This is a genomic window from Microbacterium sp. 2MCAF23, assembly GCF_052115565.1.
Lineage (GTDB): Bacteria > Actinomycetota > Actinomycetes > Actinomycetales > Microbacteriaceae > Microbacterium.
Window position 1 is genome coordinate 228,728 of record NZ_JBFRGY010000015.1, and the last position, 56,739, is coordinate 285,466.

Below are 56,739 nucleotides of genomic sequence, written 5' to 3' on the forward strand. Positions count from 1 at the left end.
CGTGCCAGGTGAACAGCCACGAGGGGATGAAGTCGAAGCTCGACAGGTGTCCCTGGATCACGTCGACGCTCGCGTCCATCCCGAACTCGGCGGCGACGTCGACCACGGCCCGCACATCCTCGATGGCCTTCTCCCGGATCAGGGTGCGGTTGGGCTGCAGCACCGGCCAGAGCGGGAAGATCCGCACGTGGTCGAGGCCGAGCGCGGCGAGTCCGGCGAAGTCGCGGCGCACGGCGTCGAGGTCGAGGTCGAGCCAGGCGTGCATCCACTCCTTCGACGGGGTGTAGTTCGCGCCGAACCGCAGCGGAGCGACCCCGTCCGGGACGGTGGGGAGTGCGGCGTCGGTGCCGAGGGTCATCGAGTACGTCCTTCCGGGACGGGCTGGCGCGGGTGGGGCGAGTCGCCGAGGTCCTGCTGGAGATCCCACAGCTTCAGGGTCAGCTCACGCCGGATGTCGGCGTACGCGGGATCGAGATGCACGCTGGTGAGCTCGCACGGATCCTTCTCGAGGTCGAAGAGCTCCCACTCCGGAGGATAGGTGGTATCGCGCGTGTTCGGCAGGCCCATTCCGTCCGCGTAGAAGTAGATGAGCTTGTACCGCTCGGTGCGCACGCCGTAATGCGCCCACACGTGGTGCGATCGGTCGTCGTGCTCGTAGAAGCGGTAGTAGTGCGCGTCGCGCACCGGTACGGGGTCCTCCGCGGTCACCAGGTCGACCAGGCTGTGCCCCTGCATGCCCTCGGGGGCCGCGACACCTGCGAAGTCGAGCAGGGTCTGGGCGATGTCGACGTTCGAGACCATGGCCTCGGTGCTCCCGCCGGGGGCGACGCGGGCGGGGTAGCTGAGCACGAGCGGCATGCGCAGCGACTCCTCGTACATGAAGCGCTTGTCGAACCAGCCGTGCTCGCCGAGGTAGAAGCCCTGGTCCGAGGCGTAGATCGTGACTGTGTCATCGAACTGACCCTTCGTCCGCAGGAAGTCGGTGAGCGCCTGCACGCCCTCGTCGACCGCGGCCACGCAGCGCAGGTAGTCCTGCATGTAGCGCTGGTACTTCCACACCGCACGCTCCGCATAGCCGAGCTCGGACGGCGGATCCTGCTTGAGGTCGATGTCGTTCAGGTCGTCGGCGATCCGCATGGTCGCGTGGTGCGCGGGGGTTCCTCGACCCTCGTAATCGTCGTGGAAGGTGGCGGGCAGCGGGATCGGATCCGAGAACAGGTCCGCATGCCGCGGATGCGGCTCCCACGGGCGGTGCGGCGCCTTGTGCCAGACCAGCACGCAGTACGGCTCATCGCCCTGCGCGTCCATCCACGCCAGCGCGTGCTCGGTGATGATGTCGGTGACGTAGCCCTCGTAGCGCACCGGGCCGTCGGGCGTGTAGAACTCCGGGTCGAAGTACTCGCCCTGATCGGGCAGCACCTCCCAGTGATCGAACCCGACCGGGTCGTGGTCGGGGCCGTGCCCCAGGTGCCATTTGCCGAAGAGGGCGGTGCGGTAGCCCGCCGCCTTCAGCGCGGTGATGAACGTCCCGCGGTCGTTCGCGAGGTGCGTCGTGAGCGTCGTGACCTCGCTGGTGTGGCTGTAGGTGCCGGTGAGGAACGAGGCGCGGCTCGGCGTGCACAGCGCGTTCTCCACCAGGGCGCGGTCGAAGCGCATCCCGGCGGCGGCGATCGTATCGATGCCGGGGGTCGTGTTCACCGCTGAGCCGTAGCAGCCGATCGCATTCGAGGCGTGGTCGTCGGTCAGCACGAACACGATGTTCGGGCGACGGGGACTGCTCATCGCGTTCCTCCTTGAGGCGCTGAAGGGATTTTGTTCCCGGATCGGTGTGCCACCAGCCGTGCTGGACGGAGTCCATCATTCTGTGGCATAGTGAGCACACTATATCGCTTTAGTGATGGGATGTCAGCGCCTACGGGCGATGCACCCCTGGACCACTTCGAAGGAGAACGTCCATGAAATTCCGAGCAACTCTGGTCGTCGGGATCGCCGCGGCCACCGCCCTCGCCCTGACCGCATGCACGGGAGGCGGGGGAGGAAGCGCTTCCGGCGGCGGCGCGATCGACACCTCCGGCGAGCTGAGCGGCACGATCAAGTTCCAGACCTGGTCGCTCAAGAACGAGAAGTTCTCGCCGTACTTCGAGAGCCTGATCAAGGACTTCGAGAAGGAGCACCCGAAGGTCAAGGTCGAATGGCTCGATCAGCCGGGCGACGGCTACCAGGACAAGATCCTCAGCCAGGCCAACTCGAACACCCTGCCTGACGTGCTGAACCTGCCTCCGGACATCGGCTACCCGCTGGTCGCCGCGCACAAGCTCCTGGATCTCGCGGAGGCGGATCCGAAGCTCGAGGCGAAGTACAACAAGGGCGGCTGGGAGGCGTACAGCAGCTACACCGGGATCAAGGGCACCTACGGCCTGCCCTGGTACACGGGCAGCGACCTCTCCTGGTGGAACCTCGACCAGTTGAAGGCCTACGGCGTCGCCAAGGACAACCTCCCGACCACCACGGATGCCTGGCTCGACCTCGCGAAGAAGGTCGCCACCGATTCGCAGGGCAAGGTCATGCTGGTCTCTTCAATGCCGGGCCTGGACACCTTCGTCTCGGCCGGGATCCCGGTGATGGATGACAAGGGCGACTTCGTGTTCAACACGCCCGAGGCCGAGAAGATCGTGCAGAAGTACGCCGACGCGTACAAGGCGGGCGCGATGCCGCCGGAGGCGCTGAGCGGCACCTACTCCGGCAACGCGGAGATGTACCTGCAGGGCAAGGTCGCCTACTCGACCGGCGGATCCGGATTCGCGGGCGACCTGCGCACCAAGGCTCCGACGCTCGTCGACGTGACCGCCGCCTCCGCGCGTCCGGGGATTCCGCCGCTGTTCGTGCAGGGGCTGAACGTCTCGGCCGACTCCAAGAACAAGGCGGCGGCGCTCGCGTTCGCCGAGTTCGCGACGAACGAGAAGAACCAGGTCGCGTTCGTGAAGCTCGCGATCGGCTTCGCTCCGGGCACCGCGAGCGGTGCCGACGAGGTCGTCAAGGCCGTCGAGAGCGACTCGAACGTGCCGCCCGCGCAGGCCGAGGCCATGAAGATCATGTTCGCCGCGCTCCCCGAGGCCAAGGCCACTCCCTACCAGTGGACCGGTGCCGACACCACGTTCCTCAACCAGCAGATGGCGCTCGCCGTGCGCGGCGACATCGCGCCCAAGGAGGCGCTGGACAAGATCGTGAAGAACGCGAATGACAACCGCATCGACAAGTGAACGCTCTCTGACCCGCACGGGGGTCGGCGCCTCGGGCGCCGGCCTCCGCCGGCGCAGCGGGCCGGTCCAGTCGCACCGCTGGTACACGCCGTGGCTGCTGATCGGTCCGGCGGTGATCTGGGTGGCGGTGTTCGCGCTCTGGCCGTTCCTGAACACGGTGGTGCTGAGCTTCACGAACGCGAGGCCCCTGCGCGCCCCGGAGTTCGTGGGCTTCGACCAGTACGTGAAGCTGTTCGGCGACGACCAGTTCCGGTATGCGCTGCTCACCTGCGCCATCTATGTCATCGTGTGCGTGCCGCTGCTGACGATCCTGCCGCTGCTGCTGGCTCTGCTGGTGGAGAAGACGATTCCCGGTATCGCGTTCTTCCGCACGACGTTCTACTTCCCGGTGATCGCCTCGGTCGTGGTCGTCGCTCTGATCTGGGGCTGGCTGTTCGACAGCAAGGGCATCATCAACCAGACGCTGCAGTTCATGGGCATCGCCGACAAGCCCGTCGCGTTCCTCGTGGACCGCTGGTGGTTGCTGGCCTGCGCGATCCTGCTGACCGTCTGGAAGGGCGTCGGGTACTACATGGTCGTGTACCTCGCCGCGCTGGGCAATGTCGGCAAGGACCTGCACGAAGCGGCCATGCTCGACGGAGCAGGCGCGTTCCGCCGCTTCCTGAGCGTGACGATCCCGAGCGTGCGCGGGGCGATGCTGCTGATCGCCGTCCTCATCGCCGTCTCGGCGATGAGGATCTTCACCGAACTCGACGTGCTCTCGCATCACACCGGGGGGCCCGGCGGGTACGACATGTCGATCGTGATGATGATCCGTCAGGCGGGATCCGGCCTGAACGGCAATCTCGGATATGCGGCGGCGATCTCCGTCGTGCTCTTCCTGCTCACCCTGATCCCGCTCGTCGCGATCGCCCTGCTCAACCGCGAGAAGAGGGCGAAATCATGAGCGCCACCGCAGCCATCGTCCAGGAGAGGTCGAAGAAGCCGGCCAAGGAGAAGCTGTTCCGCACCGGCGGAGCCGGGGACATCAGCAAGCCGACTGTGGGCGGGCTGGTCTTCCGCTACGTGCTGCTCGTGATCGTGCTGATCCTCGTGATCGGCCCGTTCCTGTGGCAGCTGTCCACGTCGTTCAAAGGGGCCGGCGAGAATCTCTACACGTTCCCGCCGAACCTCATCCCGACGCAGCCGACACTGGAGAACTACACCAAGGTCACCGACTTCATCCCGGTGTACCAGTACGCGTGGCACTCCCTGTTCGTCGCCGTGGTGCAGGTGATCTCCAACGTCGTGTTCGCGGTCTTCGGCGGCTACGCGCTGGCGTGCATGAAGTTCCGCGGAAAAGGGATCGCCCTCGGCATCCTGTTCTCCACGATGCTGCTGCCCGGCGAGGTCACCGTCACATCCAACCTGCTCACCATCAACGGGCTGGGGCTCGCCAACACGCTCTGGGGAGTGATCCTGCCCGGTGCGATCGGGGCGATGAACGTGCTGCTGGTCGCAACCGCATGTCGGATGATCCCCGCAGAGGTGCTGGACGCCGCGACCGTCGACGGTGCGACCACCTGGCAGCGGATCCGGCACATCGTGTGGCCGAACGTGCGGGGCATGGTCAGCGTGGTCGCGATCTTCACGTTCATCGGCGCCTGGGACGACTATCTCTGGCCACTCATGGTGATCACGGATCCGAACAACTACACGCTGACGGTGGGCATGGCCTATCTGAACAGCAACTTCTCTCCGGATCCGAGGCTCATCGCCGCCGGAACGATCATCGCGCTGGTGCCGATCATCGTCCTGTTCTCGGTGACGCAGCGGTTCTTCTTCTCCGGCGTGCAGGAGGGCGCGGTCAAGGGATGACGGATCCTGTGCTGCGGGCGTCGGACGGCCCGGCGGATCCGCCGTCCTCCCGGCCTCGAGCGGGCGTGCTCGGGGGCGAGGTCTTCGCCTACCGGTTCGAGGTGCGGAAGGGGGAGCAGCGGATCTCGCTGACCCACCTCGGCGATCTCACCATCGAGCACGACACGGTGGTGCACTGGGCGTTCTACGCGGACGGCCCGGACGCGGTCGGCGCGCCCTTCGCCGCGCTCGCCGTCACGATCGACGCGGTCTTCGACGACGGATCCCGGCTGACCGAAGAGCCGCGCGTGCGGGACCGGTACGGTTTCGCGCTCGGCGCCGCGGCGCAGTTCGCGGCGGCGTGGTCGATGCCCGAGCAATGGAACGCCGACTCCGCCTCGCTCGCGCCGTGGGCGGGGCGGACCGCCGCCCTCGAGGTCGTGCTCGGGGCGCCGTCGCTGCGCGGGGCGCAGGGCGTGGCCTCTGGCTTCGTGGAGGTCGTCGTGGCCGGCGCCTCCGCAGGCGCGTCGATCACGGGCGGGATCGAGCCGGATGGCGGTTCGCGCGCTGCGGCGCGGGGCGTCGATCCGGGCCCCGTCGCGCCGACCGTGCTGCCCACACCGGCGGATCGTGTCGACACGCGGCGCGGAAGCCACTCCGGATCCCGTTTCTCGCGCGGCAACACGATCCCCATCGTGGCCGTCCCGCACGGGTTCTGCTTCCTCACCCCGGCCACGGACGCCTCGGACTCCCGCTGGCCGTACCGCTGGTCGGTGCACGACGACGAGAGCGGCCGGGCTCTGGAGGCCCTGCAGTTCTCGCATCAGCCGAGTCCGTGGATCGGGGATCGCGGGGTGCTGCAGGTGATGCCGTTCCGTGGCGCCCCGGCATCGGACCGCGCGACGCGGCGGATGCGCATCGTCCCGGGCGGTGAGAGCGCACGTCCGTTCGCGTACACCGCACGGCTGCAGGGTGGTCTGAGCGTGGAGATGACGGCGACCTCGCACGGTGGCGCGTTCCGGGTGACCGCCGACGACGAGGCCGCCGCGGTCGGTTTCGTGATCGACCAGCTCGCCGACGACGGCCTGCTGCGGATCGGATCCGACGGCGGGTTCGACGGCTGGATCCCGGAGGGGCCCGCCCAGGGCGGCGACCAGCGGTGGGGGAACGGGCCGCGCACGTTCTTCGCTGGACGGGTGCAGGGCCCGGTGTCGGCGACCGGTGCGCTCGCGGATGCCGGGCGGGTGCGGGTCGCCGGGCACGTCACGGGCCGGGGACGGCTCGAGGTGCGCATCGCGCAGTCCTTCCTCTCCATCGCGCAGGCCCGGCAGAACCTGGACCGCGAACTCCCGACCGATCTCGCCTTCGACGAGATCCGCGACGCGCTGCGCGACGAGTGGAACGGGCTGCTGGGCGCCGTACGGATCCCGCCGATCCCCGACGAGGATCGCCCGTTCCGGGGGCTTGCCGACGACGAGACGCGGGCGCGGCTCGCGAGTGCCCTGTACCGCCTGCACCTGTACCCGAACACGATGGCTGAGGATGTGGGGACGGCCGGCGGGGCGGATCCGATGACCGAGCGTCGGTTCGCGGATCCGATGACTCCTGCGGCCCCGCATACGCAGGATCGCACCGGTGCCCCCGTCGCCGACGGCGAGCTGTTCGTGAACAACGGCTACTGGGACACCTACCGCACCTCGTGGTCCGCGTTCGCGCTGTTCGAGCCCGCGCTCGCCGAGCGCATGCTCGACGGCCTGCTCCTGCAGGCGCGCCAGGGCGGGTGGATGGCGCGCTGGAGCGCACCCGGATACGTCGACTCCATGGTCGGCACCTCGAGCGATCAGATCTTCGCCGACGCCGAGCGCTGGGGGCTCCGCTTCGGCGACGCCGAGGCGTTCGAGACCGCGTGGCGGAACGCGTGCGAGCCGAGCGCGGATCCGCGCGCGGGGCGGAAGGGCATCGCGCGGGGACGGTTCGCGGGCTTCGTCTCGCGCGAGACGCACGAGGGGATGAGCTGGAGCCTGGAGAACGCGATCTCCGACGGGGGGATCGCACGGCTGGCGGAGAGGCTCGGCGCGCGTGCGGCCCTCCGGGGCGATGTTGCGGCGGAGGCCCGGTTCCGGGCGTTCGCCCGATACTTCCGAAACCGGTCGCTGTCCTACCGTGTGCTCTTCGACGCCGAGTCCGGCTTCTTCCGCGGGCGGGGCTGCGACGGATCCTTCGGGACCGGCGCGTTCGATCCCCGCGTCTGGGGCGGCGACTATGTCGAGACCAACGCCTGGGGGATGTCCGTCAGCCCCGTGCACGACGGCGCGGGTCTCGCGGCGCTGTACGGCGGGCCCGCCGGCCTCGGTGCGCACCTGGACCGCTTGCTCCTCGAGCCGGAGACCGCCGACGACGCCTTCGGCGGCGCCTACGGAACGGTGATCCACGAGCAGCGGGAGGCCCGCGCGCTGCGCAGCGGCATGTGCGCGATCTCCAACCAGCCGGCCCACCACATCCCGTGGATGCACGTGCACGGCGATCGCCCGTGGCAGGCCGGCGCGATCGAGCACGGCCTCGCGGAGCGCCTGTTCGCCGGAGCCATGATCGGGCAGGGCTTCCCCGGCGACGAGGACAACGGCGAGATGAGCATGTGGTGGCTGTGGGCGGCGCTCGGCCTCTATCCGCTCGAACTGGCCTCGGGCGAGCTGCGGATCGGATCGCCCCTGTACGACGACGTGACCGTGCATCGGGCGGGCGGATCCGTGTTGCGGATCCGGTCGACGCGTACCGAGCCCGGTGCCCGGTTCCTCGTGCGTGCCCGCCTGAACGGCGCCGAGCTCGAGCGGCCGGTGCTGTCCGTAGACGCGCTGGAGCACGACGTCGAGCTGGAGCTGGAGTTCACTGCAGACGTCGCAGCGGCTTCACGAGGCCGGATCTGGGCCGGAGGGCGACCGGATCCCGGATCGTGGCGGCCTGAGCTGACCGGCGCGGGCGGCGATGCCCGCGACGGCGATGCCCGATACGGCGATGTGCTGCACGGCAGCCGTGCCGGGACGGCCCGCCTCTTCGACGACGGGGCGTCCGGCGACCCTGTCGCGCTCGCCGCGGGGGAATGGGCCGGATGGCGGTTCCCCACGCCGCGCGCCGTCACCGACGTGACCGTCACGGCCGCGGAGCACACACCCGTCGGCGCGTGGATCTGGGAGGCGAGCGACGACGGATCCGTGTGGCATCCGGTGCCGACGACGCACCGCGAGGCGCTGTTGCCGAACCGCACGACGCCCTTCGCGTTCTCGTCACCGGCGATCGCGCGGATGCTGCGGGTGCGGGCTCTCGCTCCGCTCGTGCTCGGGCAGCTGGAGCTGTTCGACCTCGCCGGATCCGATGACTTCACAGGCCTCGGCGGCGCTCCGTCGCCGAGCGGGGATGCCGGCAGGCGTCCCCGGGGATCGCACGACACGGAGGAAAGATGACGAAGCACACGCACCATCTGAAACGCCGCACCGGCGCGGCGCTCGCCGCGCTCGGGCTGGCGCTGGCCGGATCGCTCGCTGCCGGCGGCGCGGCGCACGCCGCGACCGATCAGCCGGATCCGAAACGGGTCGTCTACGTCGAGGTGAACGGCAACGACCTGTCGAACGTCGCCGACTACACCCTCGCCGGCACCGACCGTCCCGCGTTCGACGCCGCGATGATCTTCGCCGCGAACATCGACTACGACACGGAGAAGAAGCAGGCCTATCTGTCTCTGAACGATCGGGTCACCTGGACGCTCGAGAACGCGGCGACGCAGATCCGCCCGCTGCAGCAGCGCGGCACCAAGGTGCTGCTCTCCGTGCTCGGCAACCACCAGGGCGCGGGGCTGGCGAACTTCGCATCACGCAAGGACGCGGGGGCGTTCGCGCAGCAGCTCGCCGACACCGTGCAGAAGTACGGGCTCGACGGCATCGACCTCGACGACGAGTGGTCGGAGTACGGCAAGAACGGCACGGGCCAGCCCAATGCCAGCTCGTTCCCGTACCTCGTCAAGGAGCTGCGCACCAAGCTCGGCCCGCACAAGCTCATCACGTTCTACAACATCGGCCCCGCGGCGGAGTCGACCGAGTACCGGGGGATCAGCGTGGGCGCGCTCGTCGACTACGCGCTCAACCCCTGGTACGGCTCGTGGGATGTGCCGCAGCTGGCCCGCGCCGACGCGTCGAAGCTCGCCCCCGGTGCGGTTGATCTGAACCGCACGCCGATCGGCACCGCGGCGCAGTTCGCCGCGCAGACCAAGGCCGAGGGGTACGGCGGGATCGTGACGTACGACCTCCGCGCCGGTGACCACTCGGAGTACGTCTCCGCGATCACCGAGCCGCTCACCGGCCTCGCGACCGAGTACGCACCGACGCCGTGACGGAGCGCGAGAGGGCGGGCCGGATCCGCTGGCTCGCCCTCCCGCAGCCCACGGCGTTCGAGTCGGCGGGCGGGATGTGGGAGCCGGATCGGGTGCGGGTGATCGCGGCGAGCCGGGGGCTGCGCCGCGAGGCAGAGCGGCTCGAGCCGGAGCTGCGTGCGTGCGGGATCGCGGCGGCCGGCGGCGCCCCGGATCCGGTGATCCGGCTGCGGTTGAGCGCGCTCGCGGACCGGGTCGACGGCGACGAGTCATTCACGATCGAGGTCGCCGACGACGTCGTGGTGACCGCGGCGTCCGCTGCGGGGGCGTTCCGCGCCACCCGGCAGCTGCTGCACAACCTGCGTGCGCAGGGGGCTGTGCCGCGGGGGCGGGTGCGCTCCGTGCCGGCCGTGGCTGAGCGCGGGCTGCACCTGGATGCGGGGCGCAAGCACTATCCGGCCGCGTGGATCATCGAACAACTGCGCGCGGCGGCTGACATCGGCGTCAACGTCTTCCAATGGCACTTCTCCGAGAACGAGGGTTTCCGGCTGGAGTCGAAGGCCTTCCCGGAGATCGTCTCGGCCGTGCGCATCTCCCGTGCCGAGGCCGCGGAGATCGTCGAGGCCGCCCGCGATCTGCACATCGGCCTGATCCCGTCGCTCGACATGCCGGGTCATCTGCGGCACGCGCTCTCCGCGCACCCCGAGCTGCGGCTTCCGAAGGCGGCAGGGCTCGACACCGGTCACGCCCTCGACATCACGCGTGAGGATCCGGTCCGCTTCGCGCTCGCACTGATCGACGACATGACCCCGGTGTTCCCGCACAGCACGCGCTGGAACCTCGGCGGCGACGAGTTCGTCGACTTCGATCGCATCGCGGAGTACCCCGCGCTCGCCGCGGCGGCCGTCGAACGCTACGGCGCGGACGGCACCGGATTCGACCTGCTCACGGCGTTCGTCAACCGCGTCGCCGCGCATCTGCGGGAGCGCGGCTTCGAGGCGCGCGCGTGGAACGACGGCCTGCTGCGCAGCACCGCGGAACGGCTGGATCCCGAGGTCGTGCTGACCTGGTGGACGAACTGGAACGCGCACATGCGTCCGGTCGCCGATGCGGTCACCGCCGGGCATCGGCTGGTCAACGTCAACGATGCGCTGTTCTACTACGTGCTCGGCGAGAACGCCGGCTATCGCTACCCGACGGCCGAGCGGATCTGGGAGGCCGACTGGCATCCCGGATTGTTCTCGGCCCTGTGGGGACCCGAGGGGCAGAGCACCGTGCGGCAGGAGCTGACGCGTCCGTACCCCGCGCTACTGCTCGGCGCCATGTTCGCCGTGTGGTCGGACCTGCCCGATGCGCAGACCCCGGCCGACGTCGCCGACGGGATCCGCGGCCCGCTGCGGGCGATGGCGGAGCGGGCGTGGAACGCCGGATCCGCCCTGTCGATGGAAGAGTTCGCAGCCCTCGACGCCGCGATCGGGGAGCCCCCGGTCGTTGAGCGAGCATCGGCGCAGCCGAAGCGCGACGAAACGTGGTGATCTCGCGAGGTGGCGGCGTTTCGTCTCGGTCTCGCTCCGCTCGTCCTCGCTCAACGACCTGGAGGGGCCGGATCCGGGTCAGCCCTTGGCGGCGGCCTTCATCGCGCGCTTGTGCTCGCGGACCTTGGTCAGCGACTCGGGCGAGACGATGTCGGCGACCGAGCGGAAGGATCCGTCCTCACCATACGGCGCGGAGGTCTCGCGCCAGCCGGCGCCGGTGTAGCCGTACTGCTTGCCGAGCAGGGCGAGGAAGATCTTCGCCTTCTGCTCGCCGAACCCGGGCAGGGTCTTCAGACGGCGCAGGACCTCGGCTCCGTCGGGAGCGTTGCCCGCCGCGTCGGGCGCCGTCCAGAGGTTCGCGGCTTCCCCGCCCCAGTCATCGACGAGCACCTGGCACAGGGTCTGCACGCGCGAGGCCATGGATCCCGGGAAGCGGTGCACCGATGGCGTCTGCTTGAACGCGGCGAGGAACTCGTCCGGGTCATAGCCGGCGATCGTCGCGGCGTCGGTCGCGCCGGTGCGCTGCTCGATCTTGAGCGGGCCGGCGAACGCGGTCTCCATGGCGACCTGCTGATCCAGCAGCATGCCCACGAGCAGCGCGAGCGGGTTGTCCGACAGCAGAGCGTCGGCGGCGATGTCTCCGGTGATGTGAAGGGCCATGGATCCAGTCTCGCATCGCCCGCAGGACGGGTACAGCCTTGTGAGCGCGGCACCACACCTGTGTTCGCCGCCACGTGGCCACGCCTCGCTACCTGGTGTTGAGCTCGAGGATCTTCCGCTTCTCGTCGGAGGTGAGGTCCGATGCCGCGAGCACTTCTTGCAGGATCCGGGACTTTCCCGCAAGGTAACGGCCGATGTCGATGTCTGGTTCGCGCGCAAGGTCGAGCTTCACTTCTGCGTACCGGTCGCGAAGTGATGGATTCTGACGCAAGACGTCACGCACCGCGAGATGGTTGCGAACGTGCAGGGTGTTCTCGATGCAGAGATAGACGTGACGTGGCGGATTCTCGTCAGGTGCACTGAACGCTTCGCGGTCAGTGACACCGAAATCGCCGCGATGCGTGTATCCGGCCGCGGTCAGCGCCGCGATCGCGTCACGGGTTGCGGATCGACGGACGATGATGTCCACATCGAGGATGGGCTTCGCAGCAAGACCAGGTACGGCCGTCGAACCGACGTGCTCGATAGCGACGAAATCCACGTTGCGCAGCGCAGCTCGAAGACAGTGGTCGAGTTCCTCGAACTGGGCCGCCCATCCGGGCGAATACGGCACGACTTCGATGCTCATCAGGCAATCTTGACAGACCTGTGCGCCCTCGTCTTTGTGGCCGAACTCCGACCGGTCTGATGTCGCGTCAGCCGATGATGGTGCTCGTGCGTCTCCGCTCTTCCCTCGGATCAGGCACTGTCATATCATTATGATATGAGTGAAGAGCTGCGCGAAATGCGCGAGCGAGCTGGGCTCAGCCAATCGCAGCTCGCGTTGCGCAGCGGTGTTGCGCAACCGAACATCGCCGCGTATGAGTCTGGGCGGCGGATTCCGTCGTCGGCGATGGTCGATAGGCTGCGGTCAGCTATACGCCCTTTGCCGCACGAGGCGCTCGAACGGCATCGTGACGAGCTCAAGGATCTCGCTGCGGAGCACGGACTGAGCAACGTGCGCGTGTTCGGCTCCGTCGGGCAGGGAACGGACACCGCGCAGAGCGATCTCGACATCCTTGTCACCCGCTCGCCGAACGTCGGATTGCTGACGATCGCCGAGTTCACCCTGGCTGCCGAACAGCTACTCGGTGTTCCGGTCGACGTGGTGACAGACGGAGGGCTCCCCGCTGGTCATCCAATCTTGCGCTCAGCAGTGGCCGCGTGAGCGAGAGAGATGAACGGGCGCTGCGTGAGATCGTCCGGCTGTGTGACGACGGCATACGACTCGCCGATCGAGGCCACCAGTGGTATGTCTCGGACGATCTGAATACACCGGGACTCGCAGCTGAATCAATCATCATCAAGATCGGTGAGAACGTCGCGAGGCTGAGCGACGAAATGATCGTCGCTAACCCGCAGGTGCCCTGGTCGAGCATCAAGCGCATGCGCGATCGGCTTGCGCACCACTATGAGGCGACTGACTACGACGCGGTGTGGGCCACGATCAGCGTCGAACTGCCCCGCGTGCGTGTGGCGATCACCTCGCTCCTCGCCGAGGCGACCGGGGATTGATCACGCATCCGCCCATGGTTGGAGCACTCGCTGGTCCAGCAGCACGCCCACGAGCAGCGCAAGGGGGTTGTCGCTGAGCAGGGTGTCGGCGGTGTCTCCGGTGATGTGCAGGGCCATGGATCCCGTGTCCCGCCGTCGGCCGGATGGAAATCGCCGCTCCCAGGCCGTTCAGAGCCGCGCTTTCCATCTCCACGGCCGTCAAAGGAGGTCTTGACATATTCGTCTGAACGAATGCATTATGGACTCATGACCGAGATCATCGAACGACACGTTCCCGCTTCGCCCGAGCGGATCTGGGAGCTGTGGACCACGCCGGAGGGCATCTCGCAGTGGTGGGCTCCCGAGGGGTTCCGCACCGACGTGACCGCGCTCGACCTGCACCCTGACGGGGTGCTCGAATACACCATGACCGCCGTCGCCCCGGAGCAGGTGGCATTCATGCAGCAGAACGGCATGCCGCTGGCGACGGACTCGCACAAGCGCTTCACCGCGATCGAGGAGCCGGCCCGGCTCTCGTACGTCTCGGTCATCGACTTCGTGCCTGGCCATGACGCCTACGAGCAGCTGACGGAGATCGAGCTGCATCCGGTCGAAGGCGGCGGGACCCGCGTCGTGATGCGGGTCGAGCCGCTGCATGACGAGGTGTGGACGCAGCGGCTGCTTGCGGGGCGGGCGAACGAGCTGGACAATCTTGCTGCGCTCGTCGCCGCGGAATGAGCTCGGAAGACCGGCTGTCGTCCGACGCCATCGACGCCATCGACGCCATCGACGCCATCGACGCGCAGCGGGCCTTCGCCGCGATGGGCGAGCCGGCCCGGTTCCGGATCCTCGAAGTGCTCGCCGAGAGCGCATCGACGGTCGGCGGCGTCGCCGAGGCCACGCATGCGCTGCAGCCGCAGACCACGAAGCACCTCCAGGCGCTGGAGGCGGCGGGGCTGATCACGATGCACCGGCTGGGTCGTCGCCGCGTGGCGCGACTGGACCGGGCAGCTTTCGCCGCGCTGTCCGCGCGCCTCGCGGACTGGGGGCAGGCGGATCCGGACGATGACGTGCTGGAGTCCTACGAGCGCGCGATCGCCCGCGAGGAGGCCGCCCCCGGACGTGCCCGCACCCTGTCGCTGCGCACCGAGATCGCTGCCTCCGTCGACGTGGTGTGGCGTGCCTGGACGGATCCGGAGATCGCCGCCCGGTGGTGGGCGCCGCCGCACTTCACCGTCACGGAGTTCGCGATCTCGCCCGTGGTGGGCGCCGACGTCGGCCTCGCCCTCGGAGAGCCAGGCGGGGCGGAGTACCGCTCGGCGGGTCGTGTCCTCGAGGTCGATCCAGGGCGGCGTCTCGTGTTCGCGCTCGCTCCCGTCGACGCGGCGGGAGCGGCGCTGTTCGACGCCGTGTACACGGTGGAGCTGCGCGTCGAAGGCGGCGCGACCGTCGTCGATCTGCGCATCGAGACCGGCGGTGTTCGACCGGGGTCGGCCGACGCGATCGCCGGCCTCGAGCCCGGATGGACGCAGCTGCTGGCCGGGCTCAGGGCTCTCCTCGCCGGCGGAACCGCGGACTGACGCGCGGGGCGAACGCCCTCTCGTGGTCCGCCGGCGCCGGCTCAGTTGATGATCTCGCCGCGCTCGTCGGCGAGGAGAGCGGCGAGGCGGTCGCGCCAGTCCCGCAGCGCCTCCGGGGTCAGCCGCGTCCAGTCGTCGACCTCGGCGACCACACGGAGCGGATCCGTGCTGCGGTAGGAGCGCGTCGGGTTTCCCGGGAACTTCTTGTCGGTGACGTTCGGGTCGTCCTCGAATTCTCCGGTCGGCTCGACCTGGTACACCCGGGGTGCGCCGTCGCCGGCGGCGAGCTCTGCGGCGAGGCCTGCCCCGTCGCGCAGCGCGGTGAAGTAGATGTGGTTCATCACGATCTCGGGCCGGTAGTTCGATCGGAACCCCGCCGTGAGGAGCTCGCCGGGCTGCAGATCCGCCTTGGTGCCGTGGAAGAACGGTCCTTCGTCTGTCACGTCGCTCACCGTCTCAGGCTAACCACGTCCGCCGTTCCTGCGGCTCGGAGAAGGAAAACGCCGCTCGGAGGAGGCGGGGAACAGCGGAATCCGTCTTTGACGTCGGCACGCGTTGCGTCGGAGAAGGAAAACGCCGCTCGGAGAAGGCCGGGAGCGACGGAATCCTTCTTTGACACGACCGGGGGTGCTCCCAGCGGTCGGGTTCACCCGGCCGGTCGGTTCAGGCCGTGGCGGCGTCGTCCGGCGCGTCACGTTCGGCGACCGCCTCGGCGTTCAGTCCGTACAGCGCCTCGACGGCGGCGATGAACTCGGATCCGCGACCCTGCGCGGCGAGCTCATGCGCGCGGCTGGTGGGGGTGTGCAGCAGCACTCCGGCGAGATGGCGCATGGCCTGCTCGACGTGCCCGCCGTCGTCGCCGCGGCGCCGGGCGCGCTGGATCTCCGCCTCGAGCAGCTCGAAGATGTGTCCGCGCAGGGCGACGACGGCCGGGGTGACGCTCTCGCGCGCCCCGACCTCGTGGAACGTCGCGGCGGCCGCGCGCACGATCGACCGTGCCGCGTCGGTGGCCTGCAGCTCCTCGAGCGGCGCGTGCAGGCGGATGGTCTCGAGATCGAGCAGGGCGATGCCCTCGACCTCGGCGACGTCGGCGGCAACATTGCGCGGCATGCCCAGGTCGACGATCAACTGCGTCGGTGCGGCACCGGTCGAGGGCCCGTGTCCCGGGATCGGGCAGTCGAATGCGGCGTCGTCGGGCGAAGGCAGCGCCGTCAGGGCCGGGCCGCGCCCCGTGCGCAGGATCGCGGCGTCGAGCACGGGAAGCTCGGCGCTGGTGCAGGTGATCACGATGGTGGCGTGCGCGGCGGCGCGGGCGTACTCGGCCTTGGGCAGGGCGCGGATGCCGTGCTTCGCGGCGAACGCGGCCCCGCGGCCGGAGGGCGAATGCACGCTGATGTCCTGAGCGCCGCGTTCGCGCAGCGTCGCCAGGGTCACGGCGGCGTATGCGCCGGTGCCGACGAGCAGCACTCGGGCGGCGCTCCAGTCGGCGATGCGGCTGTCGGCCAGCTCGAGGGCGAGACGCACGAGCGAGCGGCCGGCGCGCCCCAGGGCGGTGTCGTTCTTGACCTTGCGCTGCGCTTCGCTGGCGCGTTGGAACAGTCGCTCCAGCTCGGGGGAGGTGGTGCCGTGCTTGCGTGCCGAGGTCAGCGCACGGCGCACCTGGCCGGCGATCTCGCCCTCGCCCGAGACCACGGACTCGAGTCCGGAGGCGACGGAGAAGAGGTGCTCCACGACGCGGGCGCCGGAGTGCACCGACGAGGACGCGGTGAGGGTGTCGGCGGGGATCCCGCTGCGCTCTGCGACGGTGCTCAGGATCCGCGCGACGTCGGTCTCGTCCGCCGCGCCGTCGACGTCGACATAGGCCTCGAAACGGTTGCAGGTCGCGAGCACGACGGCGCCCTTGGATCCTTCGGAGAGGGATCCGGCCAGGTCATCCGGGGTGCGACTGAGTCGTTCGAGGAGGTCGAAGGGGGCCGTCTTGTGATTGGCCGTGACGCAGAGCAGCACGCTGAGAGTTTACGCTCCATGCCCTTTGCGGATCCTGGACGTCATCGCCGGGCGATCCAGACCCGGAAACGGATCCGGCCGCCGTCGCCGCTACTGCTCGGCCATCCAGGCCTGCCAGTCCGCGATGCGGAGCCCCGGCGGCATGACCGCGTCGACCTCCTTGACGAACGGCGTCGTGCCGTCTGCGGTCAGGAGGGCGCGGTAGTCGGCGTGCTGCTGGTCGAGGAAGTAGAAGTACGACCCGGCCGTGAGATAGGCCGTGTCGACCCGGGCGGAGTCGTCGAACGCCGCGGCGGAGACGGCGTCGGCCACGTCACCATCGAGCACCGTGCGCCGCACGTCGCGGGTGGTGAACAGCTCGGCGGAGGCGTCGGCGTAGTCGGCCGCGACGGCCTCGGCGTAGCCCTCGGAGAAGGCGCGGTCGTCGCCCTTCGCGCCGTCGGCGGTGAAGGGGGCCGGCGCGTACGTGTTCTGCACATAGTGCGCGAACTCGTGCGCGAAGACGTACCCGTCCTCATCGATCAGACCGCCCGGGCCGACAGTCGCGAGCCCGCCGCCGGGGTAGGGCCCGCTGGCGAGGCCGGGCACGTTCTCCGCCGTCCACCGGCTCGGCCGGTAGTCGAACTGGCAGAAGCCCGCGACCCCATCGGCCATGTCCGGACCGTACGCCGCCCGGAAGTCGTCGTCGTTCTCGGTCACGTAGCTCACGAAGCCGTCGAGACGCGCCGTGGATCCGGTCCAGTCGGGACGGGCGAGCACGTCCTCCGCCGCGGCCTCGGCCTCGGGGATGCGGTCGTCGGCGAGGGCGGCCTCGTCGGCGTCGGCGAACAGCGCGACGTGCTCCCCGCGTGCGACCGCGATCTGCTCGCCGCGATCCCAGGGCATGTCCGCCACCGCGTTCAGCACCGTGAGCTTCGAGTGCGGACCCGTGCCCGCGATCGTCGCGTCGTACACGAAGGTCGCCAGCAGCTCCCCGCCGAAGCCGGTGCCGTTGTCGGCGGCGACCGCGTGGAAGCCGCCGAGCTGCATGTTGAACGCGAGCTGCACGGATCCGGTCGCGTCCGTCGACTCGGCCACCCCGAGGGTCCAGCCCAGCTTCTTCGTCTCGTCCCAGATCGCCGCCAGATGCGTCGCGACGCGCCCGTCGCCCGCCGCGACGAACGCCGCGCGGTCGTTCTCCTGCATCGCGGTGCTCAGCCGCGTTGTCACGTCGTCCTCCCACGCGTCGGCGCTCGTCGAGGAGCCGTCCCCGGTGGCGGTCGAACCGTAGGAGGAGTCCTGCGGGATCGCTGCGAGGACGGCGACTCCGGTGACCGTCGCGCCCCCGACCGTGACCGCGATCGCCGCGACGATGGCGACGGCCCACAGCCAGCCGCGCCGTCGATCGGGCATCGGCGGGTGCGCGACGGGGCCGGCCGGCCAGTGGGGCGTCGTCGCGGCCCTTCCGCCGAGGTGCGGGCCGGGCAAGCCATGGCCGCCCGACCGCGATCCGGGAGCGCCGAAACGAGGGCCGGGGAAGCCGTGGCCGCCGGGAGTCGACGTCACGGGCGGGGTCGCTGCGTCCAATGGTCTGCTCTCTCGCATAGTGCGCGGTGCGCATCGTCGCGACCGGGGACGGCGGATCCCTGTCCAGCATTCTGCTGCCTGAGCCTGCGGTGCGCCAAGCGCCGTGATGGCACCGATGCGCCCGCCGATCGACGCCGTATCCGCCGCACGGTCGCGATCCGCACGGGCGACGTCCGGATCCCCATGAGTCGCAAAGCAGCGGCGGGGGAGAATGGATCCATGCCCCTCAACGACGCCCCCCTGCTGCGCGCCCTCGCCGGAGACCGCCCCGAGACCACCCCGGTGTGGTTCATGCGCCAGGCAGGCCGTTCGCTGCCCGAGTACCGCGATCTGCGGGTCGGCACCCGGATGCTCGACGCCTGCCTCACGCCGGACCTCGCAGCGGAGATCACGCTGCAGCCGGTGCGCCGGCACAACGTGGACGCGGGCATCTTCTTCAGCGACATCGTGGTGCCCCTGCGGCTCGCCGGCGTCGAGGTCGAGATCGAGCCGGGCCGCGGGCCGGTTTTCGCGGCGCCGGTGCGCACCGCGGCTGACGTCGACCGGATCACGGCGATCGACCCCGCGTCGCTCGACACGACGCAGATCGCCGAGGCGGTGCGGCTCGTGGTGGCCGAACTCGGCGACACCACGCCGCTGATCGGCTTCGCTGGAGCGCCCTTCACCCTCGCCGCCTACCTCGTCGAGGGCGGGCCGTCGAAGGAGCACCTGCGCGCACGGGCGATGATGCACACGGATCCGGACTCGTGGAACCGGCTCGCGGGCTGGCTCGCGCGGATCTCGCGGACCTTCCTCGACGCGCAGCACGCGGCCGGGGCGAGCGCGGTCCAGCTCTTCGACTCCTGGGCAGGCTCCCTCAGCCCCGCCGACTACCGTGCCTTCGTCGCGCCGCACTCGGCCGCCGCGGTCGACGGCATCGACGCTCCGGTCATCCACTTCGGCGTCGGCACGGGGCCGTTCCTCGCCGACATGCGCCTGGACGGCCGCGCCGACGCGGTCGGGGTCGACTGGCGCCTGCCGCTGGACGAGGCCGTGGCTGTGCTCGGCGACGACGTGACCGTGCAGGGCAACATCGACCCGGCGCTGCTCACCGCGCCCTGGCCCGTGCTCGAGGCGCACGTCCGCGACGTGCTGCGCCGCGGCACCGCCGCCCGCGCGCACATCCTGAACCTCGGCCACGGGGTGCCGCCCGAGACGGATCCCTCCGTGCTCACCCGGATCGTCGAGCTGGTGCACGAGGTGCGGGTCGAGTCGGCGGTCGCCGGGCGATGACCGCACCGGATCCGGGGTCTTCGCCCGCCGTCGAACCGCACGCTCCTGAGCTCGCCGAGAAGGCCGCGCGCCTGCGGGTCGCCGTGATCGGCGGCGGAGTGGCGGGCCTTGTCGCGGCGGAGTCGATCGCCGCGATCGGCGCGCACGCGACGGTGTTCGAAGCGCAGGATCGGGCCGGCGGCGCCGTGCGGGCCGGCGAGGCCGACGGGATCGTGTTCGACGCCGGCGCCGAGAGCTTCGCCGTGCGCGGCGGTCACGTGCGTGCACTGCTCGCCGAATTCGGACTCGACGATCGGGTGGTGTCGCCGGAGCCCGGCGGCGCCTGGGTCGCGGGCATCCCCGGCGGCGCCGCGCCGCTGCCCCGAGGCGGGCTGCTCGGGATCCCCGCGAATCCCTTCGCCGAGGACGTGCGCCGGGTGATCGGGTGGAGCGGCACCTGGCGAGCCTGGCTCGACCGTCTGCTGCCGCCGCTCACGATCGGCCACGACCACAGTCTGGGTCGTCTCGTGCGCAAGCGCATGGGCGCCAGGGTGCTCGACCGCCTCGTGGCCCCGGTCAGCACCGGCGTGTACTCCGCGCACCCCGACGACATCGACGTCGACGTGGCAGCCCCGTCTCTGAACGCGGCCCTCACCCGCGCCGGCTCGCTCTCCGGCGCGGTCGCTGAGATCACCGGCGGATCGGGCAAGGCACCCGGTGCGGCGGTGCAGGGTCTCACAGGCGGCATGTCGGGCTTCGTGGACGCGCTGATCGCGCGTATCGAACTGCTCGGATCCGAGGTGCGCACGGACGCTCAGGTCGAGGCGCTCGAGCGCGATGACCTCGGCTGGACCGTGCGCCTCGCCGAGCAGGAGCAGGAGCAGGAGCAGGAGCAGGAGCAGGAGCAGGAGCAGGAGCAGGACGGTGTCGTCGCGGACGGCCTCGGCACCGAGCCCGCCGACGGCCTTGCCCGCTTCGACGCGGTGATCGTCGCCGCCGACGAGCCCACGGCACGCCGGCTCCTCGCGCCACACGTGCCGGAGCTGGCCGCGGTCGCCGGCGGAGCATCCCCGCGCATCGAGATCGTCACGCTGGTCCTCGACGCCCCCGAACTCGCCGTCGCCCCGCGCGGATCCGGAGTGCTCACCGTTCCCGGGTCGCATGCGGCGAAGGCCCTGACGCACAGCACCGCGAAATGGGCCTGGTTGCGCGAGCGGGCCGGCAACAGGCAGGTCGTCCGGGTGTCGTTCGGCTCCGCGGGCGAAGAGCCGGCGACCGCCGCCCTCGACGACGAGGCCGCCGCGTCCCTCGCGCTCGCCGAGGCCTCGGCCCTGCTCGGCGTCGAGCTGAGCGCCGCGCAGCTGCGGGGCAGCCACCGCGCGCGTTTCGTGCAGGCGCAGCCCTCGGCCGTGCGGGGAGCGGCCGAGCGCCGCACCGAGGCGGCGGACGCGATCTCCGCGGTGCCGGGCGTCGGCGCGACCGGGGCGTGGCTCAGCGGCACCGGTCTCGCGCAGGTCGTCCCGCACGCGAAGGAGGAGGCGGAGCGGATCCGTCACGCCCTCCTCTGGGGCTGACCCCGACGGAAGCGGCCGTGGTCCGCAGGTCGGCTGCGGGAGGACGCCGCACGTGGACCGAGCGAAGTCAACCCCCTCCGCCCGATAGATGCCGAAAACGGAATACAGGGTTACGCTGGAGATCCGCAGAGACCGCAATCGTGAGGAGACCCCATGAAGGGGAAGATCGGACTTGTCGTCGGACTCGGCGTCGGATACGTGCTGGGCACTCGCGCGGGGCGCGAGCGCTACGAGCAGATCAAGAAGCAGTGGCTCAAGGTCTGGCACCTCGACCCCGTGCAGGCGCAGGTGCACAAGGTGCAGGACTTCGCGAAGACGCAGGCGGCCGCCGTGCCGCAGGCTCTGTGGACCGGCGCCGTGAAGATCGTCAAGGCCGCCACGTCCGACGGAACGCCGGGTCAGCGCGTGGACTCGACCATCGCGAGCGGCAAGACCGTCGCTGCGGAGGTCAAGCAGGCGGCGGAGGAGACCGTGGCAGCTGCGGAACAGAGCGCCGCCGCGGCGGAGAGCAAGACGAAGCCCCGCACGTCTTCGGGCGCGAAGGCTGCGCCGAAGAAGCCGACCACGGACGCCTGACATGGCCGGCAACTTCCGGGATCGCGCCGACGACAGCCTGCTGACGCTGCTCGGCGACCTTCCCGACCTCGTCAGCAATCTCGTCAAGGCCGAGATCGACGCGGCCAAGACCTGGATCTCCCGCACCGCCAAGGACGCAGGGATCGGCAGTGTCTGGTTCCTGGTCGCACTGTTCTTCCTGTTCTGGACCGTGCCGGTCATCCTCGTGTTCGCGATCGCCGGCCTCTCGTCGTGGTTCCCGGTCTGGCTCTCCGCGATCATCACGTTCGGGATCCTGCTGCTCGCCGTGGTCGTGTTCGCGCTGCTCGGAATCGTGAAGTTCCGCAAGGTCCTGCGCCGGGAGAATCCCGCACAGGCCGTCGCCACCGACGTCCGCATCGTGAAGGAGGCCGGCAATGGCCGTTGACCCGGTGAACATCCCGCGCACGGCCGTGCCCGCAGGGATCGTCGATCCCGTCGCCTCGGCCCGTGCCGAGCTGAAGGCGGCGCTGCTCGCGATCGAGGAGAAGGGCAACGTGCCCCGTCGTCTCGAGAAGGCGACCGTCGAGGGCAAGGTGAAGCTGCGCGCGTTCGCGCGGCGCAACCCGGTCGGCGCCATGGCCGCGGCTGTCGGCGTGGCTGCGGTCGTCGGCGGCATCGTCTGGGCCGTCGCCCGCAGCATCGCACGCTGACTTTCTCCGAGTCGTCCCCCTGAGCGCGGTCTATAGGTCGCCCTCAGGGGGACGACTCGGATTCTCCGCCACATAGCTGGAGGGGGCAGACTGGATCCATGGCTGAAGCTGCAGAAACGCCCGTGCTCGCCGCCGACTCCGACGCCTCGCCCCAGGGTTTCACCCTGTGGGCCGTGTGGCGCCGCGACCCCTCCGCTCCCGTGGTCGAGTCCGACGCCACCGAGCTGGAGGACATCGTCCGGCACATCGAGGACGGCGGGATCTCCGTCCGCGGCTTTTACGACGTCTCCGGCCTGAAGGCCGACGCCGACCTCATGGTGTGGCTGCACGGACCGAACCCCGAGGAACTGCAGAAGGCCCTCCGGCGCCTCCGGCGCACCGAACTGCTGCGCACCCTGCTGCCGACGTGGAACGTGATGGGCGTGCACCGCGACGCCGAGTTCAACCGTGCGCACGTCCCCGGCTTCCTCCGTGGCGTCGAGGCGAAGGGCTGGCTCTGCCTGTACCCGTTCGTGCGCACGCCCGAGTGGTACCTGATCGAGGAGGACGAGCGCCGCCGCATGCTCGCCGAGCACGGGCGCAAGGGCGCCGCCTTCCGCGGGGTCATCGCCAACACCGTCGCGGCCTTCGCGCTCGGCGACTACGAGTGGCTGCTGCCGCTCGAGGCCGACGACCCGACGGAGCTCGTCGACCTCATGCGCGACCTGCGCTACACCGATGCACGCCGCTACGTGAAGGAGGAGGTGCCCTTCTACACCGGGCGCCGCCTGCGCCTCGAGGAGATCCCCGAGGTGCTGCAGTGACCCCTTCGACGGGTTCAGGGAGCGCGGGCGTCATCCGCCTCGGCACGCGCCGCAGCGCCCTCGCGCAGGCCCAGTCGGGTCACGTCGCCAAGGCGCTCGAGGCGGTCTCCGGCCGTCGGGTCGAGCTCGTCCCGATCACGAGCGAGGGCGACACCAACCGGGCGTCCCTCAGCGAGATCGGCGGGCAGGGCGTGTTCGCCACGGCCCTGCGCGATGCGCTGCTGCGCGGCGAGTGCGACATCCTCGTGCACTCCCTGAAGGACCTGCCCACGCAGGTGCCGGATGGGCTCGTGATCGCCGCGATCCCGGCTCGCGCCGACGCCCGCGACGTGGCCGTCACCCGCGACGGCACGCCCCTTCACGAGTTGAAGGGCGGATCCACGATCGGCACCGGATCCCCGCGCCGAATCGCGCAGGTGCACGTGCGCAACCCGCGCCTGCACACGGCCGATCTGCGCGGCAACGTCGACTCCCGGCTGCAGCGCGTGGCGTCGGGCGAGCTCGACGCCGTGATCCTCGCCTCCGCGGGACTCAGCAGGCTCGACGGGGATCCCCTCGGCGAGCTGAAGGCCGAGCCGCTCGGTCTCGCCGAGTGGCCGACGGCGCCCGGCCAGGGAGCGCTCGCCGTGGAGACCACCGTCGACGCTCCGGCAGAGCTTCTGGCCGCGCTCGCCGCCCTTGACGACGAGGCCACCCGCATCGCCGTCACCGCGGAACGAGCAGTGCTGGAGGGGCTGGATTCCGGCTGCCAGGCGCCGATGGCCGCGCACGCGGAGATCGTGGACGGCGACCTGCGCGTGCGAGCCGTGGTCTACGCGCCGCACGACGGCTGGCGGATCGGGATCGACGTCACGGAGCCGCTGCATCCAGACTCCGTGAAGGCTGCGGCACCGGGCGAGGAGTATATTCGTCCCAACGGCAGTGGCAACGGTGCGGACTCTGCCGATGGTGCGGACCCGATCAGCGCATCGCGCGCGATCGGGTTGTCTGTTGCCCGTCGGCTGCTCGAACGTGGGGCGGCTGACCTCATTCCGCGCCCCTGAATCCGATGATGATGACTGAATCGAAGCAAGAGGCCAAGCCGTTGACGGGTTGGCGTGTGCTCGTGCCGCGCGGAGGCCCCTGGGGCGACGGCGTCGCCGCCACTCTGCGCGCGCAGGGAGCGGTCCCCGTCGTGGCGCCCCTGATCAACTTCGCGCCGACGAACGACCAGGCCGCTCTCGATGACGCGCTCGCGAAGCTCGCGAACGGCGAGTTCGACTGGCTCACCATCACGAGCGCGACCACGGTCGACGTGCTCTTCGCGCACCGCGCCGAGATCCCCGTCTCCACGAAGATCGCCGCCGTGGGTGAGACCACGGCCACGGCGCTCGCCGCCGTCGGCTATCACGTCGACCTCGTGCCGGAGGACGACAACTCCGCCGAGGGAATGGCGGCCCAGCTCATCGCGCTCGAGCCGGAACCGAAGCGGATCCTGACGCTGCGCAGTGAGATCGCCAAGCCCCTGCTCACCAAATCGCTGATCAAGGCGGGCCATCACGTGTCCAGCGTCGTCGCCTACCGCACCGTCGGCGTTCCGGTCACGGAGCGCATCATGCGCGACGTGCAGAACGGCCGGATCAACGCGATCCTGGTCACGAGCGGATCCGTCGCCGAGCAGGTGCGCGAGCAGTTCCCGGACATCCCGGATTCCACGTTGCTCGCCGCGATCGGGCCCCGTACCGCGAAGGACGCCAAGAGGGCGGGCCTGCCGATCACGGTGGTCGCCGACACGCAGACGGTCGACGCGCTCATCGACGCGGTCGCCCAGTTCACCCTCCCGCACGCGGCCGACGAGTTCGCCCCGTGACCGGCGGACTTCGCTCTGATGCCGCCGCCGCCGGGCTGGGCGCATCGGCCGGCTTCCCCGATGTCCGCCCACGCCGGCTGCGGCAGTCCGCCCCGGTGCGCTCCCTGGCGCGCGAGACGGATCTTCTTCCTCGGCACCTGGTGCTCCCGGCCTTCGTGCGCGAGGGACTGACGGATCCGTCCCCGATCGGATCCATGCCCGGCGTCGTGCAGCACTCGCTCGACTCCCTCCGTCGCGCCGCCGTCGAGGCGGCCGAGGCGGGCGTGACCGGGATCATGCTGTTCGGCGTGCCCGCCGTGCGCGACGCCACAGGATCCGGTGCCGATGATCCGGACGGGATCCTCAATGTCGCCACCGCCGCGCTGGCGGCGGAGGTCGGCGACTCCCTCGTCGTGCAGACCGACCTGTGCCTGGACGAGTTCACCGACCACGGTCACTGCGGCGTGCTCGCCGCCGACGGCTCCGTCGACAACGACGCGACGCTGGAGCGGTACGTGGCGATGGCGCTCGCCCAGGCCCGCGCCGGATCGCAGCTGCTCGGGCTGAGCGGCATGATGGACGGACAGACCGCCGCGGTGCGCCACGTTCTGGACGCCGAGGGCTTCCAGAACGTGCTGCTGCTCGGCTACGCGGCGAAGTACGCGAGCGCGTTCTACGGACCGTTCCGCGAGGCCGTCGACTCCCAGCTGCAGGGCGACCGCCGCACGTATCAGCTGGATCCGGGCAACCGCCGCGAGGGCGTGCGCGAGGCGCTGCTGGACGAGGCCGAGGGTGCGGACATCGTCATGGTGAAGCCCGCGATGGCGTTCCTCGACGTGCTGCGCGAGGTGCGCGACGCCGTGCGCGTGCCGGTGTGGGCGTACCAGGTTTCGGGCGAGTACGCGATGATCGAGGCCGCGGCGCAGAACGGCTGGCTCGATCGCGAGCGCACGATCCTGGAGTCGCTGCTGTCGATCCGCCGTGCCGGCGCCGACGTCGTGCTGACGTACTGGGCGACCGAGGCCGCCCGCTGGCTCGCCCGCGGCTGAGCCGGCCGCAGGTGCTTTCGAAGCGCGCAAATGGCTCCATTCAGGCCTCGGATGGAGCCATTTGCGCGCTTTGAAACGAGGAGGACCCGCCGACACCCGGGCACAGGATCCTCCGGGAGAATGGATCCATGACCGACCGCAATGACGTCCTGTTCGATGCCGCCCGTGCCGTGATCCCCGGAGGGGTGAACTCCCCGGTGCGCGCCTACGGGTCGGTCGGCGGCACGCCGCGGTTCCTCGCGAGCGCGTCCGGCGCGACGGTCACCGACGCGGCCGGCACGACCTACCTCGACCTCGTCGCGTCCTGGGGCCCGGCGCTGCTGGGGCACGCGCACCCCGAGATCGTCGCGGCCGTGCAGGAGTCGGCCACCCGCGGGCTGTCGTTCGGCGCCCCGACCGAGGGCGAGGTCGAGCTCGCCGCGCTCATCGCCGACCGCGTGCGGCACGGCGACGTGCGCCCCGTCGAGCGGGTGCGGCTGGTCTCCACGGGCACCGAGGCGACCATGACCGCGATCCGGCTGGCCCGCGGCGTGACCGGCCGCGATCTGCTCGTGAAGTTCGCCGGGCACTACCACGGGCACTCGGACGGGCTGCTGGCCGCGGCCGGATCCGGCGTCGCGACCCTGGCGCTGCCCGGATCCGCGGGTGTCCCCGCCCCGATCGCCGCGCAGACGCTCGTCATCGACTACAACTCCCCGGAGGCGCTCGCCGCCGTGTTCGCCGAGCACGGCGACCGCATCGCGGCTGTCATCGTGGAGGCCTCCGCGGCGAACATGGGCGTGGTGGCGCCGCAGGCCGGATTCAACCGACTCATCGCCGAGACCGCGCATGCGCACGGCGCCCTGATGATCCTGGACGAGGTGCTCACCGGCTTCCGCGTGCACGCGGCCGGCTTCTGGGGCCTGCAGCAGGCGGCGGGTGAGGAGTACTTGCCCGACATCATCACGTTCGGCAAGGTCGTGGGCGGGGGCATGCCGCTCGCGGCGCTCGGCGGGCGTGCCGAGGTGATGGACCGGCTGGCGCCGACCGGGCCGGTGTATCAGGCGGGCACGCTGAGCGGGAACCCGCTCTCGGTCGCCGCGGGCCTGGCCACCCTGCGCCTCGCGACCCCGGACGTGTACGCGCGGATCGACGCCGCCGCAGCCCGGCTGTCCGCCGTGCTCGACAGCGCGCTCACCGACGCGGGCGTGGAGCACGCCGTGCCGCGCGCAGGCAACCTGTTCGGCGTGGCCTTCGCGGCTGAGGCCCCGCGCGACTACACCGAAGCGCAGGCGCAGCAGGTCTTCCGGTACGCGCCGTTCTTCCACGCCATGCGCGAGCAGGGCGTGGCGCTGCCGCCGAGCGTGTTCGAGGCCTGGTTCCTCACGGCCGCGCACGGCGAGGCGGAACTCGCAGCGATCGAGGCGGCGCTTCCCGCGGCCGCTCAGGCCGCGGCCCGGGCCACGGCCTGACCCCACGGACGCGGATCCCGTCCGGCATCTCCGCTCACTGGTCGCGAATTGCGACTTTGAGCGAGCGAAAGCCGCAATTCGCGACCACTGAGCAGGACCGAGTGGACGAGAGCGCCGTCATCGCCGGACCGCGGATTGTGGATCACCGCCAGTGGGATCGTTGCCGTCCTGTGAGGTGCCTCGCGGGCGGATCCGGGTCGGCGCTGGCAGACTGGGGGAATGGTGACGCTGCTGCTGGATCGGACCCGCCTCGAGGTGGAGCTCTCTCCGCTCGAGCGCGCCGTCTCGTTCCGCCGCGACAACCTGCACATCGCCCGCGAGTCGATCGTCAAGGTGCAGCTCACGGATGACGCCTGGACATGGTTGCGCGGCGTCGGCAGCCCCGGCACGCATGTGCCGCTCGTGCTCGCCGCCGGCACCTGGAAGTCGGCGAACGGCGATGACTTCGTGCTCATCCGGCGGCACAAGCCCAGCGTCGTGATCGACCTCGAGGGCGCCGAGTTCCAGCGGCTCGTCCTCACGACCCGGCACGGTCTGGCGCTCGCGCAGGCGCTGCGGCTCGATGCGACCTCCGAGCTCGCGGAGGTCACCGACATCGCCGCGACCGGGGCGATCCCGGTCGTGGAGCCCGCGGGCAAGCCCGGGCGCAAGCGCAAGCCTGCGATCCGTCCCGCCTAATCCGCCCCACTTCCGAGTCGTCTCCCTGAGCACGACCTATAGGCCGTGCTCAGGGAGACGACTCGCAGGTAGGCGAACGACGGAGCGGCGACCGTCCTCTCAGACGATCGCCGCTCCGTTCCTGCTTCGGCCCCGGTCAGTGCCCGTGGTGGTCGCCGTCGTGGCGCTCCCCATCGTGGTTCTGCTCGTCGTGGTTCTGCTCGTCCTGGCTCTGCTCGTGCTGTGACCCGTCGCGCTGCTGGTCGTCCTGCGGCGCCGACTCGTCGTGCGCAGCGGACTGCTCAGCGGACTCCTCGTCGCCGGCCGGACCGGGCGTGTAGGAGGGAGCGTCGTCCGTGAAGAACGCGCGGGCCGCGGCGGCGAGGGACGCGCTGACGGCCGCGGCGCGCGGATCCTCGTGCTGGTCGATCTCGCCCTGCGTCACGTCCTCGAGGTCGTCGTCATCGTCGGGCGACTCGTCGAGGATGACCTGGATCTCCTGTGTGCGCCCCTCGGCGAGCGCCGCGAAGATCTCGATCCCGGCGATCTCGGTGGTCTCCGTGCTGGGCTCCGGCGTGGCGAACTCGTCGTCGGCGGAGGGTGTCGTGATCACGGTCGTCGCCGCCGTGGGGGCGTCGTCGATGCGGTCGTCGCGGTCGTCCGCGTCCGGCTCCTGGCTCTCGGAGTGGTCCTCGCCCTCGGCGGTCTCGACGTCGGAGGTCTGCGGGGCCGACGGCACGCCGGTGATCAGGTCGTCGAAGGACACCGGCGCGGCGTCCGGGATGGTCAGCGCGGCGGTCTCGAAGGATCCGAGTGCTGCGGATCCTTCCTCGCCGGCGTCGGCGGCGTGGGTGAGAGGGGCTTCGTGCTCGTCGGAGTCCTCGTCCTGCCGCGCCTCGTCCGCGCTGTCCTGGGCCGCGTCGCCCGGCGTGTAGTCGGCGTCGATCGGGGCGGTCAGCGCGACGCCCGCCGCGATGGCGGTGTCGTCGTGGGCGTCCTCGGACGACGCGGAATCCTCGTCGGTGCGCTCTGTCTGGTCCTCGACGCCGGTCTCCGCTTCCGCATCCTCGGTCGACTCCGACTCGGACTGGTCCTGCTCGCCCTCGTCCGCCTGGACATCCGTGTCGGTGTCGCCCTTGGCGGATCCGTTCTCGCCGGAGGCGTCGGTGCCGGAGGCGTCGGCCTCCTCCTCGCCCTGGTCCGATCCGGCCTGGTCCGATCCGTCCTGGTCCGATCCGTCCTGGGCGGAAACGCCTTCGTCGGAAGCGCCTTCGTCGGAACCGTCCTCCTGGGACCCGTTCTCCTCGGAGTCGGAGTCGGAGTCGGAGTCGGAAGCCTCGTCCGCGCTCTCCGCATCGTTCTCGTCGGTCGCGGGAGCCTCGTCCTCGGGCACGCCCTCGCCGCCGTCGATCGCAGTCTCGGCGCTCTCGGACTCGGCGCCCTCGGTGTCCGTGCCGGCCGTCTCGGATCCCTCGTCCTCGGATCCTTCGTCCTCGGATCCTCCAGCGTTCTCGTTCTCGTCGGCTGCCGACTGCGCCGCGGCGAATTCGGCAGCCTCGCGGCGCGTGGTCGGAACCGCGGCAGCGCCTTCCGCAGGAGCGGCCGCGCCCGCGGCGTCGAACAGGCCGGCGACACCGGCGCTCGCGGCCGCCACGACCGGCACGGCCGCGGCGGCGCCGAACAGTCCGGCGGACGGGATGCCGTCGGCGGTCGCCGGCGCTTCGGCGCTCTCGTCGGAGGCATCCGCCGTGGAAGCGGAATCGGCCGTGACGGGCGCCTCGGTCGCCGCCTCCGGTGCGCCGACGATCGGCACCGCGCCGGTCGCGGAATCGCGACGGCCGTGCACGAGGTCGAGGAAGACCTCCTCGAGGCTCGGTCCGCGCTGCAGCAGCGTGGTGAGCGCGAGGCCGGCGGACGCGGCGACCGCGCCGACGGCGGCGGCGTCGGTGTTGTGCACGGTCAGGCCCGAACGCAGCACGTCGAAACTCAGCCCGGCGTTCTGCAGGGAGGCGGCGAGCGCCGCACGGTCGTCGGCGTCGACGACGACGGATCCCGTGGTCGGGTCCGAGAGCTTGCCGATGCTGTCGGCGTAGACCAGGCGGCCCTTGGACAGCACCAGCACGTTGTCGGCGATCTGCTCGATCTCGCTCAGCACGTGCGAGGAGACGAGAACCGTCCGGCCCTCGTCGGCGAGTTGGCGCATGAGCAGGCGCATCCAGCGGATGCCCTCGGGGTCCAGGCCGTTCGCGGGCTCGTCGAGCACGAGGGCGCCGGGGTCACCGAGAAGGGCCCCGGCCACGCTGAGCCGCTGACGCATGCCGAGCGAATAGGCGCCGATGCGCGTCTCGGTCTCGTTCTGCAGGCCCACCAGCTCGAGCACTTCCTGCACGCGGGAGAGGGGGATGCCGTTCGCCTTCGCCGCGATCGTCAGCTGGCGCGGCGCGGTGCGGCGGGGGCGGTAGACCGCCTCCTCGAGCACGGATCCGATCGTGCGCAGCGGGTGGCGCAGCTCGGAGTGGGCGACGCCGCCGATGGTGGCGGTGCCCGAGGTCGGACGGATCTGCCCGATCATCATCCGCAGTGAGGTCGTCTTGCCGGCGCCGTTGGGCCCGAGGAACGCGGTCACCGCGCCGGGCTCGATACGGGCGGAGAGGTCGTCGACAGCGGTGAGAACGCCGAAGCGCTTCGTCGCATGCGAGAACTCGAGCACTTGTCCGTCGGTCATCCGCGGCCTCTCATAGATACAGCAGTACCCCTCTATCCTGCCGGATGGGGAGGGAAAACGCAGGTTGATCCGGGGCATTCCGCCCAATGCGGGGGCCGCCGCGCCCGGCGCGCTCGTGCTCCGTCCACCCGGTCGTCGGCACCTCGGACGGAGCGCCGTGCGCGGTAACGTGGCATCCGTGAGCACCGTCGAAGACGCCCAGGGATCCGCCGCCGCAGACGCCGAGGTGCTCGTGCGCACAGAGGGAGCGCTGGGCTGGATCACGCTGAACCGGCCGCGCGCGCTCAACGCCCTCAACGTCGGGATGATCCGCGCGGTGCACGCAGCGCTCGATGCGTGGCGCGACGACAGCGACATCGAGATCGTCTACATCGACGGCGCAGGGGAGCGTGGCCTGTGCGCGGGCGGCGATGTGCGCGAGCTGCACCGCCAGATCACCGCGGGACGCAGCGCGGACACGGTGGAGTTCTTCCGCGAGGAGTACGCGATGAACGCCGCGATCGCCGAATACCCGAAGCCCGTCGTCGCGATCGCCGACGGCATCACGATGGGCGGCGGCATCGGCGTCGCAGGGCATGCGGCGATCCGCGTGGTCACCGAGCGCTCGCAGCTCGCGATGCCCGAGGTGAAGATCGGGTTCACGCCCGACGTCGGCGGCACCTGGCTGCTCGGCCGCGCCCCTGGCCGGCTCGGCGAGTTCCTGGCCCTCACGGCGGGGACGATGAACGGCTCCGATGCGCTCTACGCGGGGTTCGCCGACTTCTGGGTCCCGTCCGAGCGGCTGGACGCGCTGCGCGACGCGCTCGCACACCGGGCGGATCCGACCGGGCCGAGCGAGATCGTGATGCTGTTCGACGAGACGCCGGATCCGTCACCGCTGTCCGCGCAGCAGGCGTGGATCGACGAGGCGTTCTCCGCCGACACGGTGCCGGAGATCATCGCGCGCCTCCGGGCGCTCGCGGATGCCGGGCAGGGCGACGCGGCCGTCCCGGGCGAAGGCCCCACCCCCGCCGACACCGCAGACCTGCTCGAGTCCCTCGCGCCGACCGCGCTCGTCGTGACGCTGGACGCCGTGCGCGAGGCCCGCGTGATGGACTCCGTGCGCGACGCGCTGGCGGGGGAGTACCGACGGGTGCTGTGGTTCGTGCACCACCACCCCGACCTCGTCGAGGGGATCCGCGCTCAGCTGGTCGACAAGGACCGCAATCCGCACTGGGATCCGCAGACCCTCACCGACCTCGCCCCCGATGCCGGTGCCGAGGCGCGGGGCTACGTTCCCCCGGTCCCGCTCTGGAGCTGACGCGCGCTTCTCCGGGCGCCCGGGTTTCTTAACCGGATCCGGAAATCTCCACGCGAGCAGGGATTCGTTTCGCCCTCAGCGAAGATCTGAGTCGATCCTCCTCAAGGGGGATGTGAATGTCCGTGCCGCGTGGCAGGGTGTTTCGTGGTCGTTTCTCGACTCATTCCGCTTCCCCTGGGGAAGTCCGCTCCCACAAGGAAAGTCCGCCCGTGCTCGGAAAGATCCTCTTCCGCTATCTCAAGCGCTACAAGTGGCTGCTGCTCGGTGTGCTGGTGTTCCAGTTCGCGAGTGCGTATGCCTCGCTGTCCCTGCCGCGCCTCAACGCCGACATCATCGACAAGGGCGTCGCCAACGCCGACACCGCCTACATCTGGTCGCACGGCGGGTTCATGCTCGCCGTCTCGCTCGGGCAGATCATCGCCTCCGTGATCGCGACCTACTTCGCCGCGCGCGCGGCGATGAGCATGGGTCGCGACCTCCGCGCCGACGTGTTCGCCCGCGTCAGCGGCTTCTCCGAGCGCGAGGTCTCGCAGTTCGGCGCCGGATCGCTGATCACCCGCAACACGAACGACGTGCAGCAGGTGCAGATGCTGGCGATGATGGGCTCGACGATGTTCGTGACCGCGCCGTTGCTCGCGATCGGCGGCATCATCTACGCCCTGCAGACCAGCCTCCAGCTGAGCTGGGTCATCGCCATCTCCGTGCCCGCCCTGCTGATCGTGGCCGGCATCATCATCGGCCGCATGGTCCCGCTGTTCCGCAGCTACCAGGGCAAGCTCGACAACGTCAACCGGATCATGCGTGAGCAGCTCACCGGCGTGCGCGTCGTGCGCGCGTTCGTGCGCGAGCGCATCGAGGAGGAGCGCTTCCGCGGCGCCAACACCGACATCATGGTCGTCGGCCGCAACGTCGGCTCGCTGTTCGTGCTGCTCTTCCCGCTGTTCATGCTGATCATGAACGTGACGATCGTGGGCGTGATCTGGTTCGGCGGCGTCGAGGTGAACAACGGCACGGTCGAGGTCGGCACGTTGTTCGCCTTCATGCAGTACGTCGGCCAGATCATGTTCGGCATCATCATGTCCAGCTTCATGGCGATGATGATCCCGCGCGCCGCGGTGTCCGCAGAGCGCGTCGGCGAGGTGCTCGACGCCGAGCAGAGCATGACGCGACCGGAGAACGGCGTGACGTCGTTCCCGGTGCCGGGATCCGTTGCCTTCGACGACGTCTCCTTCACGTACCCGGGCGCCGAGTCGCCGGTGCTGCACGGGATCAGCTTCGCGGCGGAGCCCGGTGAGACCGTCGCGATCGTCGGATCCACCGGCGCGGGCAAGACCACGCTGATCTCGCTGATCCCTCGACTGTTCGACGTCACGGGGGGCGCCGTCGTCGTCGGCGGCACCGACGTGCGCAAGGCCGATGTCGACGCGTTGTGGAAGAGCATCGGACTCGTGCCGCAGCGCCCGTTCCTGTTCAGCGGGACGATCGCGTCCAACCTGCGCTACGGGCGTGAGGAGGCGACCGACGAGGAACTGTGGGCCGCGCTCGAGATCGCGCAGGCGAAGGACTTCGTCTCGGAGATGCCCGACGGGCTGGACTCGACCATCGCCCAGGGCGGAACGAACGTGTCCGGCGGTCAGCGCCAGCGGCTCGCGATCGCTCGCGCGATTGTCCACCAGCCCGAGATCCTCGTCTTCGACGACTCGTTCTCGGCGCTCGACCTGACCACCGACGCCCGGCTGCGCCAGGCGCTGTGGCGCGAGCTGCCGCACGTGACCAAGATCGTGGTCGCGCAGCGCGTCTCGACCATCACCGATGCCGACCGCATCGTCGTGCTGGAGGGCGGGACGATGGTGGCCGCGGGCACGCACGAGCAACTGCTCGAGACGAGCGACACCTATAGAGAGATCGTCGAGTCGCAGCTGGGGGTGGACGCATGAGCCCTTCGACAAGCTCAGGGACCGAGGGCGTGGACAAGAAGGCCGCACGCGCCGAGCGCATGGCGCAACGCCGGGCGAAGTACGCCGGCGGATCGACGGCGACCGTCGAGATGACCGACGCCGAGAAGCTGGAGGCCGAGCAGGCCGAGAAGGCGCGCCAGCAGGGCGGCGGGATGTTCGACGGGCCCGCCCCGGGCAAGGCGAACCAGTTCGGCCCGAGCTTCAAGCGGATGATCGGGCTGCTCAAGCCCAGCGCCGTATGGTTCGTGCTGGTCTCGATCTTCGGAGCGCTCGGCGTCGTGCTCGCCGTGGCCGCACCGAAGGTGCTCGGCAACGCGACCAACATCATCTACGAGGGCTTCACCTCTCTGCAGCTCGCCAAACCGCAGAACGGCTTCCCCGGCTTCCCGGAGGGCATGTCCCAGGCGCAGGTGGTCGAGCAGCTGCGCGCCGCGAAGCAGAACCAGTTCGCGGACATGGTGGCCGCGTTCGGGCCGTTCAAGGTCGGCGACGGGATCGACTTCGAGCAGTTGCGCTGGGTGATCACCGCGGTGCTCGCGATCTACGTCGGATCCGCTCTGCTGAGCTGGATCCAGGGGTACGTCATCAACGTCATCATGGTGCGCACGATGTGGCGCCTGCGTGAGGATGTCGAGGCGAAGATCAACCGCCTGCCGCTGTCGTACTTCGACAAGGTGCAGCGCGGAGAGCTGATCTCCCGCGTCACGAACGACATCGACAACATCACGCAGACCATGCAGCAATCGCTGTCCGGCGCGCTCACGTCGGTGCTCACCGTGGTCGGCGTCCTGATCATGATGTTCTCGATCTCCTGGCAGCTGGCCCTCGTCGCCCTCGTGGCGCTGCCGCTCATGGCCGTGATCTTCGGCGTCATCGGACCGCGTTCGCAGAAGGCGTTCGGGATCCAGTGGAAGAAGGTCGGCCGCCTGAACGCGCGCGTCGAGGAGGCCTTCTCCGGTCACGCGCTGGTCAAGGTGTTCGGCCGCGAGAAGGACGCGCTGGACAAGTTCCAGGTCGAGAACGAGGAGCTCTACCAGGCCGCGTTCAAGGCCCAGTTCCTGTCCGGGCTGATGATGCCGGCCATGACCTTCATCGGCAGCCTGACCTACGTCGGCCTCGCCGTGCTCGGCGGCCTCATGGTCGCCAGCGGTCAGCTGCGGCTCGGCGACGTGCAGGCGTTCATCCAGTACTCGCAGCAGTTCACCCAGCCGCTCAGCGAGCTGGGCGGCATGGCGGCGGTCGTGCAGTCCGGCACGGCCTCGGCTGAGCGCGTCTTCGAGCTGCTGGATGCGGAGGAGCAGGATCCCGACACCGAGGACGCACCGACCGTCACCGACGGCAAGGGCGTCATCGAGTTCGAGCACGTCGCGTTCTCGTACACCGAGGACCGCCCGCTCATCACGGATCTGTCGTTCCAGGTGGAGCCGGGTCAGACGGTCGCGATCGTCGGCCCGACCGGCGCGGGCAAGACCACACTGGTGAACCTCATCATGCGGTTCTACGAGCTCAGCGGCGGTCGGATCCTGCTCGACGGGCAGGACATCGCCCAGATGGAGCGTTCCGACCTGCGCTCCCGCACCGGCATGGTGCTGCAGGATCCGTGGCTGTTCGCGGGCACGATCCGGGAGAACATCCGCTACGGACGCTCGACCGCGACCGACGAAGAGGTCATCGACGCCGCCAAGGCGACCTACGTCGACCGCTTCGTGCACGCCCTCCCCGAGGGCTACGAGACGAAGCTCGACGAGGACGCCTCGAACGTCTCGGCCGGTGAGCGTCAGCTGATCACGATCGCGCGCGCGTTCGTCGCACAGCCGTCGATCCTCATCCTGGACGAGGCCACGTCGGCCGTCGACACCCGCACCGAGCTGCTGCTGCAGCACGCGATGGCGGCGCTGCGGCATGGGCGCACGTCGTTCGTGATCGCGCACCGTCTGTCCACGATCCGCGACGCCGACCTCATCCTGGTGATGGAGCACGGCGACATCGTGGAGAAGGGCACGCACGAGGAGCTCATCGCGGCCGAGGGCGCGTACTGGCGGCTGTACCAGTCGCAGTTCGAGCAGGCCGCGAGCGACACCGATGCCGACCAGGCTCTCGTCACCGGAACCGTCACGGTGCCGACGGACGGATCCGTCGCGTCGGTCCCTGAGCTTGTCGAAGGGGCCGAGGCCGGCGGGGCCGTCGTCGCCGGGGCGGGGACCGCTCCTGTCACGGTGGCCGAGCGGGTCATCGAATCGGCCGAGCGGCCGGACGGCCCGTCGATCGAGTTCGGCGACGACCGGGTCTGAACCGTCCCCCTCGATGAGAGCGCCGTCGTCCTGTTCGCAGGGCGGCGGCGCTTTCGCGTTGCCGGATTGCGCCGTACATTGTGCGCCGTGCACCGGGGTTGGCGTCGGGGCCGGGGTCAGCGGCAGGGACGGGTGCTGCCGAAGTCGCAGTCGAAGTTGAAGTCGAAGTCGCAGTCGAGGGCGGATTCGGGGTCGCGGCGGGGCGCGGCCGCAGTCTCAGCCGTCGCAGCGGCGGGGCCGTGCCCCCGTGTGTTCAGGTCGCACTTTCTGCTCTGCCAAGGCCGGTTTCAGAGCAGAAAGTGCGACCTGAGCGGATCCAGTGCGACCTGAGCGGATCCAACGCGACCCGGACCGACCGGCTGCGACAGGGTCATACTCGCCCGACGACCGTTGCCGGTCGGATCCGGGATCCCTACTGCGTGAGTCCGAGCAGCTCGAGGGGATGGGTGAGGCGCCACCAGAGGCTGGGGCCGTGCAGGGCGGTGCGCAGTTCCAACGGCACCGAGGCGGAATCCAGGGGACCCTTCAGGCTGAGCGTTCCCGCCTTCTCTCCGGCCTTCCACTGGTCACCGAGCGAGAACTTGGTGGTCGCGGTGGCCGAGGCGCCGTTCCACAGCACGACCCGGCCGTCTTCGGCCGCGACGACCTGGGTGGTCTCGCCCCACGCCGTGTCGACGGTGCCCAGCGTCGCACCCTTGCCGACGGTCTGCGGCTGGTCCTTCAGCGCCGCCTCGATGCCGGCGTACAGGGCTCGTGAGGCATCGACCCGGCCCTGATCGCTGTCCTGCCCGAGGGCGGCGACGTAGATTCGCACGATGGTGTCGCTGTCGGAGACGTCCTTTGCCGAGAGCAGGTTGTAGCGAGTGTCGTCCCCATCGCCGATCGTGCCGGTCTTGATGCCGACGATGCCGGCGTCGTCGATGAGGCCGTTGGTGTTCTTCACGACGCCCGCGCCGGGCAGCTCGACGCTCTTCTGCTTCACGATCCCGGCGATCACCGGGTTCTTCTCGGCGATCTGGCCGAGCTGAATGAGCGCGCGCGGGGTTGCGACGTTGCCGAAGTCGAAACCGGAGGGCGTGACGACCGTGATGTCGCCGAGGTCGTGCTGGCGCAGCCATTGGTTGGCGGCGGCGGCGTAGTTCTCCTCCGTACCCCAGACCTCGCGGGCGAGCCGGTCGGCGTAGTTGTTCGCGGAGCCGAGCAGGATCCCCTCGTAGAGCTGGTACTGGGTGAGGGATCCGTCCACAGGCACGTCGAGCGCGGACTGATCCTGCCTCAGGTAGCTCAGGTAGTCGTCGCTGTCGGCCTGGGTGAATGCGAACGAAGGACCCTGCTCGCCGGGCTTGAGTGGAAGCTTGTCGAGCGAGACGAGCACGGTCACCAGCTTCGTGATGCTGGCCATCGGCACCTGCTGCTCGGCCGAGGCGATCGTGCCGATGCCCTCGACGCCCACGGCGGCGCTGCCCGTGGCAGGCCAGGCCGCAGCCGCCGCAGGGGCGGCGGCCGGCTGGAACTCGACCGCGGAGGCGACGGGCTGCACGGCGTTCAGCGGCCAGAGCGCGGTCGTGGCGCCATACGCCACGATCACGGCGAGCACTCCGACGAACGGCAGCAGCACGCCGGGCCGGACGAGGGTTCGGTGCGGGGCGTCGTCGAGCAATGACCGGGAGGGAGCCGTCGCGGCGGCCGTACCGGCGCCCACCCGGGCCACGTCCACCCAGGTGAGAGCGGCGGTCGGGGTACGGTCGGGGCCGCGGACGAGCCCTGCGGAGGGCAGCGGTCGCACGGGGGCGACGGGGGTCCGGTCGGCATCGGTGCCTGCGGCTGTCTGCGGCACGGAGGCTGGTTCGGTAACGGCGGTCCGACCTGCGCTGACGGCAGGGACGAGGGGCGTCGGCTCGACGATCGGATCCTCCGGCAGCGCGGGCGGCGCCGACTCCGACGTTACGGCCGGCGCTGACGTTACGGCCGGTGCCGACGTTACGGCCGGTGCTGACGGTGCGGTCGGTGCCGACAGGGCGGGCGGCGCGATCTCGATGGCCGGATCCTTCTCGGCGACCGCCGACTCAGAGGTCGAGGCCGACCCAGAGGGAACCGCATCCGTCGCTCCTCCGAACAGCGATGCGGAGGGGGTCGACTCGGGTGCGGGGAACAGCGGTGCGTCGGGAGGGACGTCCTGCGCGGGGAACAGCGACGCGGATCCGCTCCGCTCCGGCGTCGTCGAGAACAGTCCAGCCGGCTCGACCGCGGTCTCGTCGATCTCCGTTTCGGTGCCCTCTGCATCGAGTGCGTCAGCGTCGACGATCTCCGGATCGACCTGGGCGGCCCCCGGACCGTCGTCATTGTTCACCCCCCTACCGTATCGGGCGCCCCTGTCAACGGCGGGTATCCTGCGCGTTCGGGCGGTCCGGGAGGCCGGGGCGATCACGACGCGGTCAGGGCGATCCGCCCGCTCGGGTCCGCCGAAGGATGACCCTCCGCGCGAACCGAGGGCATCCGGCGACAGCGCAGGGGATGGGCTGCGTCGCACCACGACGAGGCGGTCGCCGCCGCTTCCTCACGGCGCTAGAATGGGCGGATCACCACGGGAGTCCGGCGAGCCGGGCTGAGAGGGAGCGAATCGCGCTTCGACCGTCGAACCTGATCCGGATCATGCCGGCGCAGGGAGGAGTTTCCATGATGCACACATCCGTCCGCGCGTCCGAGACGAACGCAGACAGCACGCAGAGCCGGGGCCTCGGCCGTCCGGGACTCTGGCGCTGGCGCGTCGTCGACATCGTCGTCGCCAGCGTGATCGCCGTCGCATGCGCCGGCGTCTTCCTGCTCTGGGACATCGTCCACGTGGGGCCGAGCGCCCTGCTCACCCCGCTGCTTCCCGGCCTGCAGGAGCTGCTCGCAGGTCCGTGGCTGCTCGCCGGAGTGCTCGGCGGTCTCATCATCCGCAAGCCCGGTGCGGCGCTGTACACCGAGCTCGTCGCCGCGGTGATCGAGTCGCTCGTCGGCAACCAGTGGGGCCCGCTGACGATCGTGTCGGGGCTCGTGCAGGGCCTCGGCGCCGAACTCGTGTTCCTGATCTTCCTGTACGCCTCGTGGCGGCTGCCCGTCGCGCTGCTCGCGGGAGCCGCCGCCGGTCTCGCCTGCGGCATCAACGACCTGATCCTGTGGTACCCCGGATCCGGGACCCTGTTCATCACGGTCGCGCTGATCTCCGCCACGGTGTCGGGCCTGATCGTCGCGGGCCTCGGCGGGTGGCTCATCACGCGGGGCCTCGCCGCGACGGGCGCCCTCAGCCGCTTCGCCTCCGGGCGTTCCGCGGCTGCGCGGGTGTGAGCGCGGCACGGCCAGGAACGCCCGCGCGGCTCGAAGCGCACGGCTGGGGCTGGCGCTACGCCACCCGGCGTCGCTGGGCGATCCGTCACGCCTCCGTCCAGATCGAGCCGGGGGAGCGCGTGCTGCTGCTCGGCGCTTCCGGATCGGGCAAGTCGACCCTCCTGCAGGGCCTCGGCGGAGTGCTCGGCGGCGCCGACGAGGGCGAGGCCGAGGGAGCGCTGCTCGTCGACGGGGTCCCGGCGGACCGCGCCCGCGGCAGGGTGGGAATGGTGCTTCAGGATCCGGACACGCAGACGATCCTGGCTCGCGTGGGCGACGACGTCGCCTTCGGGTGCGAGAACCTCGGAGTTCCGCGGGCGGAGATCTGGCCGCGTGTGGACGCAGCCCTCGCCGCCGTCGGGCTGGACCTGCCCCTCGATCGGCCGACCTCGGCGCTGTCCGGCGGGCAGAAGCAGCGGCTCGCGCTCGCCGGCGTGCTCGCGATGCGTCCGGGGGCGATCCTGCTCGATGAGCCGACGGCGAACCTGGATCCCGCCGGCGTCGCCGAGGTGCGTCGCGCGGTCGGCTCGGCGCTGGACGCCACCGGGGCGACCCTGGTGGTGATCGAGCATCGCATCGACGTGTGGATCGACCTCGTCGATCGCGTGATCGTGCTCGGCGCGACAGACGACACGACGGTCGTGATCGCCGACGGCGACCCGCGCGCAGTGCTGGAGGAGCGTGCCGACGAGCTCGCCGCGATGGGCGTGTGGGTGCCGGGCATCGACGTCGCGGCGCGGGCCAGAGCGCTGGTCCGCGCGCCGTCGCCGTCACCGGAGGCGCCCACCGGACCCGTCTCCGGACCGCCATGCCGTGGTCCGGGTCGCGCGGCCGGCGAGCGCGGCGCGGGCGGCGACGGCGGCGAGGAACTGCTCCGCGCCGACAGTCTCGTGGTCGGCCGCGCGAAGGGGATCCCGGTCGCCGGACCGTTCGACCTCGTGGTCCGCGCCGGCGAGGTGCTCGGGATCACGGGTCCGAACGGCGCAGGCAAGTCCACGCTCGGGCTCACCCTCGCCGGTCTCATCCCGCCCCAGCGCGGACGGGTGCGCGCCACTGCGGCCCTGCACGCGGACGCCTCGGGGACGGATCCGTTCTCGTGGTCGTCGCGGGAACTGCTCACGCGCATCGGCACCGTGCTGCAGAGCCCCGAGCATCAGCTGCTGGCGAGCACGGTGCGCGACGAGCTCTCGATCGGGCCCCGCGCGCTGCGCCTGCCCGATGCCGAGATCGAGGCCCGCGTGACCGAGCTGCTGGGAAGGCTCCGCCTCGACGCGCTCGCGGCGGCGAACCCGTACACGCTCTCCGGCGGTGAGAAGCGCCGGCTGACGGTCGCGGCGGCCCTCGCGACCCGGCCTCGCGTGCTGGTGCTCGACGAGCCCACGTTCGGGCAGGACGCCCGCACCTGGGCGGAGCTGGTCGCCATCATCGCCGAGGTGCGCGACGCGGGCACCGCGGTGATCGCGATCTCGCACGACGAGGACGTGCTGCGGGCTCTGGGTGCGCGGCGACTGGAGGTCGGCGCATGACCCTGGCCCTGCCCGACATCCGTGCGGTCCGCCCCGGACCGATCGCGCCGCGCAGCGCGCTGGCGAAGCTCGCCGCCGCGCTGCTGATCACGCTGCCGCTGATCCTCTCGGTCGACGCCCTCTCCGCGCTCACCGCTCTGGTGCTCTCGATCCCGCTGCTGCTCTGGTGCGGTCTCAGCGCGCGCGAGTTCTGGCTGCGCACCGCAGTGCTCTGGATCGCGGCGCCGCTCAGCGCCGTGACCATCGCGCTGTACGGCCAGGCGAGCGGAGCCGTGCTGTTCGACTGGTTCGTGGTGCACGCCACCGAGGGGTCGCTCACACTCGCCCTGGCGACGGGCCTGCGGGTGCTCGCGATCGGGCTCCCCGCGGTGGCCTTGTTCGCGACGGTGGATCCGACGGACCTGGCGGACGGCCTCGCGCAACGCCTGCGGCTGCCGGCCCGCTTCGTGATCGGCGCGCTGGCCGGCATGCGCATGCTCGGCCTGCTCGCCGAGGACTGGCGTTCGCTCGCGCTGGCCCGGCGGGCACGCGGCGTCGCGGATCAGGGCCGGCTCCGACGGGGGATCGGCATGGCGTTCGCGCTTTTCGTGCTGGCGGTGCGGCGCGGATCCTCACTCGCCACGGCGATGGAGGCGCGGGGCTTCGGCGCGCACGATCTGCCGCCGCGCACGTGGGCGCGTGCGGCGCCGTGGACCCGCGCCGACACCGTGCTGGTCGCGCTGGGCGCCCTCATCCCGGCGATCGCGATCACGGTCGCCGTCGCCGGCGGGACGTGGCACCTGATCCTCGGACCGTCCTGAGTCAGGGCCCCCGCGGGCCGGCCTCGTCCCCGAGGGGCACCACGAGCAGCTCCTCGATGCGGCGGCGCAGGGCCTCGGCCATGTCGACCGAACCGGGGTCGAGCAGCCACTGCAGCTGCAGGCCGTCCATGAGGGCGGTGAGTTCCGCCGCGGCGCGGTCCTCGTCGACGTGCGGGGCGAGGTGGCCCGCCGCGCGGGCGTCACGCAGGGCCTTGGCCGTGCCGGACCTGATCCGCTGGTAGCGCCGCACGAAGTAGTCGTGCGCGGGGTGCGCGGGGTCGGCGGCCTCGGCGGAGAGCACGGCGTACAGGGCGATGATCCCACCCACCTCGGTGTTGTGCCGGGCGAGGTCCACCATGCCGCGCAGGATCCCGATGCCGTCCTGGCCCTGCGAGCCATTGCGCCGGAACCGTTCGCGATCCTCCAGATCCCTGGTCTCCAGCACCGCCTCCATGAGCGATTCCTTGGTGGGGAAGTGATGGGCCAGACCCGCGCGGGAGATCTCGCAGACCTGCGCGATCTCGAGCATCGTGGCGCTGTTGAAGCCGACGCGTCCGAACAGCGCGGTCGCGGCCGCGATGATCCGCTCCCGCCGGGCGCGGCCCGTGGTGTATCCGCGTTCGGTCGTCATCGGTGTCCCATCGTATGCGTCGGCGGGCATCGGCGGGGGTTGCGCTGACACCGGATCCGCGGCTGGATCCGCAGCCGAAGGCGCCTGAGATGCCTGCGGAACAAAAACCTACATTTGTGCCGGTATTCATGCTAGCTTCGATCAACCGGCTCCGAGGACGCGTCGAGCGCCTTCGTCGGCCCGACCCGATCCCACCGCTCGCCCCCAAGGACTGACAATGACGTCGACATCATCCGACACGCCCGAAGAGCTGCGCCCGCCCATCACCGAGACCACGTTCGTGGCGACCGCGTCCGGCGAGGACGACCCTCCCGCGCCGATCAAGGGCGTGCGACGGCTGCTCGCCTGGATCATCCCCGCGAACTTCGCGATCTTCGTGATCTGGGGCGCGGTGCCGGGGATCCTGCTGCAGGCGCAGCTGATCGCGATGTTCCCCGACGAGAAGACCCAGGTCGCGAACATCGCGATCGTGTCGACGATCGGCGCCCTCGGCGCGATGATCGCTCAGCCGGCCGCCGGACAGCTCTCCGACCGCACCCGTTCCAGGTTCGGCCGCCGCGCGCCGTGGATCATCGCGGGCGCGATCGTGGGCGGTATCGCGCTCATCGCACTCGGGTTCATGAACAACCTCGTGGGCATTATCATCGCGTGGACGCTGATCCAGGTCGCCTACAACTTCGCGCAGGGCCCGCTCTCGGCGATCCTGCCGGACCGGGTCCCGGTCGCCCGCCGCGGCACGTTCGCCGCGCTCTCCGGCATCGGTCTCATGTTCGGCGCGCTCGGCGGTCAGATCATCGGATCCCAGCTCGCGCACTCGATCACGCTCGGCTACATCATCTTCGCCGTCTTCGCGGTCGTCGTGCTGCTCGGGTTCGTCGTCGCGAACCCGGACCACCCCAGCCTCAACTTCAAGAACGAGCAGTTCAGCTTCGGCGAGTTCCTGCGCACGTTCTGGGTCAGCCCGATCAAGCACCCGGACTTCTTCTGGGCGTTCACGGGCCGCCTGCTCCTCTACACCGGATACTTCGCCGTCACCGGGTTCCAGCTGCTCATCCTGAAGAACTACCTCGGCGTGAAGGACCCCTTCTCGGTGATCCCGCTGCTCGGCATCCTCAGCCTCGTGGGCATCCTCATCGCGACGGTGGTGTCGGGCCCGCTCTCCGACCGGGTCGGCCGGCGCAAGCCGTTCGTCTTCGGATCCTCCCTGCTCATGGCGGTCGCGCTGGTGTTCCCGATGATCGCCCCGTCCTACACGTCGTGGATGATCATGACCGTGATCAGCGGCTTCGGATTCGGCATGTTCCAGGCCGTCGACACCGCCCTGATGAGCCAGGTCCTGCCGTCCGCCAAGAACTTCGCCAAGGACCTGGGCGTCGTGAACATCGCGGCGACTCTGCCGCAGACCTTCGCCCCCGGCGTCGCCGGCGCGATCGTGCTCGCATTCGGGTACGGAGCGCTCTTCCCGATCGCGATCGTGCTGAGCGTGCTCGGCGCGGTCAGCGTCTGGTTCATCAAGTCGGTCAAGTAGAGGAGAACATGAGATGACGGACACTGTGAACGAGGTCGTGCTGCCCTACCGCGACGCCTCCCTGCCGATCGACGAGCGCGTCGAGGATCTGCTGGGCCGGATGGAGCTCGCCGACAAGGTGGGCATGCTGTTCCACACCATGGCGGCCTTCGCCGAGCTCGACGAGAGTAACCCGACCTTCGGACTCCCCTCGATCTCGTCCATGGTGCGCAAGCGCCGGATGAGCCACTTCAACCTGCTCGGCGCCGCTCCCGGCGGCCGCGAGTTCGCCGCCTGGCACAACGCCCTGCAGCGGATGGCCCTGGACACCCCGCTGGGGATCCCGATCACGCTCTCCACCGACCCGAGGCACTCGTTCAGCGACAATCCGCTCACCTCGCTCATGGCCGGGCCCTTCTCGCAATGGCCGGAGACGCTGGGCTTCGCGGCCCTCGGATCCCCGGAGCGGCTCGAGCGCTTCGCCGACATCGCGCGGCAGGAGTACCTCGCAGTGGGCCTCCGCGTCGCGCTGCACCCGCAGATCGACCTGGCCACCGAACCGCGCTGGTCACGGATCGCGGGCACGTTCGGGGAGGACGCGGATCTCACCTCGCGCCTCGTCGTCGGCTACATCCGCGGTTTCCAGGGCTCCGAGCTCGGCCCGGACTCGGTTGCGACCATGGTCAAGCACTTCCCGGGCGGCGGTCCGCAGCTCGATGGCGAGGACCCGCACTTCGCGTGGGGCAAGGAGCAGGTCTACCCGGGGGACGCGCGGGACTACCACCTGCGCCCGTTCATCGCGGCGATCGGTGCCGGCGCGACCCAGATGATGCCGTACTACGGTCAGCCCGTCGGCACCGACTGGGAAGAGGTCGGGTTCGGCTTCAACAAAGGCGTGCTCACCGATCTGCTGCGCGACGAGCTGGGCTTCGAGGGCATCGTCTGCACCGACTGGGGCCTGCTCACCGACGTCGTCGTGTTCGGCGCCGACATGCCCGCCCGCGCCTGGGGCGTCGAGCACCTCACCCGGCCGCAGCGCATGGTCAAGGCCCTCGACGCGGGCATCGACCAGTTCGGCGGCGAGCTGTGCACCGAGGAACTGCTCGGGCTCGTCGAGCGCGGCGAGGTCTCCGAGGATCGTCTGGATGTCTCCGTGCGGCGACTGCTGCGCGAGAAGTTCCGGCTCGGCCTGTTCGAGAACCCGTTCGTCGACGAGGGGACCGCGGAGGCGATCGTCGGCCGCGCCGACTTCGTCGCCGAGGGACTGGACGCGCAGAGCGACTCGCTCACGCTGCTCACGAACACGGCGGTCGACGGCGGATCCCCGATCCTCCCGCTCGCGCGCGGAGTGAAGGTCTACGCCGAGGGCGTGGCCGCCGAGGCGCTCGCCGCGTATGCGACCGTCGTCGCGAGCCCGGAGGAGGCCGACGTCGCGATCCTGCGCATCAAGGCTCCGTTCGAGGACCGCGACCGCGGCGGGTTCAGCGACCTGTTCCACTCCGGATCCCTCGAGTTCCCGGCCGAGGAGCACGCACGGCTGACAGCGATCGCCGAGTCGGTGCCCACGGTGATCGACATCTACCTCGACCGTCCGGCCGTGCTCCACGGCCTCGAGGAGTCTGCGCGCGCGGTGCTCGCGGACTACGGCGCCTCGGACGAGGCCGTGCTGCGGGTGCTGTTCGGCGAGCGCGGACCGCAGGGCGCGCTGCCCTTCGATCTGCCCCGCTCGGACGCCGCCGTCGCCGCCAGTCGCACGGATGTGGCATTCGACACGGAGAACCCGACCTTCCGGTTCGGGCACGGCCTGCGGTACTGACCGGCCCCTGCGCCCCGGGCGCTCCGAGAGCTCGGAGCGCCCGGCACCACGAACGCGGCGTCCCCTCGGGGAGGCCGCGTTCGTCAACCCTGGGGTCGTTGAGCGAGCACCGACACTTCGACTCGCTTCGCTCGCTCAGTGCGGGTCTCCGCGAGGCGCGAGACGAAACGCGGCATTCCTGCGGACCTGCTTCGACGAGTGCCGCGTTTCGTCTCGGTCGGCTCCGCCGTCCTCGCTCAACGACCAGCGGTCTCGGTCGTCCTCGCCGTCCTCGCTCAGCGACCGTGGCGGATCCGGTCTCGTCCCTTCGATCGATCTTTCGATCAACCTTGTGCACGATGGCGTACGGAGTCCGCGCCGGTGGACTGGAGGCATGGCAGATTCCGTTGCGCGCTCGCGCCTCTCCGATGCCCTGACTTCGCGCCGTGGTGCGTGGGTCTCGCTCGGACTCGTCCTTCTCCTCATGGTGCTGCTGTTCGGCGCCTTCGGCTCGGCCAAGGCGCCGGGCGGCAATGCACAGGCTCCGGCCGCATCAGAGTCGACCCGGGTCTCCGAGCTCTTGAAGACCTTCCCTCAAGCGGACCGGCAGTCGGTGCTCGTCGTGGCGTCGCGGGGTGACGGTGCGGCGCTGTCCGAGTCGGACCTGGCGGCGCTGAAGGATCTGGTCCCCGTGCTCGGTGCCCGCGCGGCGGCGGATCCGTCGGGGCCCGTGATCAGCGAGGACAGGAAGGCCGCGGTGATCATCACTCCGATCACGGCGTCGGAGGCGAACGCCGAGAATGCGAAGGCGATCTCCGCGCTGCGATCGGACGTCGCCGCGCACGCAGCGGACGGGCTGACGCTGCAGGTCACCGGCGGTCCCGCGTTCGGCGCGGACATCGCCTCCGCGTTCGAGGGCGCGGACTTCACTCTGCTGATCGTCACGATCCTCATCGTCGCGATCCTGCTCATCGTGACCTACCGTTCGCCGATCCTGTGGCTGATCCCGCTGGTGGTCGTGGCGCTCGCGGACGGACTCGCGGGCCGGATGACCGCGGCGGCCGGATCCGCGTGGGGCTTGCAGTTCGACGCAGGCATCATCAGCGTGCTGGTCTTCGGCGCGGGCACGAACTACGCGCTGCTGCTGATCTCGCGCTATCGCGAGGAGCTGCAGGCCGAGCCCGATCATCGTCGTGCCCTCGGCACGGCCTGGCGGAAGACCATGCCCGCGATCGTCGCCTCGAACGTCACGGTGGTGCTCGCCCTGCTCACGCTCGTGCTGGCGGTCATCCCGGGCACGCACGGGCTCGGGATCTCCTCGGCGATCGGGCTGCTGATCGCGCTCGGGTCGGTGCTGTTCCTGCTGCCGCCTCTGCTCGCGGTGTGCGGGCCGAAGGTGTTCTGGCCGTTCATACCGCGCCCCGGCGAACAGCGACGGCAGGGACGGGTCTGGCGCGGAATCGCCGGCGGTGTCGTGAAGCGCCCGGTCGTCGCGCTGCTCGCGGGTGGCGCGCTGCTGGTGGTGATGGCGGCGGGCCTGTTCGGCACCTCGGTCGGGCTCGACCAGGTGGAGAAGTTCCGGGTGCCGTCGGAGTCGGCGGCGGGGCTCGAAGTGTTCTCCGCGCACTTCCCGGCGGGTGAGGCGCAGCCGATCCTCGTCGTGACCGACGCGGCGCAGGCTCAGGACGTCATCGCCGCGGCGAAGGACGTCCAGGGGGTCGTGCGCGTGCAGCCGATCGGCACCACGGCGGACGGCGACCTCACGAAGATCATGGTGACCAGCGAGTACGCGCCGAGCACGGAGCGGAGCCTGAGCCAGATCACCGCGCTGCGCGACGCCGTGCACGCCGTCCCGGATGCGCACGCCCTCGTCGGCGGGGCGGTCGCGACCGACCTCGACGCCCGCGCCGGCAACCAGCAGGATCTGCTGCTCATCGCGCCCCTCGTGCTCCTGGTCAGCTTCCTCGTGCTGCTGATCCTGCTGCGTTCGATCGTCGCACCGGTGCTGCTGCTGATCGTGAACCTCGCCAGCGCGCTCGCCGCGATCGGCGCCGGCGCGTGGCTGAGCCGGGCGCTGTTCGGCCAGCACGCGCTCGATCTGCAGGTGCCGCTGCTCGCGTTCCTGTTCCTGGTCGCCCTCGGCATCGATTACACGATCTTCCTCGTGCACCGCGCACGCGCCGAGGCCGCAGAGCGCGGCACCCGTCAGGGCATGGTCGAGGCGATCGCGCACACCGGCGGCGTGATCACCAGCGCGGGCATCGTGCTGGCGGCGGTGTTCGCCGCCCTCGGGGTGCTGCCGCTCGTGACCCTCGGCCAGCTCGGCCTGATCGTCGGCGTCGGCGTGATCGTGGACACGCTCGTGGTGCGCACGGTGATCGTGCCCGCGATCTTCGCCCTTATGGGCGACCGGATCTGGTGGCCGGGTCGGCTGCGCCGCGCGTCGGATACGGCGTCATCCGCGGCGGCTGAGGCTCCGGATCCGGACGTCTCGGATCCTGCCCCGGATCAGGTTCCCGTTCTCCGGGGTCGTTGAGCGAAGACGCGAAGGCGACTGAGACGAAACGCGGTGCGCCGACGGACGTGATCCGCGAGCGCACCACGTTTCGTCTCGCTTCGCTCGCTCAACGACCCCAGGGTGAGCGGGGCACGGCGGATGGCGTCAGAGCGCGGGCAGCCAGAGCGTCATCCGCATCCCGTCCTCGGGCAGATGCAGCACCTCATAGCGGCGCGCGGCGACGGTGCCGTCCGCGGAGCGGACATGCGTGACGGCCCCCCGCCGGCGCTGCACGAGATGGCCGCCCCACCAGGTCCGGAACAGCGGGCTCTGCGCACTCAGCTCTTCGACGAGAGCGACGAGCTGCGGATCCCGCAGGTCGTCGACGTTCGCGGCGCGCAGGTGCGCGACCGCGCCGCGAGCGAGCTCCTCCCACTCGACGAACGTCGACGTCGCGCGCGGGTCGAGCAGGAGCGAACGGCATGTGTTGCGCTGAGCGGGCGGGAGATCGGCGAGCCCCTCGTGGAGTGCGAGCCCCTCGGGGTTGGCCGCCACGACCGTGCTGAGCCGGTCCAGCACGTACGCCGGGTTGGGGCGCACGGCGTCGACCAGCATCGTCATCCGGGCGACCAGGGCGTCGTCGAGGGCGGGCGTTTCCACAGTCTCGGGGCGAAGCATGCCGGGGTGGGCGTCGCGCAGCCGGTGCAGGTGATCGGCGGCGTCCGGGTCCAGCCGCAGTGCCCGGGCGAGCGCGTCCAGCACGGCGTCGCTGGGGTGGGTCTCGCGTCCTTGTTCGAGCCGCGTGTAGTAGTCGGCGCTGATGCCTGCGGCGGTCGCGACCTCTTCGCGGCGCAGGCCCGAGGTGCGACGCCGCGCCCCCGACCTCGACGCCTCGGTCTGCAGCCGCGCGTCGGTGCGCCGGGCACGGAGGAAGTCACCGAGAGGGTTCGACATCCGCAGCCTCCGCACAGCTCAGAAAGACAGGATCCTCGGCGCCGCCGAGTGCTCCCAAGGGGCAGCGAGGGTGCGGCGCTCCTAGGAAGACTACGGTCTTCCGCGCCGTGCGCCGAACCGGAACCCTGGGTGATGAGTCGTCCCCCTGAGGGCGAGCCACAGACCGTGCTCAGGGGGACGACTCGGAACAGCGAGGAGACACGATGGCCGCCTACACACACGGACACCACGATTCGGTGCTGCGATCGCATCGCTGGCGCACGGCGGAGAATTCGGCGGCATACCTGCTGCCGCACCTGCGCCCGACCGACCGGCTGCTCGACGTCGGAGCGGGACCGGGGACGATCACCGCGGATCTCGCGGGCCGGGTCGCCGAGGTCGTGGCGACGGAGATCGGCGCGGAGGAGCTCGAGCTCAGCCGCACCACGGCGGCCGACCGCGGTGTGACCAACATCGACTTCCGCGTCGCCGACGTGCACGCCCTGGACTTCCCCGATGACAGCTTCGACGTGACGCACGCGCACCAGGTGCTGCAGCACGTGGCGGATCCGGTGCAGGCCCTGCGGGAGCTCGCCCGGGTGACGAAGCCGGGCGGGATCATCGCCGTGCGCGACAGCGACTACGGCGGGTTCAACTGGTGGCCCGCAGTGCCGGCGCTGGACACCTGGCTCGACCTGTACCGGACCGCGGCGCAGGCGAACGGGGGAGAGCCGGATGCCGGTCGCCGGCTGCTGGCGTGGGCGCACGCCGCGGGGATCACCGACGTCGTGGCCACCTCGAGCACCTGGTGCTACGCGACGCCGGAGGACCGCGCCTGGTGGGGCGGGATGTGGGCCGACCGGATCCTCGACTCCGCGATCGCACGCCAGCTCGTCGAGTCCTCGGCGGCGACGCCGGAAGATCTGCGCGGCGTCAGCGACGGCTGGCGGGAGTGGGCGGCGAGCGAGGACGGCTGGCTGTCGGTACTGCACGGCGAGATCCTCTGCCGCGTGTGATCCGTCACGCACGACGCGGATGGGCGAGGTCACCCCTCCGCGTCGGCAGTGGCTGCGGGGTGCTCCGCGTCGTGCGTCGCCGCCCAGGAGGCGAGCAGGGCGAGGCGCTCGGCGGACGGTGACGCGGGCTCGGCCGTGTAGACGAGAAGCACATTGCCCGGCTCCGCGGTGATCGCCAGCTCCTCGTATGCGAGGGTCAGCTCGCCCACGATCGGGTGGCGGAAGCGCTTGGTGCCCGCGCCGTGTCGACGCACGTCGTGCGCGGCCCAGAGCCGGCGGAACACCTCGCTGCGCGTGGACAGCTCGCCCACGAGCTCCTGCAGGGCGGTGTCGTGCGGATCCCGGCCTGCCTCCGCGCGCATCACTCCGACGCACATGTGCGCGAACAGGTCCCAATCGGGATAGAAGTCCCGTGCGGCCGGATCCAGGAACTGGAAGCGGGCGAGGTTCGGCGTGCGCCCGCCGTCGCCGATCACGGGTGAGTAGAAGGCTCGCCCCAGGGCATTGGTGGCGAGCAGGTTCTGCCGCGGATCGCGGACGAACGCCACTCCGTCGGTGATCGAGGACAGCGCCCACTGCAGGCTCGGCCGCAGCGGCACCGGGCGACCGCTCCCGCGGCGCCGTGCCCGGCCGCTCGTGGGGATGCCGTCCGCAGCACGCGCGAGGTCGAGAAGGTGGGCGCGTTCGGCGTCGTCGAGTTGCAGCGCGTCGGCGAGGGCGTCGAGCACGGCGGCCGAGGCTCCGGCGATCGCACCGCGTTCGAGCTTCGCGTAGTACTCCACGCTGACCCCGGCGAGCGCGGCCACCTCACTGCGGCGCAGACCCGCGACACGGCGGTTCGCACCGGCGGGCAGCCCCGCCGCCTCCGGTGAGACCTGGGCGCGCCGGGTCATCAGGAACTCGCGCACCTCGGCTCTGTTGTCCATGCACAGCAGAGTAAGCCGATCGGTGTTCGTGAGGGATGCCCTGCCGGTACACCCCTCGACAGGGACTCCCGCGCGGGCACTCACGGGAGCACAGTAGAACCCATGAGCAATCCCGACAACACCCGGACGGCGCACTGGGGCGGCGTCCTCGCGATGACCCTCTGCGTCTTCGCGCTGATCGCGGCTGAGTTCATGCCCGTGAGCCTGCTCACCCCGATCGCGGCCGGCCTGCAGGTCACGGAGGGAGCGGCCGGACAGGGGATCGCGATCTCGGGCCTGTTCGCCGTGATCACCAGTCTGTCGATCTCGCGAGTCGCCGGCCGGATGAACCGCAAGACGCTGCTCCTCCTGCTCACCGCCGTGATGACCGTGTCCAGCGCACTCATCGCCGTAGCGCCCACCTATCTCGTCTACATGGTTGGCCGGGGGCTGATCGGCGTCGTGATCGGCGGGTTCTGGTCGATGTCGATCTCCGCCGCGATGCGGCTCGTGCCCGACCACCACGTGCCGCGGGCGCTCGCGATCTTCAACGGCGGGAACGCCCTCGCGGCCGTCGTCGCCGCACCGATCGGCAGCTTCCTGGGCGCCGCGATCGGCTGGCAGGGGGCGTTCTGGTGCCTCGTCCCGGTCTCGCTGCTGGCGCTCGCCTGGCAGTGGATCAGTCTGCCCTCCATGCCGGCACCGCCGCGATCCGCCGCGCACGTGTTCGCTGCACTGCGCTCCCGTACCGTAGCGCGGGGCATGGCCGCCTGCGGCGCGTTCTTCGCCGGGCAGTTCCTGCTGTTCACATACGTCCGGCCGTTCCTCGAGCGCGTCACCCGCCTCGACGCGACCGCGGTCGCCATCGTCCTGCTCGCGGTCGGCATCGGCGGTCTGCTCGGCACCATCGCGATCGACCGGGTGCTCCGGCACGGGCTGCACGCCGCACTCGTCGTGATCCCGATGCTCATGGCGCTCATCGCGACCGCGCTCGTGCTGACCGGATCCTGGCTCGCCCCGGTGGCCGTGCTGCTGGCGCTGTGGGGGATGCTCGGCACCTCGGCTCCCGTGGGCTGGGCCAGTTGGGTCGCGCGCACCATGACCGAGGATCCCGAGGCCGGGGGTGGGCTCCAGGTGGCCGTGATCCAGCTGTCGATCGCGCTCGGATCCACCGTCGGCGGCGTGATCTTCGATCATCTCGGCCATGTCGCCACCTTCCTGACCAGCGCCGCTGTGCTTCTGCTTTCCGCGGCGCTCGCCGCATCCCTCCGTCCCCGTCGCGACGACACGACCGGTGTCTCCGCGGTCACCACCACTATCTGAAGGAGAACATCATGCGTGGAGTCGTCATGCACGCCCCGGGCGATGTCCGGACCGAAGAGCTCGAGATGCCCGTCATCCTCGAGCCGACCGACGCGATCATCCGCGTCACCGCGACCTGCATCTGCGGATCCGACCTCTGGCCCTACCGCGGCGCCGAGCCGATCCGCGCCGGCGGTCAGCGGATGGGCCACGAGTACATCGGGGTCGTCGAGAGCGTCGGCGACGCGGTGACCCGGATCCGTCCGGGTGACTACGTCGTCGGATCCTTCGTCGCCAGCGACAACACCTGCGAGATCTGCGCGGCCGGCTACCAGTCCCGCTGCGTGCACCAGGTGATGATGGGCTCGGTCGGCACCCAGGCGCAGTACGCCCGCATCCCGCTCGCCGACGGCACGCTGGTCGTGACGCCAGAGGAGCCCTCCGCCGACCTCATCCCGTCGCTGCTCGCCGCCTCGGACGTGCTCGGCACGGGCTGGTTCGCCGCGGTCGCTGCCGAGGCGGGCCCGGGCAGGACCGTCGCCGTGGTCGGCGACGGCGCGGTCGGGCTTCTCGGCGTGCTCGCCGCGAAGCAGCTCGGCGCGGAACGGATCATCGCGATGTCCCGCCACGCAGATCGGCAGGCGCTCGCCCGCAGCTTCGGCGCGACGGACATCGTCGAAGAGCGCGGCGACGAGGGTGTCGCCCGGATCAAGGAGCTCACGAACGGCCTCGGCGCGCACTCCACGATCGAGGCCGTCGGCACCCAAGAGTCGATGGAGCAGGCGATCCGCGCCACGCGCCCCGGCGGGCACATCGGGTTCGTGGGCGTGTCCCACGACGTCGCCCTGGACGGTGCAGAGGTCTTCTTCTCCAGCGTGCACCTGCACGGCGGGCCGGCGCCGGTGCGCCGCTTCCTGCCGGAGCTCGTCGATCTGATCTTCCAGCGGCGCATCGACCCCGGCGCGGTCTTCGATCTGACGCTGTCGATCGAAGACGCGGCCGAGGGCTACCGCGCGATGGACGAGCGCCGCGCGACCAAGGTGCTGCTGACAACCGACTGAGAGCCACAAGATCCGAGTCGTCCCCCTGAGCACGAGCAATAGGTCGTGCTCAGGGGGACGCCGCGCCCCACGAAGCAGACCAGCGCATGACGGTCGCCCTGGTGCGCTTCGCCCCGGGTGCGCGCACCGCATGGCACTCGCACGCCCGCGGGCAGTATCTCCGGGTGACCAGCGGCGTCGCCCTCGTGGGCGATCGCGAAGGGAACATCGTCGAGCTGCGTCCGGGGCAGACGCTCTACACGCCGCCCGACCAGGACCACTGGCATGGCGCCGCGGCGGACTGCTTCATGGAGCACCTTGCGATGCTCGAGGCCGGAGACGATCCCGCCACGACCACCGTCTGGAAGGAGCACGTCACCGAGGCGGAGTACGCGGGGCGCAGCGCGGGGTGATCTCCCGCAGGTCACCGCTTCGCCGGCACCTGCAGCAGGCGGTCGTCGCCGTCGCGGGGTGAGCCGCGTCCGTCGGTGTTGTTCGTGAGCACCAAGAGGGTGCCGTTCGGGGCCGCCACGACATCTCGAAGGCGGCCGAAGTCGCCGGCGTACAGGGCCTGCGGCTGCGGATCCGGCGATGTCGTGTCGAGCGTCCAGAGCCGCTCCCCGCGCAGACCCGCGACGTAGACGACATCGTCGACGATGGCGATGCCGCTCGGGCTCGCCTCCGACGGCCGCCAGGTCACGACCGGGTCGATCGCGTCGGCGGCGCCGGCGCGGCCCTCGTGGTCGGGCCAGCCGTAGTCACCGCCGGGCTTGATGCGGTTCAGCTCGTCCCAGGTGTCCTGGCCGAACTCGCTCGCCCACAGCGTGCCCGCGCTGTCCCACGCCAGCCCCTGCACGTTGCGATGCCCCAGGCTGTACACCGCGGTGCCGAAGGGGTTGCCGGGTGCCGGCCGGCCGTCGGGCGTGAGGCGCAGGATCTTGCCGCCGAGGTAGTCCCGGTCGCGGGCGCGATCGCGCTGCCCGGCGTCACCCGTTCCGACGTAGAGCATCCCGTCCGGACCGAACGCGATCCGCCCGCCGTCGTGGTTCCCGGCGCGGGGGATGCCGGCGAACACGACTTCCGCTGTCGCCGGATCGAACCGCAGCGTTCCCGCATCTCCGGTGAGCCGCAGCCGCACCACCCGGTTGTCCGCGGCTGTCGCGTGATACGCGTAGAGCCACCGCGTGCTGCCGTCCTCGTGGATCGCGAGCCCGTTCAGACCCGACTCGCCGCCGGAGACCACGTCAGGAACCGTGCCGACCTCGTGCAAGCCCGCGGCCGGGGTCCACTGCAGCACGCGTCCGTCGCCCCGCTGCGAGATGAGCGCCCCGGATCCGATCGGAACGATCGACCATGGCGCCGCCAGCCCAGTGACGAGAACGGACGGCCCGGGGGCCGAGGAGGACGTCGGTGCCGCGGCGACGGCGGGCTCGGTCGAGGCGGTCGTCGGCGCACAGGCCGTCAACGCGATCGCGAGCACGGCGAGGGTGCCGGCGGAGCGCATCCGGCCCCGCATCCTGGTCCCGCTCATGATGGCCCCCCCCGATGTCGGTGCGTGCTCTCAGGATCCCGCCGTCCAGGACTCCTGCCAGGGCCTCCACTGCGGAGGCCTCAGGTCGCGTCCCACAGGTCGCGGTAGTACGCGAGCCTTTCGCGGTCCGGATCCACGCCGTACGCCTCGATGAGCAGGTCCTCGTATCCCGGGCCGTAGTTCCACCCCGTGCTCATCGAGGCGACCGCGATGTCGGCCCAGCGGTCGGCGGTGCCGAGGGCCGCGAGGTCGACGTGCGCGATTCCCCGACCGGCGTCGTCGAGCAGCGTGTTCGGCACGCACGCGTCGCCGTGGCAGACGACGAGCCGGTCGATCGGCGGGCCCTCGTGCAGGTGCTCCGGCACGAGGATCCCGCGCTCTGCGGCGTTCGCGATGCGATCTTCGATGCTCCAGCTCCACGGGCATTCGGCGACGGGCAGTGCGTCGTGCAATTGCCGCAGCGCCGATCCGACCGCGCGCACGGCGATCTCGGGACGCTCGATCCAGTACGGATCCACGGCGCTGCGGCCGGGGATCGCCGAGGTCACGAGCCATTCATGCGTGCCGTCCTCGCCCTGGTCCCGGACGTGCGGCACGAGCGCCCATGCACTGGCCCAGCGCAACCGCTCCGCTTCGGCGCGCATCGACGCCTCCAGGTGTCGCGGGCCCCACTTGAGGAACCGTTCGTCATCGGTGCGGAACGTGAGCCCGCCGATCCCGTTCTCCCATACCGGGGTGAGGGAGGCGGATCCGGCCAGTTCGCGCACCCGATCCGGAACTGCGACGTCGTCGACGGGGATGCTCATGCCACCATCCTGCCCGCCTGAAGAGGGGGAGAGCCGGCGTCGCAGCTCTCCCCCTCTTCAGTCCTTCTGCTCCGGATCCTCGTCGATCAGGCCGAGCAGGTGATTCAGCGCTTTCTTGTCGAGTGTGGCGTCCATGGCGGCTTACCGCGCCTCCGCGTTCGACTGATCAGGGTGCCCGGCGGCCTGTGACGGACCGGAGCAGCCAGGCGATCACGGCGAGCACGAGCAGTACCAGACCGACCCAGAGCAGGAAGTTCAGGGACTGCACGAGACCACCCGTGATGGCCAGGATGATGGCCACGATGATGATGATGACGAAGAGGATGTTCATGACGGACTCCTTCCACGCGTGCCGCAGGTGCGACCGCTGAACCAACGTAGGCAGTGACGTGAGCTGCTGCACAGGGGCTTGACGGCGAGGGGTTCGGGGTGGCAGGAGCCCCGTCTCACACCGGCCCGCCGGTGAGCGGCCGTTGCGAGGGGGCACTCCGCACGGCATCCAGCACGTCGGCGACGGAGCCGTAACGGGTCCTCGTGGTCACGGGTCGCAGCCAGACCACTTCGACCTGGTCGACCGAGACGCGGCTGACACAGGCGATCGTGTGTCGCG

At 70.5% G+C, this 56,739-nt stretch carries 49 protein-coding genes, 2 pseudogenes and 1 riboswitch (2 of these 52 only partly in view); of the genes and pseudogenes, 34 read left to right on the top strand and 17 right to left on the bottom strand.

What is annotated here, in order from left to right:
- Together AB4078_RS16430 and AB4078_RS16435 are read right to left on the bottom strand one after the other, a co-directional pair.
- On the bottom strand, positions 1–358 hold the 5' portion of the coding sequence (locus tag AB4078_RS16430; protein WP_441978030.1) for a glycoside hydrolase 5 family protein. The gene continues 1,001 nt to the left of window position 1, outside the view; the window shows 358 of its 1,359 coding nt (coding positions 1–358); it begins with the start codon at positions 356–358; the stop codon falls past the left edge of the window.
- A complete protein-coding gene (locus AB4078_RS16435; RefSeq protein ID WP_441978031.1) occupies positions 355–1,782 on the bottom strand; it encodes a sulfatase family protein in 1,428 nt (475 codons plus the stop codon). The genes AB4078_RS16430 and AB4078_RS16435 overlap by 4 nt, the downstream gene beginning before the upstream one ends.
- A 173-nt stretch (positions 1,783–1,955) precedes the next feature.
- Here AB4078_RS16435 and AB4078_RS16440 point away from each other — a divergent pair, with 173 nt between their 5' ends.
- From AB4078_RS16440 to AB4078_RS16465, 6 genes are read left to right on the top strand one after another with little or no spacing between them, the layout of a single operon-like run.
- Positions 1,956–3,260: an extracellular solute-binding protein gene (locus AB4078_RS16440; protein ID WP_441978032.1), complete on the top strand. Its 1,305-nt coding sequence runs from the start codon at positions 1,956–1,958 to the stop codon at positions 3,258–3,260.
- Positions 3,238–4,206: a carbohydrate ABC transporter permease gene (locus AB4078_RS16445; RefSeq protein ID WP_441978033.1), complete on the top strand. Its 969-nt coding sequence runs from the start codon at positions 3,238–3,240 to the stop codon at positions 4,204–4,206. Before AB4078_RS16440 ends, AB4078_RS16445 begins: the two co-directional genes overlap by 23 nt.
- Positions 4,203–5,117 carry a carbohydrate ABC transporter permease gene (locus AB4078_RS16450; RefSeq protein ID WP_441978034.1) on the top strand — a complete coding sequence of 305 codons (915 nt, stop codon included), beginning with the start codon at positions 4,203–4,205 and terminating at the stop codon, positions 5,115–5,117. Before AB4078_RS16445 ends, AB4078_RS16450 begins: the two co-directional genes overlap by 4 nt.
- Positions 5,114–8,554 (top strand): glycoside hydrolase domain-containing protein, encoded by a 3,441-nt coding sequence (locus tag AB4078_RS16455; RefSeq protein WP_441978035.1) that lies wholly within the window; start codon positions 5,114–5,116, stop codon positions 8,552–8,554. Before AB4078_RS16450 ends, AB4078_RS16455 begins: the two co-directional genes overlap by 4 nt.
- Positions 8,551–9,477, top strand: a complete 927-nt coding sequence (locus tag AB4078_RS16460) for an endo-beta-N-acetylglucosaminidase H (RefSeq protein ID WP_441978036.1) — start codon at positions 8,551–8,553, stop codon at positions 9,475–9,477. Before AB4078_RS16455 ends, AB4078_RS16460 begins: the two co-directional genes overlap by 4 nt.
- Positions 9,474–10,991, top strand: coding sequence for a family 20 glycosylhydrolase (locus tag AB4078_RS16465; protein ID WP_441978037.1), 1,518 nt, complete (start codon positions 9,474–9,476; stop codon positions 10,989–10,991). The genes AB4078_RS16460 and AB4078_RS16465 overlap by 4 nt, the downstream gene beginning before the upstream one ends.
- 78 nt (positions 10,992–11,069) lie before the next feature.
- Here AB4078_RS16465 and AB4078_RS16470 read toward each other — a convergent pair whose 3' ends face one another.
- Entirely contained in the window at positions 11,070–11,651 is a 582-nt protein-coding gene (locus AB4078_RS16470; RefSeq protein WP_441978038.1) for an HhH-GPD-type base excision DNA repair protein, read from the bottom strand.
- Positions 11,652–11,739: 88 nt separating this feature from the next.
- The gene (locus AB4078_RS16475; RefSeq protein ID WP_441978039.1) at positions 11,740–12,279 is read right to left on the bottom strand and encodes a GrpB family protein; all 540 of its coding nucleotides are present in this window, start codon (positions 12,277–12,279) and stop codon (positions 11,740–11,742) included.
- Between the two features lie 135 nt (positions 12,280–12,414).
- On the opposite strand from AB4078_RS16475, the gene AB4078_RS16480 reads away from it, so the two are divergent.
- A complete protein-coding gene (locus tag AB4078_RS16480) occupies positions 12,415–12,858 on the top strand; it encodes a helix-turn-helix domain-containing protein (RefSeq protein WP_441978040.1) in 444 nt (147 codons plus the stop codon).
- Positions 12,855–13,205, top strand: coding sequence for a HepT-like ribonuclease domain-containing protein (locus AB4078_RS16485; protein ID WP_441978041.1), 351 nt, complete (start codon positions 12,855–12,857; stop codon positions 13,203–13,205). The genes AB4078_RS16480 and AB4078_RS16485 overlap by 4 nt, the downstream gene beginning before the upstream one ends.
- A 24-nt stretch (positions 13,206–13,229) precedes the next feature.
- On the opposite strand, the pseudogene AB4078_RS16490 reads toward AB4078_RS16485, so the two are convergent.
- Positions 13,230–13,322, bottom strand: a pseudogene (locus AB4078_RS16490) (HhH-GPD-type base excision DNA repair protein); the annotation flags it as partial.
- A 129-nt stretch (positions 13,323–13,451) separates the two neighbouring features.
- On the opposite strand from AB4078_RS16490, the gene AB4078_RS16495 reads away from it, so the two are divergent.
- On the top strand, positions 13,452–13,922 hold the full coding sequence (locus AB4078_RS16495) for an SRPBCC family protein (protein WP_441978042.1): 471 nt from the start codon (positions 13,452–13,454) through the stop codon (positions 13,920–13,922).
- Positions 13,919–14,764 carry an SRPBCC domain-containing protein gene (locus AB4078_RS16500; protein WP_441978043.1) on the top strand — a complete coding sequence of 282 codons (846 nt, stop codon included), beginning with the start codon at positions 13,919–13,921 and terminating at the stop codon, positions 14,762–14,764. The genes AB4078_RS16495 and AB4078_RS16500 overlap by 4 nt, the downstream gene beginning before the upstream one ends.
- 41 nt (positions 14,765–14,805) lie before the next feature.
- Here AB4078_RS16500 and arr read toward each other — a convergent pair whose 3' ends face one another.
- The 3 genes from arr to AB4078_RS16515 form a co-directional block, all read right to left on the bottom strand.
- A complete protein-coding gene (gene arr / locus AB4078_RS16505; protein WP_441978044.1) occupies positions 14,806–15,216 on the bottom strand; it encodes an NAD(+)--rifampin ADP-ribosyltransferase in 411 nt (136 codons plus the stop codon).
- 211 nt (positions 15,217–15,427) lie between these two features.
- Positions 15,428–16,771 (bottom strand): glutamyl-tRNA reductase, encoded by a 1,344-nt coding sequence (locus AB4078_RS16510; RefSeq protein ID WP_441978045.1) that lies wholly within the window; start codon positions 16,769–16,771, stop codon positions 15,428–15,430.
- A gap of 90 nt (positions 16,772–16,861) precedes the next feature.
- A complete protein-coding gene (locus AB4078_RS16515) occupies positions 16,862–18,163 on the bottom strand; it encodes a hypothetical protein (protein WP_441978046.1) in 1,302 nt (433 codons plus the stop codon).
- Positions 18,164–18,556: 393 nt separating this feature from the next.
- Here AB4078_RS16515 and hemE point away from each other — a divergent pair, with 393 nt between their 5' ends.
- The 11 genes from hemE to AB4078_RS16570 all read left to right on the top strand — a co-directional run bounded on the left by hemE (position 18,557) and on the right by AB4078_RS16570 (position 28,218).
- Positions 18,557–19,609, top strand: coding sequence for a uroporphyrinogen decarboxylase (hemE, locus tag AB4078_RS16520; RefSeq protein WP_441978047.1), 1,053 nt, complete (start codon positions 18,557–18,559; stop codon positions 19,607–19,609).
- Positions 19,606–21,162, top strand: coding sequence for a protoporphyrinogen/coproporphyrinogen oxidase (locus tag AB4078_RS16525; protein WP_441978048.1), 1,557 nt, complete (start codon positions 19,606–19,608; stop codon positions 21,160–21,162). Before hemE ends, AB4078_RS16525 begins: the two co-directional genes overlap by 4 nt.
- Positions 21,163–21,315: 153 nt before the next feature.
- On the top strand, positions 21,316–21,738 hold the full coding sequence (locus AB4078_RS16530; protein ID WP_440734308.1) for a hypothetical protein: 423 nt from the start codon (positions 21,316–21,318) through the stop codon (positions 21,736–21,738).
- Between the two features lies 1 nt (position 21,739).
- Positions 21,740–22,144 (top strand): phage holin family protein, encoded by a 405-nt coding sequence (locus AB4078_RS16535; RefSeq protein ID WP_440734307.1) that lies wholly within the window; start codon positions 21,740–21,742, stop codon positions 22,142–22,144.
- On the top strand, positions 22,134–22,409 hold the full coding sequence (locus AB4078_RS16540) for a hypothetical protein (RefSeq protein ID WP_440734306.1): 276 nt from the start codon (positions 22,134–22,136) through the stop codon (positions 22,407–22,409). The genes AB4078_RS16535 and AB4078_RS16540 overlap by 11 nt, the downstream gene beginning before the upstream one ends.
- Before the next feature lie 98 nt (positions 22,410–22,507).
- Complete coding sequence (gene hemQ / locus AB4078_RS16545) at positions 22,508–23,212, top strand: hydrogen peroxide-dependent heme synthase (RefSeq protein WP_441978049.1); 705 nt, start codon at positions 22,508–22,510, stop codon at positions 23,210–23,212.
- Positions 23,209–24,255: a hydroxymethylbilane synthase gene (gene hemC / locus AB4078_RS16550; RefSeq protein WP_440734304.1), complete on the top strand. Its 1,047-nt coding sequence runs from the start codon at positions 23,209–23,211 to the stop codon at positions 24,253–24,255. Before hemQ ends, hemC begins: the two co-directional genes overlap by 4 nt.
- 11 nt (positions 24,256–24,266) lie before the next feature.
- Complete coding sequence (locus tag AB4078_RS16555; protein ID WP_440734303.1) at positions 24,267–25,061, top strand: uroporphyrinogen-III synthase; 795 nt, start codon at positions 24,267–24,269, stop codon at positions 25,059–25,061.
- A gap of 35 nt (positions 25,062–25,096) precedes the next feature.
- A complete protein-coding gene (gene hemB / locus AB4078_RS16560; RefSeq protein ID WP_441978087.1) occupies positions 25,097–26,089 on the top strand; it encodes a porphobilinogen synthase in 993 nt (330 codons plus the stop codon).
- 128 nt (positions 26,090–26,217) lie between these two features.
- On the top strand, positions 26,218–27,540 hold the full coding sequence (gene hemL / locus AB4078_RS16565) for a glutamate-1-semialdehyde 2,1-aminomutase (protein WP_441978050.1): 1,323 nt from the start codon (positions 26,218–26,220) through the stop codon (positions 27,538–27,540).
- Positions 27,541–27,759: 219 nt separating this feature from the next.
- Complete coding sequence (locus tag AB4078_RS16570) at positions 27,760–28,218, top strand: hypothetical protein (RefSeq protein WP_441978051.1); 459 nt, start codon at positions 27,760–27,762, stop codon at positions 28,216–28,218.
- 136 nt (positions 28,219–28,354) lie between these two features.
- On the opposite strand, the gene AB4078_RS16575 is transcribed toward AB4078_RS16570, so the two are convergent.
- Entirely contained in the window at positions 28,355–30,922 is a 2,568-nt protein-coding gene (locus AB4078_RS16575; protein WP_441978052.1) for an ATP-binding cassette domain-containing protein, read from the bottom strand.
- A 178-nt stretch (positions 30,923–31,100) separates the two neighbouring features.
- Here AB4078_RS16575 and AB4078_RS16580 point away from each other — a divergent pair, with 178 nt between their 5' ends.
- The 3 genes from AB4078_RS16580 (at position 31,101) to AB4078_RS16590 (ending at position 36,471) form a co-directional block, all read left to right on the top strand.
- Positions 31,101–32,222 (top strand): enoyl-CoA hydratase/isomerase family protein, encoded by a 1,122-nt coding sequence (locus AB4078_RS16580; RefSeq protein WP_441978053.1) that lies wholly within the window; start codon positions 31,101–31,103, stop codon positions 32,220–32,222.
- Between the two features lie 209 nt (positions 32,223–32,431).
- The gene (locus AB4078_RS16585) at positions 32,432–34,159 is read left to right on the top strand and encodes an ABC transporter ATP-binding protein (protein WP_440734298.1); all 1,728 of its coding nucleotides are present in this window, start codon (positions 32,432–32,434) and stop codon (positions 34,157–34,159) included.
- 110 nt (positions 34,160–34,269) lie between these two features.
- Complete coding sequence (locus tag AB4078_RS16590) at positions 34,270–36,471, top strand: ABC transporter ATP-binding protein (RefSeq protein WP_441978088.1); 2,202 nt, start codon at positions 34,270–34,272, stop codon at positions 36,469–36,471.
- 412 nt (positions 36,472–36,883) lie between these two features.
- Here AB4078_RS16590 and AB4078_RS16595 read toward each other — a convergent pair whose 3' ends face one another.
- The gene (locus tag AB4078_RS16595) at positions 36,884–38,821 is read right to left on the bottom strand and encodes a D-alanyl-D-alanine carboxypeptidase (protein ID WP_441978054.1); all 1,938 of its coding nucleotides are present in this window, start codon (positions 38,819–38,821) and stop codon (positions 36,884–36,886) included.
- Positions 38,822–39,045: 224 nt separating this feature from the next.
- Positions 39,046–39,155: riboswitch (TPP riboswitch) on the top strand.
- On the opposite strand from AB4078_RS16595, the gene AB4078_RS16600 reads away from it, so the two are divergent.
- The 3 genes from AB4078_RS16600 to AB4078_RS16610 all read left to right on the top strand — a co-directional run bounded on the left by AB4078_RS16600 (position 39,151) and on the right by AB4078_RS16610 (position 42,166).
- Entirely contained in the window at positions 39,151–39,801 is a 651-nt protein-coding gene (locus tag AB4078_RS16600) for an ECF transporter S component (RefSeq protein WP_441978089.1), read from the top strand. (Overlaps the previous riboswitch by 5 nt.)
- Positions 39,798–41,366 carry an ABC transporter ATP-binding protein gene (locus AB4078_RS16605; protein WP_441978055.1) on the top strand — a complete coding sequence of 523 codons (1,569 nt, stop codon included), beginning with the start codon at positions 39,798–39,800 and terminating at the stop codon, positions 41,364–41,366. The genes AB4078_RS16600 and AB4078_RS16605 overlap by 4 nt, the downstream gene beginning before the upstream one ends.
- Positions 41,363–42,166, top strand: coding sequence for an energy-coupling factor transporter transmembrane component T family protein (locus tag AB4078_RS16610; protein WP_441978056.1), 804 nt, complete (start codon positions 41,363–41,365; stop codon positions 42,164–42,166). Before AB4078_RS16605 ends, AB4078_RS16610 begins: the two co-directional genes overlap by 4 nt.
- A gap of 1 nt (position 42,167) precedes the next feature.
- On the opposite strand, the gene AB4078_RS16615 is transcribed toward AB4078_RS16610, so the two are convergent.
- On the bottom strand, positions 42,168–42,797 hold the full coding sequence (locus AB4078_RS16615; protein ID WP_441978057.1) for a TetR/AcrR family transcriptional regulator: 630 nt from the start codon (positions 42,795–42,797) through the stop codon (positions 42,168–42,170).
- Positions 42,798–43,014: 217 nt separating this feature from the next.
- Here AB4078_RS16615 and AB4078_RS16620 point away from each other — a divergent pair, with 217 nt between their 5' ends.
- The 3 genes from AB4078_RS16620 (at position 43,015) to AB4078_RS16630 (ending at position 48,635) form a co-directional block, all read left to right on the top strand.
- Positions 43,015–44,325, top strand: coding sequence for an MFS transporter (locus tag AB4078_RS16620; RefSeq protein ID WP_441978058.1), 1,311 nt, complete (start codon positions 43,015–43,017; stop codon positions 44,323–44,325).
- Between the two features lie 13 nt (positions 44,326–44,338).
- The gene (locus AB4078_RS16625) at positions 44,339–46,120 is read left to right on the top strand and encodes a glycoside hydrolase family 3 protein (protein WP_441978059.1); all 1,782 of its coding nucleotides are present in this window, start codon (positions 44,339–44,341) and stop codon (positions 46,118–46,120) included.
- A 373-nt stretch (positions 46,121–46,493) separates the two neighbouring features.
- Positions 46,494–48,635: an MMPL family transporter gene (locus tag AB4078_RS16630; protein WP_441978060.1), complete on the top strand. Its 2,142-nt coding sequence runs from the start codon at positions 46,494–46,496 to the stop codon at positions 48,633–48,635.
- 126 nt (positions 48,636–48,761) lie between these two features.
- Here the strand turns inward: AB4078_RS16630 and AB4078_RS16635 are convergent, their stop codons facing one another.
- Positions 48,762–49,550, bottom strand: a complete 789-nt coding sequence (locus AB4078_RS16635; RefSeq protein ID WP_441978061.1) for a helix-turn-helix transcriptional regulator — start codon at positions 49,548–49,550, stop codon at positions 48,762–48,764.
- 203 nt (positions 49,551–49,753) lie between these two features.
- Between AB4078_RS16635 and AB4078_RS16640 the strand changes: the two genes are divergently transcribed.
- Positions 49,754–50,545, top strand: coding sequence for a class I SAM-dependent methyltransferase (locus AB4078_RS16640; protein WP_441978062.1), 792 nt, complete (start codon positions 49,754–49,756; stop codon positions 50,543–50,545).
- 29 nt (positions 50,546–50,574) lie between these two features.
- Here the strand turns inward: AB4078_RS16640 and AB4078_RS16645 are convergent, their stop codons facing one another.
- A complete protein-coding gene (locus tag AB4078_RS16645; RefSeq protein WP_441978063.1) occupies positions 50,575–51,471 on the bottom strand; it encodes a helix-turn-helix domain-containing protein in 897 nt (298 codons plus the stop codon).
- A gap of 102 nt (positions 51,472–51,573) precedes the next feature.
- On the opposite strand from AB4078_RS16645, the gene AB4078_RS16650 reads away from it, so the two are divergent.
- The 3 genes and pseudogenes from AB4078_RS16650 to AB4078_RS16660 all read left to right on the top strand — a co-directional run.
- A complete protein-coding gene (locus tag AB4078_RS16650; protein WP_441978064.1) occupies positions 51,574–52,773 on the top strand; it encodes an MFS transporter in 1,200 nt (399 codons plus the stop codon).
- Positions 52,774–52,784: 11 nt separating this feature from the next.
- Complete coding sequence (locus tag AB4078_RS16655; protein WP_441978065.1) at positions 52,785–53,813, top strand: zinc-dependent alcohol dehydrogenase family protein; 1,029 nt, start codon at positions 52,785–52,787, stop codon at positions 53,811–53,813.
- A 59-nt stretch (positions 53,814–53,872) separates the two neighbouring features.
- A pseudogene (locus AB4078_RS16660) lies at positions 53,873–54,205 on the top strand (cupin domain-containing protein); the annotation flags it as partial.
- Between the two features lie 11 nt (positions 54,206–54,216).
- Here the strand turns inward: AB4078_RS16660 and AB4078_RS16665 are convergent.
- The 4 genes from AB4078_RS16665 to AB4078_RS16680 all read right to left on the bottom strand — a co-directional run.
- Positions 54,217–55,323: a PQQ-dependent sugar dehydrogenase gene (locus tag AB4078_RS16665; RefSeq protein ID WP_440734284.1), complete on the bottom strand. Its 1,107-nt coding sequence runs from the start codon at positions 55,321–55,323 to the stop codon at positions 54,217–54,219.
- Between the two features lie 80 nt (positions 55,324–55,403).
- The gene (locus AB4078_RS16670) at positions 55,404–56,129 is read right to left on the bottom strand and encodes a phosphotransferase (protein ID WP_441978066.1); all 726 of its coding nucleotides are present in this window, start codon (positions 56,127–56,129) and stop codon (positions 55,404–55,406) included.
- A gap of 166 nt (positions 56,130–56,295) precedes the next feature.
- Positions 56,296–56,460, bottom strand: coding sequence for a hypothetical protein (locus tag AB4078_RS16675; protein ID WP_181158297.1), 165 nt, complete (start codon positions 56,458–56,460; stop codon positions 56,296–56,298).
- Positions 56,461–56,575: 115 nt separating this feature from the next.
- Positions 56,576–56,739 carry the 3' portion of a hypothetical protein gene (locus AB4078_RS16680; RefSeq protein ID WP_440734282.1) on the bottom strand. Its footprint extends 91 nt past the window's final position, so 164 of the gene's 255 nt are visible here — the last part of the coding sequence; the start codon falls outside the window, past its right edge — the gene reads right to left on this strand; its stop codon occupies positions 56,576–56,578.

Excerpts from the sequence above, each read along its gene's own strand:
- AB4078_RS16435 (WP_441978031.1), bottom strand. The coding sequence starts at position 1,782 with ATGAGCAGTCCCCGTCGCCCGAACATCGTGTTCGTGCTGACCGACGAC.
- AB4078_RS16440 (WP_441978032.1), top strand. The coding sequence starts at position 1,956 with ATGAAATTCCGAGCAACTCTGGTCGTCGGGATCGCCGCGGCCACCGCC.
- AB4078_RS16445 (WP_441978033.1), top strand. The coding sequence starts at position 3,238 with ATGACAACCGCATCGACAAGTGAACGCTCTCTGACCCGCACGGGGGTC.
- AB4078_RS16450 (WP_441978034.1), top strand. The coding sequence starts at position 4,203 with ATGAGCGCCACCGCAGCCATCGTCCAGGAGAGGTCGAAGAAGCCGGCC.
- AB4078_RS16455 (WP_441978035.1), top strand. The coding sequence starts at position 5,114 with ATGACGGATCCTGTGCTGCGGGCGTCGGACGGCCCGGCGGATCCGCCG.
- AB4078_RS16460 (WP_441978036.1), top strand. The coding sequence starts at position 8,551 with ATGACGAAGCACACGCACCATCTGAAACGCCGCACCGGCGCGGCGCTC.
- AB4078_RS16470 (WP_441978038.1), bottom strand. The coding sequence starts at position 11,651 with ATGGCCCTTCACATCACCGGAGACATCGCCGCCGACGCTCTGCTGTCG.
- AB4078_RS16475 (WP_441978039.1), bottom strand. The coding sequence starts at position 12,279 with ATGAGCATCGAAGTCGTGCCGTATTCGCCCGGATGGGCGGCCCAGTTC.
- AB4078_RS16480 (WP_441978040.1), top strand. The coding sequence starts at position 12,415 with ATGAGTGAAGAGCTGCGCGAAATGCGCGAGCGAGCTGGGCTCAGCCAA.
- AB4078_RS16495 (WP_441978042.1), top strand. The coding sequence starts at position 13,452 with ATGACCGAGATCATCGAACGACACGTTCCCGCTTCGCCCGAGCGGATC.
- AB4078_RS16500 (WP_441978043.1), top strand. The coding sequence starts at position 13,919 with ATGAGCTCGGAAGACCGGCTGTCGTCCGACGCCATCGACGCCATCGAC.
- AB4078_RS16515 (WP_441978046.1), bottom strand. The coding sequence starts at position 18,163 with ATGCCCGATCGACGGCGCGGCTGGCTGTGGGCCGTCGCCATCGTCGCG.
- hemE (WP_441978047.1), top strand. The coding sequence starts at position 18,557 with ATGCCCCTCAACGACGCCCCCCTGCTGCGCGCCCTCGCCGGAGACCGC.
- AB4078_RS16525 (WP_441978048.1), top strand. The coding sequence starts at position 19,606 with ATGACCGCACCGGATCCGGGGTCTTCGCCCGCCGTCGAACCGCACGCT.
- AB4078_RS16530 (WP_440734308.1), top strand. The coding sequence starts at position 21,316 with ATGAAGGGGAAGATCGGACTTGTCGTCGGACTCGGCGTCGGATACGTG.
- AB4078_RS16535 (WP_440734307.1), top strand. The coding sequence starts at position 21,740 with ATGGCCGGCAACTTCCGGGATCGCGCCGACGACAGCCTGCTGACGCTG.
- AB4078_RS16540 (WP_440734306.1), top strand. The coding sequence starts at position 22,134 with ATGGCCGTTGACCCGGTGAACATCCCGCGCACGGCCGTGCCCGCAGGG.
- hemQ (WP_441978049.1), top strand. The coding sequence starts at position 22,508 with ATGGCTGAAGCTGCAGAAACGCCCGTGCTCGCCGCCGACTCCGACGCC.
- AB4078_RS16555 (WP_440734303.1), top strand. The coding sequence starts at position 24,267 with ATGACTGAATCGAAGCAAGAGGCCAAGCCGTTGACGGGTTGGCGTGTG.
- hemL (WP_441978050.1), top strand. The coding sequence starts at position 26,218 with ATGACCGACCGCAATGACGTCCTGTTCGATGCCGCCCGTGCCGTGATC.
- AB4078_RS16570 (WP_441978051.1), top strand. The coding sequence starts at position 27,760 with ATGGTGACGCTGCTGCTGGATCGGACCCGCCTCGAGGTGGAGCTCTCT.
- AB4078_RS16575 (WP_441978052.1), bottom strand. The coding sequence starts at position 30,922 with ATGACCGACGGACAAGTGCTCGAGTTCTCGCATGCGACGAAGCGCTTC.
- AB4078_RS16590 (WP_441978088.1), top strand. The coding sequence starts at position 34,270 with ATGACCGACGCCGAGAAGCTGGAGGCCGAGCAGGCCGAGAAGGCGCGC.
- AB4078_RS16600 (WP_441978089.1), top strand. The coding sequence starts at position 39,151 with ATGCACACATCCGTCCGCGCGTCCGAGACGAACGCAGACAGCACGCAG.
- AB4078_RS16610 (WP_441978056.1), top strand. The coding sequence starts at position 41,363 with ATGACCCTGGCCCTGCCCGACATCCGTGCGGTCCGCCCCGGACCGATC.
- AB4078_RS16615 (WP_441978057.1), bottom strand. The coding sequence starts at position 42,797 with ATGACGACCGAACGCGGATACACCACGGGCCGCGCCCGGCGGGAGCGG.
- AB4078_RS16620 (WP_441978058.1), top strand. The coding sequence starts at position 43,015 with ATGACGTCGACATCATCCGACACGCCCGAAGAGCTGCGCCCGCCCATC.
- AB4078_RS16625 (WP_441978059.1), top strand. The coding sequence starts at position 44,339 with ATGACGGACACTGTGAACGAGGTCGTGCTGCCCTACCGCGACGCCTCC.
- AB4078_RS16630 (WP_441978060.1), top strand. The coding sequence starts at position 46,494 with ATGGCAGATTCCGTTGCGCGCTCGCGCCTCTCCGATGCCCTGACTTCG.
- AB4078_RS16635 (WP_441978061.1), bottom strand. The coding sequence starts at position 49,550 with ATGTCGAACCCTCTCGGTGACTTCCTCCGTGCCCGGCGCACCGACGCG.
- AB4078_RS16640 (WP_441978062.1), top strand. The coding sequence starts at position 49,754 with ATGGCCGCCTACACACACGGACACCACGATTCGGTGCTGCGATCGCAT.
- AB4078_RS16645 (WP_441978063.1), bottom strand. The coding sequence starts at position 51,471 with ATGGACAACAGAGCCGAGGTGCGCGAGTTCCTGATGACCCGGCGCGCC.
- AB4078_RS16650 (WP_441978064.1), top strand. The coding sequence starts at position 51,574 with ATGAGCAATCCCGACAACACCCGGACGGCGCACTGGGGCGGCGTCCTC.
- AB4078_RS16655 (WP_441978065.1), top strand. The coding sequence starts at position 52,785 with ATGCGTGGAGTCGTCATGCACGCCCCGGGCGATGTCCGGACCGAAGAG.
- AB4078_RS16665 (WP_440734284.1), bottom strand. The coding sequence starts at position 55,323 with ATGAGCGGGACCAGGATGCGGGGCCGGATGCGCTCCGCCGGCACCCTC.
- AB4078_RS16670 (WP_441978066.1), bottom strand. The coding sequence starts at position 56,129 with ATGAGCATCCCCGTCGACGACGTCGCAGTTCCGGATCGGGTGCGCGAA.
- AB4078_RS16675 (WP_181158297.1), bottom strand. The coding sequence starts at position 56,460 with ATGAACATCCTCTTCGTCATCATCATCATCGTGGCCATCATCCTGGCC.